Source organism: Klebsiella planticola (assembly GCF_000783935.2).
Taxonomy (GTDB): Bacteria; Pseudomonadota; Gammaproteobacteria; order Enterobacterales; family Enterobacteriaceae; genus Klebsiella; species Klebsiella planticola.
On the sequence record NZ_CP026047.1, the window covers coordinates 3,681,701 to 3,737,659 of the forward strand.

Below are 55,959 nucleotides of genomic sequence, written 5' to 3' on the forward strand. Positions count from 1 at the left end.
CTGGTGGTGGAACACGGCGGTTTCGATTACGACAGCGACTACTATGGCGATGATTTACCTTTCTGGACCGAGGTGCAGTGCGGCGACGGTTCGCGCAAGCCGCATCTGATTGTCCCCTATACCCTCGACGCCAACGACATGCGTTTTGCCACCGCGCAGGGCTTCAACACCGCCGAGCAGTTTTATACTTACCTCAAAGACAGTTTTGATGTGCTGTATGAAGAGGGGGAAGAAGCGCCGAAGATGATGTCTATCGGCATGCACTGTCGCCTGCTTGGCCGGCCGGGGCGCTTCCGCGCCCTGCAGCGTTTCCTCGATTATGTCCAGCAGCACGAGAGGGTCTGGGTCTGTACGCGCCAGCAGATCGCCACCCACTGGCGCGAAGTCCATCCGTTCCGGGAATAGTGGCCGTTCCCGGGTAGCCCGGCTCAGCGCCGGGTTAGCTCATCAGGCTGACCTGCGCGGCAACAATCCGCCAGCCAAACGGAAAACGGACCCAGGTTTGCTGCTGGCGGCCGATCCGCTCGCTGCCGGCGCGGGTAAACTCGGTGCTGCACACCGCGTAATCCTCGCCGAAGGTGACGATCTCGGTGTGGCGTAATTCGCGCTGCAATCCCGCTGCCGGACGGGCGGCGCGAAAGGCGCGAATTTCATCGATACCGTAGAGGTTCTCGCCGGCTCCCAGGCGCACCGTCCGTTTATCGTGCCAGAAGAGCTCATCCAGCACCGCAATGTTGTTGCTGACCAGCGCCTCTTCGTAGCGGTAAAAGGCGGCGGTTACCTCGGCCAGAACGCGCGGCCGGTTAATATTATCCTGATTGATCATCATGCTCTCTCCGCAGGGCGGGCCTCGGTGATGCCCGCGTGTTCCAGAGCGCGCGCAGCGCGCAGACAGGCCTGTTCATTAAACGGCGCGGCAATCAGCTGCACGCCAATGGGTCGGTTGGATGCCGTGCGCAGCGGGACCGTGACCACCGGCAGGCCGAGGAACGAGATGGGCTGGGTGAGTATGCCCATACTGGCGCGAACGGGCAGTATCTCGCCGTTGATCGTCATCGTCTGTTGGCCGATAAGGGTGGCGCTGCACGGTGTCGCCGGGGCGATGAGTACATCGACGTGGTGAAACAGCGATTTTATCGCCTGCCGGGCATGGCGGCGAAAACGCTGCGCCTGAAGATACCAGGCCGCAGGAATCATCGCCCCGGCCAGCAGACGCTCGCGCGAGTTCGGTTCAAAGCGTGCCGGCTCACGCCGCAGCGCCGGCAGATAGTGATTGCCCCCTTCGGAGGCGCTGATGATAAACGCCGCCGAACGCGCCAGTTCGGCCTCGGGGAACAGATGCTCTTCCCGGGCGTCGAGGGCCTGCGCGACGCGGGCCACCGCGGCACGGGCGTCGCTATCGCACCAGTCGCTGAAATAGCCGCCAAGCACTCCGCAGCGCAGACCCTCCGCCGCGCGTTCCAGCCGCTGGCGAGTGGGGGCAACGGCTTCGTCCGCCTGGGCATCATCGTCGGGGTCGTGCCCCTGTAAGGCATCGTAGACCGCCGCCAGATCGTCGACGCAGCGGGCAAACGGGCCAATGTGATCGAGGCTGGCGACGAACGGATGGCTGCCCGCACGCGACAGGCGGCCAAACGTCGGCTTCAGGCCAAAAATACCGCACAGGGAGGCCGGGACGCGGATTGAGCCGTTGGTATCGCTTCCCAGAGAGAAGTGAACCAGCCCGGCGGCAACCGCCGCCGCCGAACCGCCGGAAGAGCCGCCGGCGATGCGCTGCGGATCGTGCGGATTATGGGTGGCGCCATAGTGGCTGTTTTCGGTGGTGAACCCATAGGCGTAGGCATCCATATTGACCATTCCGCTAAGCAGACCGCCTGCCGCGCAGATCTGCCGTACCGCCCAACCGTCGTTGACGGCAGGCGGGCGGTCGCTGAACAGCTGTGCGCCGGCGAGTGTGGTCTCCCCGGCAACGTCGAACAGATTTTTTACCGCGTAGGGAACCCCCGCCAGCGCCGGTAACGGCTGGCGGGTTCGACGCAGCGCATCAATCTGGTCGGCTTCGGCGAGCATCCGGCGTTCGGTGATCTGCGTCCAGGCATTAATTCGCCGGTTAACCTGCGCCATATCGTCGAGAGTACGGCGGGCAATCTCTCTGGCGCTCAGCTCACCGTCAGCCAGCGCGCGCTGAATATCAGCAATCGTCATCTCAGTCAGGGTCATGCTTTGTACACTCCGGCAATCTCCAGGCGTTCATCGAGCGGAAAGGCCATCAGCGGCTCAGCCATGGCGGCAATGCGGGAGAACTGTAGCTGAAGCTCAGCGCGGCGGGTGTGGTCCAGCTCCAGTGCCAGCAGGTGTTCCATTTGCGCCAGATAAGCGCGCCAGTCGTTTACGCTATGGGTCATGTTCGTCTCCTAATAACCGGCGGCGGCGCCGTTGCTGCGCGGATCGGACGCCCCTTCAAACAGGCCGTTGGGATGACGGACGATGGCGCCGGCGTGCCCCATGGCTTCGCTATAATCGGCCAGCACCTCCACGTCATGACCCAGCGCCCGCAGACGGGCGATGCTCTCCGGCGCGAAGCGGCCTTCCAGCTTCAGAGAATCTGAGGTTTGTCCCCAGGTTCGGCCCAGCAGCCAGCGCGGGCGCGAAATACTCTCCTGCAGCGGGATGCCCTGCAGGATGTAGCGGGTGAAAATGGCCGCCTGAGTTTGCGGTTGGCCATCCCCGCCCATCGAACCGTATACCATGACCCGGCCGTCGTTGAGGCGCGCGGCGGCGGGGTTGAGGGTATGAAACGGCTGTTTGCCTGGCGCCAGCGCCAGCAGATGTGCGGGGTCGAGACTGAACGAGGCGCCGCGGTTTTGCCAGACGATCCCGCTATCCGGCAGTACGACGCCGCTGCCAAACTCATGATAAAGACTTTGAATAAAGGAGACCGCCAGCCCGCTGCTGTCCATCACCCCCATCCAGACGGTGTCGCCGGGGCCTTTTCCCGCCCCCCAGGGGGCGGCCTGCCGATCGTCGATGTTATCGGCCAACTGCTGGAGCGCCTGCGGGTCGAGCAGGCTTTGAATATCCACGTCGAGATGACGGGGGTCGGTAATGTGGGCATCGCGCAGGCCAAAAGCCTGCTTGGTGGCCTCGACGATACGGTGCACGGTCTGCGCGTCATCGGCATCGTGCATCGCCAGCCGGTCGGTAATCCCGAGGATCGCCAGCGAGACCAGTCCCTGCGTTGGCGGCGCCAGATTCCACAGTTCGCCGTGCTGGTGCTGAAGCTTCAGCGGCGCAGGGCGACGGGCGCGATGCTGCTGTAGGTCGGCAAGGGTGATGGGCAGCCCGCAGGCCGCCATCCCCGCAGCCAGACGGCAGGCCAGCGGGCCGCGATAAAAACTGTCGAGGCCATCGTCGACCAGCTGCTTAAGCGTCGATGCCAGCGCGGGCTGACGAAAACGACTGCCGGCGGCCGGCGGTTGTCCGTTGACCAGAAAGGTCTCCGCGAACCCTGGCAGGTCATGGAGTTCGGCGAGTTTTCCGGCGCTGGCGCTGGACTGGGACGCCGTCACCGGCGTGCCGTCAGCGGCATAGCGAATCGCATCCTCCAGCAGGCGCGCCAGCGGCAGCGCTTTTCCGGTTAACGTCTGCGACACCTTCAGCGCTTCATCCCAGCCGCTGACGGTCCCGGCGACGGTCAGCGCCGCTTGCGGTCCGCGGTGCGGAATTTGCGCCAACCCGGCGTAGGCTTCCGGCGTGGCCAGCGAGCCCGCTGCGCCGCTGGCGTCAATGGCTATCGGTTCGCCCTCCGGCGGGACGATAAGCCAGAAGCCATCGCCGCCCAGGCCGTTCATATGTGGGTAAACCACCGCAATGGTGGCCGCCGCGGCGACCATGGCTTCTATCGCGCTGCCGCCTTCGCGCAGCACGGCAACCGCGCTTTGGCTGGCCAGATGGTGCGGGGCGACCGCCATTCCGTGGGCGGATACATTACTCTGCATGGGTTGTCCTCATGATCCAAAGGTGATGTCAGCGCTGCAAAAGCTGTTCCACTTTGAGCGTAAAGTTTCATTCGTCGGGAGGGGCGGCCCTTTTTCTTAAACTGGCATGCATTATGAAAGCGCTCTCATCATGTATAGTTTGATGAAACAAAAGTTACAGAGGCTGTATGGAACAACTGGATGAACGCTTGAAAGGGCAATATGCCTCATTGTCGCCTCAGGAACAGCGGGTGGCGGATTTTATTTTCGATCACTTCGACGACCTGATTAGCTATAACAGCGCTGAGCTGGCGCAGCTGAGCGGGGTGTCAAAAGCCACGGTGAGCCGTCTGTTTAAGCGGCTGGGCTACGAAAAATATAAGGATATGCGCGATGAGCTGCGCACCTTGCGCCAGAGCGGAATGCCGCTGACCGATCATCGCGATGCGGTGCAGGGGAACACGCTGCTGGCGCGGCACTATAAGCAGGAAATGGCGAATCTGACGCAGTGGGTCAATGCGCTCGATGCGCAGCAGTTTGCCGAGGCGATTAGCGGGATGGTCAACGCCCGGCGCATTGCGATCATCGGAATGCGCAACTCCTGGCCGGTGGCGCTGCACCTGCGCCAGCAGCTGCTGCAGGCGCGCGGGCAGGTGCAGGTGCTGCCGCAGCCGGGACAGAGCTTAAGCGAGGAACTGGTGGATCTGACGGCGGACGATCTGGTGGTGGTCATGGCCTTTCGCCGCCGTCCGCGCATTATTCGCCCGCTGTTGCAACAGCTCCAGCAGCGCGGTATTCCGGTACTGCTGATCTGCGAACCGCAGGCATACAGCCTGTTTCCGCTGTCCCGCTGGCAGCTGTGTGCTCCCCTGGATAGCGTCTCGGCCTATGACAGCTACAGTTCGGTAAACAGCTTGATCAACCTGCTGGCGAATGCGTTCCTGCACGAAATTCTCGATAAAGGCCGCCCGCGCATCCACGATATCGCCACCCTTTATCAGCAGCTGGACGAGCTTGAGCAACGATAATGGGGCCTCAGGCTGGTGCTTTGCTCTTTTATGGTGCAATAAAATAGTGGGGGAATGAACTCCGTTTCCCCGCTGTTTTCCGCTATCTCCTGTTTCTTCTCTCTTTTCTCGCGCTTTGCGCTGTGACCCTCCTATTTTTTGTATCTGGCACATTAGTTGCAGAAGTTTATTTAAAGAATCTTTTGTTTCATACTAACGTAACGGGTAAACATCATGAAAAAATTGCTGATCGCACTGGCCGGGGCCGCTTGTCTGTTCACGCAAATCACAGCGGCGAAAGCCGACCAGCTGCAGGATATCGAAAAGCGCGGCGTGATTCGCATTGCGGTTCCGCAGGATTTCCCGCCGTTTGGTTCGGTGGGGACCGATCTCCAGCCGCAGGGCTATGACATCGATATGGCGCGTTATCTTGCCACTCAGATGAAGCTCAAGCTGCAGCTGGTGCCGGTGACCAGCGCCAACCGGGTGCCTTATCTGCAAACCGATAAAGTGGATCTGGTTATCTCCAGCCTCGGCAAAAATGCGGAGCGCGAGAAGGTGATTGATTTCAGCCGCCCGTATGCGCCGTTCTTCCTTGGCGTATTCGGCCCGAAAGGGGAAGAGCTGAAGGATGCGGCGGCGCTCGGCGGCAAAACCGTCGGCGTTACCCGTGGCGCGGTGGAAGATATGGTGCTGACCAGCATTGCGCCGAAAGAGGCGCAGATTAAACGCTATGAAGACAACAACACCACGCTGTCGGCTTATCTGTCAGGCCAGGTGCAGTACGTGGCGACCGGTAACCTGGTGGTGGCGGCGATTTCCCGGCAAAACCCGGCTAAAGCGCCGGTGCCGAGCTTTATGCTGAAAGATTCGCCGTGCGTGATTGGTCTGAAAAAGAATGAGCCGGCGCTGAAAACGAAAGTCGATGCGCTGATCGAGCAGGGAATTAAAGACGGTACCCTGAACAATTTGTCTCAGCAGTGGCTGAAAGCGCCGTTGCCCGCCGACTTTTCCGCATAAGGCCAGTGAATGACGGAACAACTTCATTTTTCTGCGCTCTGGCCGCACTGGCCGGAGCTGCTGGCGGGACTGTGGGTGACGGTTCAGCTGACGGTACTGGCGACGGTCGGCGGCCTGGCTATCGGCATCTTCGGCGCCGCTATTCGTAGCGGGCGGCCATCCTGGTTCAGCCGTTTGTGGGGCGGCTACGTGGAGCTTATCCGCAATACGCCGTTTGTGGTTCAGCTGTTCTTTATCGTCTTCGGTCTGCCTAACCTCGGGCTGAAGATGACGGCAGGCGAAGCCGCGCTGCTGGCGATGGTGGTCAACCTTGGCGCCTACAGCACCGAGATCGTTCGCGCCGGGATCCAGGTGACGCCAAAAGGCCAGTGGGAGGCCGGGCGTGTGCTGGGGCTGAGCCGCACGCAGACTTTTATTCGGGTGGTGTTGCCGCCGGCGCTGCAGCGGATTTACCCGGCGCTGGTCAGTCAGTGCATTATCGTGATGCTGGGATCGTCGGTAGTGTCGCAGGTCTCTTATGAAGAGCTGACCTTTGCCGCCAACCTGATCCAGTCGCGGACGTTTCTGAGCTTTGAGGTCTATCTGGTGACGACGGGGATCTACTTAGTGCTTTCGATAACCATGCGTCAGCTGCTGATGGCGGCAGGGCGAAAATGGCTGGGGGTGCAGGCATGATGGTCACCTTTACTGACTGGGATATTATTCGCAATCTGCTGCTGGCCGGCCGCTGGACGGTGCTGCTGTCGCTGGTGGCGTTTATTGGCGGCGCGCTGGTGACGTTGCCGCTGCTGCTGCTGCGCCTCACCGGCGGACGCCAGGTTAAGCGCCTGATTCGCGGCTATATCGAGCTGTTTCAGGGGACGCCGCTGCTGATGCAGCTGTTTCTGGCCTTCTTCGGCGTGGCGCTGTTCGGCATTGACGTCTCGCCGTGGACCGCCGCGTCGCTGGCGCTGACCTTCTACACCAGCGCCTTTTTACTCGATATCTGGTTCGGCAGCATTCGCGCGTTGCCGAAAGGGCAGTGGGAAGCTTCGCGCTGTCTGGGCCTCAGTTTCGCCCAGACCTTGTTTCGCGTCATTGCGCCGCAGGCGCTGCGTATCGCCATTGCGCCCACCGTAGGGTTTGCGGTGCAGGTGGTGAAAGGCACCGCGCTGGCGTCGATTATCGGCTTCGTCGAACTGACCAAAGCTGGCACGATGCTGACCAACGTGACCTATCAGCCGTTTAAAGTCTTTGCGCTGGTGGCGCTGGGCTACTTCATTCTGTGCTACCCGCTGTCCCGCTACAGCCGCTATCTGGAGAATAAATTCAATGCCTCTCATCACCATTAATCAGATGCAGAAGTACTACGGCGACAACCACGTGCTCAAAGGTGTCGATCTGGACATCGAGATGGGCGAGGTCATTTCGATTATTGGCCGTAGCGGCTCGGGGAAAAGCACGCTGCTGCGCTGCATCAACGGGCTGGAAGGGTATCAGGACGGCAGCATTAAGCTGGGCGGCATGACCATTACCGACCGCGATTCGCAGGCCCGCGAGATCAGCCGTTCCGTCGGGATGGTGTTCCAGAATTTTAACCTGTTTCCGCACATGACCGCGCTGGAGAACGTGATGCTGGCGCCGCGACGGGTGCTGAAAAAAAGCGCCGCCGAATGTCGTGAGCTGGCGCAGCGGATGCTGGAGAAGGTCGGCCTTGGCGATCGGCTGGACTATTATCCCTCGAGCCTCTCCGGCGGCCAGCAGCAGCGGGTGGCGATTGCCCGCGCGCTGGCGATGTCGCCAAAAGTGTTACTGTGTGACGAGATTACCTCGGCGCTGGATCCGGAACTGGTGGGCGAAGTGCTCAAGGTTCTCGAGCAGCTGGCTGCCGAGGGAATGACGCTGATTCTCGTCACCCATGAAATGAATTTTGCCCGTGAAGTGGGCGATCGGGTGGTGTTTATGCATCAGGGACGGGTCTGGGAGCAGGGTGACAGTAAAACGCTGTTTGCCAACCCGCAGACCAATGAACTGAAGCAGTTTATCTCCTCCGTTCGCGGCCTGAATTAATCAAAGGACTCTAAAATGGATATCGCTCAATTTTCGCAACTCAACCCGCCGCCGCGCCTGCTGATGGGGCCGGGGCCGATTAACGCCGACCCGCGCGTGCTGCGCGCCATGTCGAGCCAGCTGATTGGTCAGTACGATCCGGCGATGACCCACTATATGAATGAGGTTATGGCGCTGTACCGCGGGGTGTTCCGGACCGAAAATCGCTGGACGATGCTGGTGGACGGCACCTCGCGCGCGGGAATCGAAGCGATTCTGGTGTCGGCTATTCGCCCTGGCGATAAGGTGCTGGTGCCGGTATTTGGCCGCTTCGGCCATCTGCTGTGCGAAATCGCCCGCCGCTGTCGCGCCGAGGTTCACACTATCGAGGTACCGTGGGGCGAAGTCTTCACCCCCGATCGGGTTGAAGACGCCATCAAACGCGTGCGTCCGCGCCTGCTGCTGACGGTGCAGGGCGACACCTCGACCACCATGCTCCAGCCGCTGGCGGAGCTGGGCGATATCTGTCGCCGTCACGAGGTGCTGTTTTACACCGACGCTACCGCCTCGCTGGCCGGCAATGCCCTGGAGACCGATGCCTGGGGGCTGGATGCGGTATCCGCAGGGATGCAGAAATGCCTCGGCGGCCCGTCCGGTACCTCGCCGATTACCCTCAGCGCGCGCATGGAGGAGGTGATTCGCCGCCGCAAATGCGTGGAGGAGGGCATTCGTACCGACGCCCATCTTGATGGCGTGGATGAGATGGTTTACTCCAACTACTTCGACCTCGGCATGGTGATGGACTACTGGGGGCCGGAGCGCCTGAATCACCACACCGAGGCCACATCGGCGCTGTTTGGCGCTCGCGAATGCGCGCGACTGATCCTGCAGGAGGGGCTGGATCGGGGGATCGCCCGACATAAGCTGCATGGCGATGCGCTGCTCAAAGGCATTCAGGCGATGGGGCTGGAGACCTTTGGCGACCTGAAACATAAGATGAACAATGTGCTCGGAGTGGTGATTCCGCAGGGCATCAACGGTGACCAGGTACGGAAGCTAATGCTGGAAGATTTCGGCATTGAGATCGGCACCTCCTTTGGCCCGCTGCATGGCAAAGTGTGGCGCATCGGCACCATGGGCTATAACGCGCGGAAAGATTGCGTGCTGACCACGCTCAGCGCTCTGGAGTCGGTACTGAATTACCTGAAATTCTCTACCACCCAGGGAGCGGCGATGCAGGCGGCGTGGGATCACTATTGCAGCGAGAGTGCGCGATGAATCAATCAACACGCCAGCAGGCGGAGATGATGGCGGCCGCGGAGCGGGTGATGGCCCGCGCCGATGAGCTGGCCGCGATCAGCGAAACGGCAGAAGGGCTGACCCGGGTGTATCTCTCGCCGCAGCATTTGCAGGCCAATCAGCAGGTGGCGCGCTGGATGACGCAGGCGGGAATGACCGTCTGGCAGGATAGCGTCGGGAACATCTGCGGGCGTTATGAAGGCGAGCAGGAGGGGGCGCCGGCAATTCTGCTGGGATCTCATCTGGATACGGTACGCAATGCCGGGCGCTATGACGGCATGCTGGGAGTGCTTACGGCGATTGACGTGGTGGAAAACCTGCATCGGCAGGGGCTTCGCCTGGCGAAAGCGATAGAGATTGTCGGTTTCTGCGATGAAGAAGGGACCCGTTTTGGCATCACGTTGCTGGGCAGTCGCGGCCTGACGGGAAGCTGGCCGGAGAGCTGGCTGGCGCAGACCGATGCTCAGGGGATCAGCGTGGCGCAGGCGATGGCACAGGCCGGACTTGATCCTGCGCGAGTCGGCCTGGCGGCGCGTCCGACGGCGGATATCGCCGGCTATCTCGAGCTGCACATTGAGCAGGGGCCGTGCCTTGAGCAAGCGGAGCTGGCGCTCGGCGTGGTGGAGGCCATCAACGGCGCCCGCCGCCTGAACTGCCGTTTTACCGGCGAAGCGGGCCACGCCGGAACGGTACCGATGAGCCAGCGTCGGGATGCGCTGGCCGCCGCCGCCGAATGGATGGTCCTCATTGAGACGACAACCCGGCAGCACGGGGGAAACCTGGTGGCTACGGTGGGGACGCTGCGCTGCGCCCCGGGCGCGGTTAACGTCATTCCCGGCGAGGTGGCGCTGACTCTGGATATTCGCGGCCCGCAGGATGGTCCGCTCGACGCGCTGCTCACCATGCTGCTGGATGCCGCGCTGGCGATAGCCGCCCGTCGCCATCTGCGCTTTGCCGCCGAAGCGTTCTACCACATCGCCGCGACCGCCTGCGATCGGCGGCTACAGGCGGTGTTGACGCAAGCCGTCACCGAGGTTCAGGGGCGCTCGCTGTCCCTGCCGAGCGGCGCCGGGCACGATGCGATCGCCATCGCCGAACGTTGGCCGGTAGGCATGCTGTTTGTGCGCTGCAAAGGCGGCGTCAGCCACCACCCGGCGGAATCCGTTACCTGCCAGGATGTGGCGTTGGCTATTGCGGCGTTTCGCCGCGCGACGCGGGCGCTGGCCGAAAACGCATAAGCCGTCCCGCGCGGTCGCACTAGCGGCTTCTTCTGCGCCGGCGCCGCGCTGAGGGCCGCTGATCGGCGGCTGATTGACCGAAGTGACGGGCTATTTTTACCCGAAAGTAGCACAAAGTGCTAAATATGCGGATGATGAACTCTATACCATCCGCGGCACTGACCTCGTCGCCATGGATTGGTAGTCAGTTGGAATCATTCCGCGGGGTCAGTCTGCTCTTCTTGTTAAGCATCGATGACGCCTTTAACCCTCAGATAATCATCATTTTTATTCGCTGAAAATTCCCCGACTGTTATGCTACTTGTGAAAAGATATGCTGCTGACGAGAGACATGCCGATGCTGAATTCAGAACAGAGTATTAATATACAGACGCAGTCCTCCCGTTCCGGGATGAATCTTTTCTCCGCATTACTGATAATTATCGCCGTTTCCGCATTGTGTATTGTGATTTCGAAACCATTAGGTCCCTGGGACGTTATCTTCGCCAACGCCGGGCTGTATATTGATCTGTTAGCCTTATTGTTCCTGGTGTTTATGTTATGGATTTCGGCAAAAGTCAGAATGAGTTATGTCGCGGTAAACTGGGTGCGCTACGGGCTGTTGCTCTGGATAGCCGGCTGTACCTTTGATGTAATGGACGAAATATTTGTCCAGCCGAAATGGATGGGCTATTACTGCGAAGATCTGCTCCGTCTTTCCGGCATGCTGTTGACGACCATCGGTATCTACAAAATTATCGAGCGTATTAACGTGCTGTACGTCGACGCGCGTTCTCAATCGTTAAAAGACGAGCTTACTCAACTGCCTAACCGGCGTTTTTTCATTGATACCATCCGGGAAAAACAGGGCCACCAGCTGGCGCTGATGATTCTGGATATTGATTTTTTCAAGAACATCAATGATACCTACGGCCATCTGGTGGGCGATGAGGTGCTATTTGCGTTGGGTAAACAGCTGGCAAAATTAACCAGCGATAAAATTCTGCCGGCCCGGATTGGCGGCGAAGAGTTTGCCATTATTGTTGACGGGATGCCGGCCGAAGAGGTGCGCAACCTGGCGCAGTCCATTCTGGAGAATGTCCGCTCCATTCTGATTAATCATGATTATCCGCTGTCGGTCAGCATTGGCGTCGGCATGCGTGAAAAAGGTGAAGCGCAGGATGCGTTTATTAAGAAGGTGGATGAAGCGCTCTACCAGGCGAAACATAACGGCCGTGGACGCGTCGAGTGGGCCACATCCTGAGGCCGCCGCTATCCCTGCTGCGCGCTGCGACAATGGCGGCGATATTCAGAAGGGGAGCGTTCGGTATAGCGTTTAAACACCCGGCAAAAATAGTTACTGTCGACAAAACCGCAGTTATGGGCAATCTCTTTGACTTTTAAATCGTAACCCCGCAGCAGCTTTTTGGCCTGCTCGAGCCGGACGCGGGTCAGGTATTCGTTAAAGCCGACGGAACCCGACTTCTGAAAAATGTGCGACAGGTAGTTGGGGGTGATATGAAAACGTTTCGCCACCGATTCGCGGGTTAACGGCTGGCTGAGATGCTCTTCCAGATAATCCTGTACCGCCATAAACAGGTCGCGGCTACGGCTGACCCGCATCTCCAGGCCGACCAGCTGTTCAAGGCAGTGGCTCAGCAGCGCCGACACCACCAGCCGGGCGGTGACCGGGTCTGGCTGCAGACATATTTCGTTCAGCGCCAGCAGCAGATAAGAGCCCACGCGCGGTCCCAGGCGAGCGACGCTCTGTTTCTCCGTTCGCAGCCGTTTACCGTCCCAGTGCTGGATGCAAAACCCCAGCTTTTGCCTGCCAAATAAAATACTTAAGGTCGATGCCTGACCGGTCCACTGCGGACAGGTCCATTTTCCCGCCTGAACATAAAGCACCTGTGATGTCGACAGCACCATATCGGACAAGGGTAAACCGTTCTCCCGCAGCTCCCCCTCCAGCACAATTTCCAGACGCGGAAACGCGACCTGATAGGCCAGTTCCGGGACAGAAATATCCGGTTCCGGGAACCTGACCAGCAGCCTGTCCTTCTGATTGACCAGACGATTTAAAATACCCGGCAGATCTTCAATCATCCCTTCACCCCGAGAGCGAACTGTTATCCTGTTGAATATAATCTATTTAATACCCGCAGATCTCTTTTAGATCGCCCGATTGAGCGCCCGGAGCCGGCCTGCGGCCGCCCGAAGCTCAGAGTTTGATGATCATCACACTTTGTCTCCCCGCGTACGGATGTCCAGTTTTTCGTAGGAATCGCCTCATGTTTTTCCCCTGGCCGACGATTAGAGTTTATTTCGTGTTATCGAAAGGTTAAGGAAAGGAAATATGGAACATCAATCTGCTGTCTATCTGGATGCCCTCGGCGCCAACATCGCCTTATCCGCCAAAATGAAACAGGAGCTGGATACGCTTGGCTATACCGTGGTGCATCATCTGGCCGACCCGGCATGGCTAGCGGCGATGCGCGAGCTCATCGATGCGCTTGTCGAGAGCGAGGGAGATAACCTGGCCATGGAACACCATCAGGAGGCGACCGCGACGCGTATTGCCAATCTGGTGAATAAAGGGGTGATTTGGGAGAAGGTGTGGTCCCATCCGCTGGTGCTGTCGGCCTGCCGCTATATTTTTCAGGGCGACTTTAAAGTGTCCAGCCTGAATGCGCGCGAGGCGCTGGTTAACGGCGGCCACCAGCCTCTACATGCCGACTGGAAAAAACCGCGTCCCGATTTTCCCAAAGTGCATCTGGTCAATACCATTTGGGCAATCGATGATTTGAGCGCCGAGAATGGCGCCCCGCGAATTATTCCCGGTACGCATCTGCGTCCGGAACTGCCCGAAGAGGTCCTGAGCGACCCTGAACTGCCGCACCCGGATGAGGTGGTGTTTGCCGCCCCGGCGGGGAGCGTGATGATTTATAACGCGCATACCTGGCACGGCGGAACCTGCAATATCACCGGCAGCAGAAGACGGGTGCTGCACGGTTTATACATTGACCGCCAGGACAGCGCGCAGCAGGACCAGCGGCTCTGGTTAAAGCCGGAAACCGCCAGCCGCCTGACGCCGGCGCAAAAATGGCTGCTGGATGTGGAGTAACCCGGTGCGCCGTGGTGTCCGTTTTTTGCCAGGTGGCGGCTACGCCTTACCTGGCCTACGAAACGGTTGCTTCCTGGCGGCGGGGTAAATCCCTTGCCCGGCTACGGTGTGCACCGGCTGTCGCCCCGGTAAGCGTAGCGTCACCGGGGAGAGGCTCCCGGGCAGTGGGGTAAATCCCTTGTCCGGGCTACGGTGTGCACCGGCTGTAGCCCCGGTAAGCGTAGCGCCAGCGGGGAGAGACTCCCGGGCAGCGGGGTAAATCCCTTGTCCGGGCTACGGTGTGCACCGGTTGTCGCCCCGGTAAGCGTAGCGCCAGCGGGGAGAGGCTCCCGGGCAGCGGGGTAAATCCCTTGTCCGGGCTACGGTGCGCACCGGCTGTAGCCCCGGTAAGCGTAGCGCCACCGGGGAGAGATTCCCTGGCGGCGGGGTAAATCCCTTGCCCGGCTACGGTGTGGCACCGGCTGTCGCCCCGGTAAGCGTAGCGCCAGAGGGGAGAGACTCCCGGGCAGTGGGGTAAATCCCTTGCCGGGGCTACGGTGTGCACCGGCTGTAGCCCCGGTAAGCGTAGCGCCACCGGGGAGAGGCTCCCGGGCGACAACCCGGCAGACGCTAGCGGTTCGTCTTCCCTGGGAGGCAGTGGAATGAGCAGGCCGTTCTCAGGGGATATCTAAATAAACGATCGGCTTTTTCATGATGCTTTTTACCGCTTCAGCGATGTGCTGCGGCTGGAGTAAAAACGTTTTGATGCTGGTTTTAATCGTACGCTGACCGCAAAAGCGCCTGGCGTCGTCGATTTCAATATCCGTGACCAGCAGGACGACATCGGCCTGGGCAATATCGTCGGGGGTAATTTTATTCTCAATCCCCAGCGCGCCCTGGGTTTCGATTTTGATCTGCCACTTTTCGTGGTGGCCGACTTTTTGTAAACGTTCCGCCGCCATATAGGTATGGGCCACGCCGCTCACACAGGCCGTGACCGCAACGATCTTGAGAACCATAGCATCCTCCGGGCATTAGCCACCGACAGTTACGCGAAAACCAGCTTGTTCAGCCATGAGAGTGAATCGGTTCATTTCTGCTGCCGATGGCGCACCGACCTTTGCCATCGCCCATCTCTTGCCCAACAGCGAGTATTTCGGCTCGCCATATTGGTGAAACGGCAGCAGGTGAATGTCAGACAGGGCAAACGGCGCCAGGAAGGAGAGAATCTGGCTGAAGTTCTTTTCACACAGGGTAAAGCCGGGAATGAGCGGCACTCTGGGAATGACGTGAATGCCATTTTCCACCAGCCGGCGGAAATTTTCCAGCACCCGGGGGAGATCCATGGCGAGCTGCTCTCTGGCCTGCCCGGGATCCATGATTTTCAGATCAAACAGCACTTCGTCGCACGCCTGGGCAAGAGGGTAGACGCGGCTGAAGGCGGCGTCGCCCGCCGTTTCTATCGCCGTGTGGATCCCCCACTGGCGCAACGCGCGTAAGAAGCGGGTGGCAAACCCGGCCTGCATTAACACCTCTCCGCCCGATAGTGTGACGCCGCCGCCCGAGGCGCGAAAAAAGATCTCATCTTTCAGCACCTCTTTGAGCAATGCTTCCTGAGTGACATCGCGGCCAATCTGCTCCCATGCACCGGAAGGGCACTCTTCGACGTCCCGCTGGCAGTGCGCGCAGTGGAGACAGCGGCTTTCCCGGCGCACGGTTTCAATTTTGGGCGAGAGGGATTCCGGGTTGGCACACCACGGGCAGGTGTGTGGGCAACCTTTAAAAAAGACGACGGTTCTGATCCCCTGGCCATCGTTGAGCGAGTAGCGCTGGAGATTGAAAATGCGCGCCCGGTCGGCGCGCGTCTCGATAACGTCACAGTTGATGCGTGGTGCGGTGGATAATGTCATCCTGGATCTCCTTCGATAACTCCACAAAGAAGGCGCTGTAGCCGGCGACGCGTACCACCAGGCCGGCGAAATCCTGAGGGTGCTGCTGCGCTTCCCGCAGCGTCTGTGCGTTGACCACGTTAAACTGGATATGCTGTAGCTTCAGGCTGGTGAAAGCCTGTAAGAAATCGGCCAGCTTGTTGAGCCCGCTCTCTCCGCTCAGGGTCGCCGGGGTGAACTTAACGTTCAGCAGCGTGCCATTGGAGAGCAGGTAGTTATCCAGCTTGCTGACCGATTTCAGGACCGCCGTTGGCCCCTGAGAATCCTGGCCGACCATCGGCGACAGACCGCCATCGGCTAACTGCTCGCCGGCCAGGCGGCCATCCGGGGTTGCGCCGACCACTGAGCCGAGCGGGACGTGTGCCGAGACGGTATACGAACCGGGGGTGAAATGCCCGCCGCGCGGGTTGCGGTACTGCTCAACCTCTTTACAGTAAAAGCGCAACAGGTCGGCGCTGATATTGTCCACCTCATCGATATCGTTGCCATATTTTTCAAAGCGGTGAACCAGGCGGGCGCGGATTTTCTCGCCTTCCGGCGTCTGGAAATTGGCCTTGAGGACCTGAATCAGCTCGTCGTAGCTCATGCGCTGCTGGTCGAAGACCATCCCCTTGAGCGCATGCAGGGAGTCGCTGAGATTGGCGATACCAATCCCCTGCACGCCGGAGAAGTTGTAGCGCGCGCCGCCTTCGGTGATGTCCTTTCCGTGCAACGCACAATCCTGAATAAACGAGGAGAGCAGGGGAACCGGCGCCTGATCCCGATGGCCGAGGTCGCAAATGTTGCTGCCTTCGACCATCAGCTTGATGTAGTAGCGGGTCTTCTCGCGGATCTGCTGAATCAGCCCGTCCCAGCTGATATCGGGGTTACCTTCGTTCTCCAGCATCACGATTTCCATCACCTTCAGCAGGTTGAACATCGCAATATCGTGCAGCCCATAGGTACGGCCGGGGATGGAGAGTTCGACGCAGCCCACGACGGCATAATCTCGCGCATCCTCCAGCGAGACGCCGCGGTTGAGAAAGGCCGGAACCACCACTTCGTCGTTGAAAATTTGCGGGATCCCGGTGCCTAAGCGGATGGTTTCCGCCGTTTTGTGCAGGAACGGGCGGTCGATCAGTTCGTTGACCCGCACCCCGAGATTGGGCTGCGGTAGACGGACGTTCTGATAGGCATCCAGCGCGAGAAAGGAGAGCACGTTTACCGCGCTGCGCCCGGTCTCGCTCAGGCCGCCGAGCAAGGCGGTATAGCCCGTCGGGAAGCCGGCAAAGTAGCGGGCGCTGCTGGATGAGCGCAGCAGGACGATATCGTTGCACTTGACCCACAGCGATTCCAGCAGCGTTTTCAGGAACGCGGGATCCTCGCCGCGGGTTAACGACGCCTGATAAAACGGCAGCATATACTGGTCAAAACGGCCAAGTGAAATCGAACTGGCGTTGGACTCGTACTGCAGAATGATGTTCATGTACCAGAACAGCTGGCAGGCCTGCCAGAAATCCTCCGGGCGATGCTCGGCGTTATGACGCGAATGAGCGGCAATCGCCTCCAGCTCCTGGCGTCGCTGCGGATCGTTGCAGCGGCGGGCCATGTCAGCGGCGAGGGTGGCGTAACGCAAAATGTGGCGCTGCGAGGCCGCCAGTAAAATCAGCACCGCCTGATAAAAATCGTTCTCCGGATGCTGCCGGGCCAGGGTTTTCATTTCCACCGTCAGCGCCGCCAGTCCTCTATTCAGCAGACGGGGATAATCAATAATGATGTGTCCCTGGCCCTTGTCGGTCTGGTTGATGCTGAAAATCTGCGTGCGTACCGCCGCTTTCACCTCGTCGGTCATCTGTGCGTTAATGACATCTTTCATCGAGCGTTTTTCCCAGTACGGGAACAGCGCTTCACGGTAGATGCGTTTGTCTTCGTCGCTGATGGCGAAGCGATCCTGCGGACGGACCGGGAAGCGATCCAGCTCGTTAAGTAACCAGTAGGGGTCCATCTCGGGGGAGACGATGCCGGCGCGCGGTTTGATTGTCCGGTTGCCGGCAATCAGTTCATCATCACGAATCGAAATCTGTACATGGTCAAGGATCCAGGCGGTGGCCTTCGCCCGACGAATCATCGTCGGCTCACCCTCGGTGCGTTTGTGGCTTTCGGTATAGAGCAGGGCGCGTTCGAGCGAGATTTCCCGGGGGTGAGCGAACAGGCTTGCTATTAAGCGTTGGGTACGATTGGTCATGACAAACTCCATGTGAACGCCCTCTCCACGCGCGGATTGAGGCAATTCGCGACGCGGTTCACGCACGGACTGCCGGTCACGATGACGCTCGTGGAGCGAGGCGCTGAGTCTTGCGCAGCGTCGCTGCGCGTGACGGTATTCAGGCTTTCTGCGAAAGATGGCTGTCGATTTTGTTCATAATGGCGTCAGCCCGCTTCACGGCATCGCTGATATTGACGCGAACGATGGTTTTACCGGCAAAACGCTCTTCACTCTTGATGCCGATATCTTTGGTCAGAATCACGATATCGGCGCTGGCGACATCGTCTGCCGACAGCTCATTCTCAATACCGATGGAGCCCTGGGTCTCCACCTTGACCTGCCAGCCTTTGGCTCTGGCGGCGCTCTCCAGCGACTCCGCTGCCATGTAGGTGTGTGCGACTCCGGACGGGCAGGCGGTAACGGCGATAATCCTGGTCATAAACTCTTCCTTCTGCGGTTTCAGTTAATTTCGAAATCAAGATCCAGTTCGTCATCGGCTTTGGCTGCTGACGCTTTCTTCTTCGTGAGGGCTTTAAGTACGATGACGCAGGCGGCGCTGACAAATGCCCCGACCAGCAGACCGATAATGAACCCGCCTTTACCCTCAACCACCGGCAGGACAATCAGTCCACCCCAGCCGGCGTAGCACTGAACGCCGAGCAGAGCGGTCGTCGCGCAGCCGCTTGCGGCGCCAATCATGATGGACGGGATGACGCGTAGCGGGTCGGCGGCCGCGAAGGGGATTGCGCCTTCCGACACGCCAACGCAGCCCATGACCAGGGCGGCTTTGCCCGTTTCGCGCTCCTCTGGCGTGAAGTATTTGCGCCCCATCAGCGTCGCCAGCCCCATGCCCAGCGGCGGAATGGCGATCCCGACGGCGGCGATAGCCACCACGCTATAAACCCCCTGGGAGACGCAGATCAGCATGAAGGCGTAGGCCACTTTATTGACCGGGCCACCCATGTCGAAAGCCAGCATCAGCCCCATGATGATGGCGAGGAGCACGATACTGCCCTCGCGCATGCCCTGTAGCCAGGTTGTCAGACTGGCGGTGAGCGCGCCAATAGGTTCACCCAGCCCCCACATCATGATCCCGGCCGTAATAAAGGTGCCGATAATGGGGATAACAAAAATGGGCATCACGGAGCGCAGCACTTTGTGGACAGGGATTTTCTTCAGGTAGTAAACCACCAGGCCGCCGATCATCCCGGCGATCAGGGCGCCGAAAAAGCCGGCGCCAAAACTGTTGCCGACCCACGCGCCAATGGCGCACGGGGCCAGCGCCGCACGGTCAGAAATGGAGTAGCCGATATAGGCCGCCAGAAAAGGCACCATCAGGGTCAGTCCGGCGACGCCAATATCAAACAGTTTTTTCAGGTTGGGATCCGTTGCGCCATCGGGCACGGCGCCCTTGCCGTACAGCATGACCGAAACGGCGAGGAGGATCCCGCCGGAGACCACAAAGGGAATCATATGTGAGACGCCGGTCATGAGATGCTGGCGTGTATTTTTTAGTATTTGCACCAGTTCGTTCATTGCTTGCTCCTGAGCGCGCTTGCGCTCGTGACAGTATTGTTGCTTCAACAGTAGGAAAATGGCGGGGGAGAAAACAGTAGAGAAAAAGTGCATTTACTGGATATTTGTAAGGTGCGCGTGAAATTGCGATCCACCTCAAATCTTAAGTGCTACAGGGTCATGTTGCGACAAAAAGAGAGAATTGTGAGGCGGAGCAGAAAAAAGATCTCTGTGTACAATTTTCCAGTAATTCACTCTTTTCTCGCGTAGTCCCTGCCGCGCGCTTTCTTTACCGTTGAGGCAATGATGTCTTGCTCAGGAGAAAGCCAATGGCCCAGGTCATTAAATTCCGTTGTGATTTGCCAAATGGCGTCCACGCCCGTCCCGCCAGTCTGGTGGAAACGCTATGCAATACCTTTTCGTCTTCTGTTGACTGGTGGAATACGCGCAGCGACCTGCGCGGCAATGCGAAAAGCGCACTGGCCATTATTGCAACCAACACGATACGGGGCGACGAGTGTCAGTTAACGATCAGCGGTGAGGATGAGCAGCGGGCGCTTGCTGCGCTGTCGGCATTTATTCAGGATGAATTTCCGCACTGCGATACGCCGTTGCCGGCGGCGGAAAGTATAGAGATACAGCCGGTTCCGCAATCGCTGTCCCGACTGAATCCTGTTTTGTTTCACGGCCGGCCGGTGTGTGCCGGGAGCGCCGGGGGCACGCTCACCCGGCTGAAATCTTTCGATCTGCGCAACCCGGGCCCGCTGCCTGCTGCCGGGAGTATTGAGCATGAGCAGGCGCTGCTGGATCAAGGATTGCTGCTGCTGGTTAAAAATATCGAGCTGCGGCTGCTGGATAACGACGGAACCGCCGGCGCCATTCTGGAGGCGCATCGTTCGCTGGCGACGGATGCTTCTCTACGCCAGCATCTGCTGGGCGGGCTGCTGACCGGCCTGAGCTGTGCTCAGGCGATCGTCGCCAGCGGCGAGCACTTCTGCGCTCAGTTCCACGACTCCGGCAACCGCTATTTACAGGAGCGGGTGCTGGACGTACGCGATGTCTGTTTCCAGCTTCTGCAGCACATCTACGGTGAGTCCCGCTTCCCGGCACCGGGTAAGCTGACCGTCCCGGCGATTTGTCTTGCCGATGAGTTAACGCCCAGCCAGTTTCTTGAGCTGGATAAAACGCTGCTGCAAGGCCTGCTGCTGAGCGGCGGCGGGACCACTTCGCATACCGTGATTCTGGCGCGTTCGTTTAATATTCCGACTCTGGTCGGCGTGGAGATGGCGGCGCTGCTGCCGTGGGTAGGGCAACCGCTATTTATCGACGGCAATGCCGGGCTGGTGGTGGTTAATCCGGATGAAGCGGTGGCGCGCTACTACCAACAGGAGGCCTGGACCGCGGCGCAGTTACGTCGTCAACAGCAGGCGTGGTTTGATAAAGACGGGGTCACAAAAGATGGCCTGCGTCTGGAGGTGGCGGCCAATATTGCCCACTCCGTTGAAGCCGCCGCGGCGTTTGGCAACGGCGCGCAGGCGGTGGGCCTGTTCCGTACCGAAATGCTGTATATGGACCGGCCCGGCGCGCCATCCGAAGATGAACTTTATAATATTTTTTGCCAGGCGCTGGAACCGGCGAACGGCCGCAGCATTATCATTCGCACCATGGATATCGGCGGCGATAAGCCGGTGGCCTATCTCAATATCCCGGCGGAAAACAACCCCTTCCTTGGCTATCGCGCGGTGCGAATTTACGAAGAGTACCAGACGCTGTTCCGCACGCAGCTCAGGGCGATTCTGCGCGCCTCGGCGCACGGCTCGTTGAAAATTATGATTCCGATGATCTCCTCGATGGAAGAGATTCTGTGGGTGAAAGATCAGCTGGCCGAAGCCAGGCAATCCCTGCGCGATGAACATATTCCGTTCGATGAGAAGATCCCGTTTGGCATCATGCTGGAAGTGCCATCGGTGATGTTTATCATCGACCAGTGCTGTGAAGAGATCGATTTCTTCAGTATCGGCAGCAATGACCTGACGCAGTATCTGCTGGCGGTGGATCGTGATAACAGTAAGGTCACGCGCCACTACAACAGCCTCAACCCGGCTTTTTTGCGCGCGCTGGACTACGCCGTGCAGGCGGTACATCGCCAGGGGAAATGGATTGGCCTGTGTGGAGAACTGGGGGCGAAAGGTTCGGTGCTGCCGCTGCTGGTGGGGCTTGGGCTGGATGAACTGAGCATGAGCGCGCCGGCAATACCGGCGACGAAAGCGCGTCTGGCCCGGCTGGATAGCCGGGCCTGTCGCCAGCTGTTGAACCAGGCCATGCAGTGTCGCACCTCGCTGGAGGTGGAACACTTATTGGCCCAGTTCCGCATGGCTCAGCAGGACGCGCCGCTGATTACCACGCAGTGCATTACCTTAAACAGCGACTGGCGCAGTAAAGAAGAGGTGCTGAAAGGCATGACCGACAATCTGCTGCTGGCGGGGCGATGCCGCTACCCGCGTAAGCTGGAGGCCGACCTCTGGGCGCGCGAAGCGGTATTTTCCACCGGGCTGGGCTTCAGCTTTGCTATCCCGCACAGCAAGTCGGAGCATATTGAGCAGTCGACCATCAGCGTGGCTCGCCTGGCACGGCCGGTGGCGTGGGGAGATGACGAAGCGCAATTTGTGATTATGCTGACGCTGAACAAACATGCCGCCGGGGATCAGCATATGCGCATCTTCTCTCGCCTGGCGCGGCGCATTATGCATGAGGCGTTTCGTCACGCGCTGGTCACCGCCGACAGCAGCGAGGCCATCGCCGGGTTATTGCAGCGCGAGCTGGAGCTGTAGTTCCTCCGGCGGTACGGCGCCGGGGAGGCGGGTTAGCGCAAAATCGCCTGGCAAATGGCGTCGCTGACCTGCCGGGTCGAGGCATTCCCCTTCATATCCGGCGTTTTCGGCCCGCTGGCGATAACCTGCTCAATGGCCAGTAAAATACCGTCATGCGCCGCCTGATAGCGCGCGTCGCCGGCGCCGAGGAAATCCAGCATCATGGCGCCGGCCCAGATAGTGGCTATTGGGTTGGCGATGTTTTGGCCATAAATATCCGGCGCCGAGCCGTGTACCGGCTCGAACAGCGACGGGAAGGTGCGCTGCGGATTCAGGTTCGCCGACGGGGCGATGCCGATAGTGCCGGTACAGGCCGGGCCAAGATCGGAGAGGATATCGCCGAACAGATTTGAGCCGACGACCACGTCGAAGCGTTCCGGCTGGAGGACGAAGCGGGCGCACAGGATATCGATATGCTGTTTATCCCAGCGGATGTCAGGGTACTCCCGGGCCATGGCTTCTACGCGCTCATCCCAGAAGGGCATACTGATGGCCAGCCCGTTGGATTTGGTGGCGGAGGTCAGGGTCTTACGCGGGCGGCTTTGCGCCAGCTCAAAGGCGTAGCGCAGGATCCGGTCTACGCCGCGGCGGGTGAATACCGACTCCTGAATCACCATCTCATGTTCGGTCCCGGGGTTCACGCGTCCACCGAGCGAGGAGTATTCCCCTTCGGTATTCTCCCGCACCACGTAGAAATCAATATCGCCGGCTTTTTTACCCGCCAGCGGGCAGGGAACGCCGGGAAACAGGCGCACCGGGCGCAGGTTGACGTACTGATCGAACTCGCGGCGAAACTTGAGCAGCGAGCCCCACAGTGAGACGTGATCCGCGACGGTTTCTGGCCAGCCGACGGCGCCAAAATAGATAGCATCAAAGGTCTTCAGCTGCTCATGCCAGTCGTCCGGCATCATTTTGCCGTGGCGGGCGTAATAGTCGCAGCTGGCCCATTCAATCTGTTCAAAGCTTAATGACAAATCCCAGCGTTCCGCCGCGGCGTGTAATACGCGAATACCTTCAGGCAGAACTTCTTTACCAATACCGTCCCCTGGGATGGCGGCAATACGACAGGTTTTCTTCATACCGGTTCTCACTTATCAGCGATGAAAATTGACTTCCTTTCTATCCTATAATTGACTGGTTCATAATTAATCACGCTAACTGGTGAAACATAAAACACAGTTCATGAATAATCTGCCGCTGCTAAATGATTTACGCGTGTTTATGCTGGTTGCCCGCCGCGCCGGTTTTGCCTCAGCCGCCGAAGAGCTGGGCGTTTCGCCCGCGTTTGTCAGCAAGCGCATTGCGTTGCTTGAGCAGACGCTGAATGTGCTGCTGCTGCACCGCACCACCCGGCGGGTCACGATTACCGAAGAGGGCGAGCGCATCTACGAATGGGCGCAGCGCATTTTGCAGGACGTCGACCAGATGATGGATGAGCTGTCCGATGTGCGTCAGGTGCCGCAGGGGACGCTGAAGATTATCAGCAGCTTTGGCTTTGGGCGCCGGGTGGTGGCACCGGCGCTGTCGGCGCTGGCTCGTCAGTATCCGCAGCTGGAGCTGCGGTTTGATGTTGCAGACCGGCTGGTAGATTTGGTGAATGAAGGCGTCGATCTCGATATTCGCGTGGGTGACGATATCGCCCCCAATCTGATTGCCCGTAAACTGGCGACCAATCAGCGGATTCTCTGCGCTTCGCCGGCGTTTCTGGCCCGCTATCCGCAGCCCAGGCAGCTTAGCGATCTGGCGACCTTGCCCTGTCTGGTGATTAAAGAGCGCGATCGGCCGTTTGGCGTCTGGCAGCTTCACGGAAAAGAGGGGGAGCAGGCCATTAAGGTGACCGGCCCGCTCTCCTCTAACCACGGGGAGATCGTGCATCAGTGGTGTCTGGACGGGCAGGGGATCTCGCTACGCTCGTGGTGGGATGTCCGTGACAACATCGCCAGCGGCCACCTGGTGCATCTGCTGCCGGAATATTCTCAACCGGCCAATATCTGGGCGGTGTATGTGTCGCGGCTGGCGACCTCGGCGAAAATCCGGGCCACGGTAGAGTTTTTACGCCACTACTTTCAGCAGCACTATCCACAGCAATGCATCGTGAGCCGCGAAACCTGATGCGTAAGACGAGAACACGCCCGGCGGCGGGTGCTGCCGGGCGTGCGGTCAAACAGCCGGCGCCAGTAAACGGTGCCCTGGCGCCGTCGAAGGCGCGCCGGGCGCGGGATCAACGAACCCGGCGGCAGTTATCGACCCCAGGCGGCGTACCGGCTTACACCCCGAGGCGGTCGCGCAGGCTGTAGTACGCCGCGCCCATTGCGGTAAACGGAATACGCAGGCTTCGTCCGCCCGGGAACGGGTAGTGCGGCAGGTTGGCAAAGGCGTCGAAGCGCTCGGCATCCCCGCGCAGCAGCTCGGAAATCAGCCGACCGGCGAGGTGGGTACAGGTGACGCCGTGGCCGCTGTAGCCCTGCATGTAATAGATGTTGTTGTCCAGGCGACCGAACTGCGGCATCCTCGAAAGCGTCAGCAGGAAGTTGCCGGTCCAGCGATAATCGATTTTCACCCCTTTCAGCTGCGGGAAAGTCTTCAGCAGCTTCGGCATGATCAGGCGTTCAACATCGTCCGGATCGCGGGCGCCGTAGACCACGCCACCACCGTACAGCAGACGGTTATCGCCGGTCAGGCGGTAGTAGTCCAGCAGATAGTTGCAGTCCTCCACGCAGTAATTTTTCGGGATCAGCGAGCGGGCGACCTCCTCGGACAGCGGCTCGGTGGTGACCACCTGGGTACCGCACGGCATACTGCGTTTGGCCAGCTCCGGCTCCACTTTGTCGCCAAGGTAGGCGTTCCCGGCGACGATCACGTAGCGGGCGGTCACCTGGCCTTTGGCGGTGCTCACCACTGCCGGGCTGGTGTGCTGGATACGGGTGACCGGCGATTGTTCATAAATCCGTCCGCCGTTCAGACGAATGGCATCCGCTTCGCCGATGGCCAGATTCAGAGGATGAATATGACCACCGCTATGATCGAGCAGGGCGCCGGTGTAACGATCGCTGTTGACCTCGCGGCGGATGGCATTGGCGTCCAGCAGCTCCAGCTGGTTATTACCGTAGCGCTCCCAGTTCGCTTTCTGTTCTTCCAGGGTTCCCAGCTGTTTGTGGTTCATCGCCACAAACAGGCCGCCGGGACGATAGTCGCACTGAATCTGATAGCGCTGGATACGTTCGCGGATGATCTCGCCACCTTCAAACATCATGCTGCCGAGCATTCTTGCCGCGTCCGGTCCGTAGGTTTTTTCAATCACGTCGATATCGCGGCTGTAGGAGTTTACCAGCTGGCCGCCGTTGCGCCCGCTGGCGCCAAAGCCGATCCGGGCGCTTTCCAGCAGCACCACGTCATAGCCCATTTCGGCAAGATGTAAGGCGGAAGAGAGGCCGGTGTAGCCGCCGCCGACCACGCAGACATCGCAGCTGATGGATTCGCTCAGCGTCGGAAACGGTGCGTATTTGTTGGCGCTGGCGGCGTAATAACTGGTGGTATGTTCGGTCATAATTAAGACTCCAGAGTCATCCAAATCGTTTTCAGTTCGGTGAATTTTTCCAGCGCGTGCAGAGACTTATCGCGTCCGTTTCCGCTTTGCTTATAGCCGCCAAACGGGACGGTCATATCACCATCGTTATAGTTGTTCACAAAAACGGAGCCCGCTTTCAGGCGCCGGCTCATGCGGTGGGCGCGGGAAAGATCGCGCGTCCAGACCGCGGCGCCCAGGCCGTAATGGCTGTCGTTGGCAAGCCGTAACGCCTCTTCTTCGCAGGTGAAGCGGGTAACCACCAGTACCGGGCCGAAAATCTCTTCCCGGCTCAGAGGAGAGGCCGGATCGACATCGACAAAAATGGTCGGGCCGACGGCGGCCGGCCACGGATTTTTCCGCCCATCGATCAGTAAGGTGCTGTGACTCTCACCCACGCGGATAAAGCTGTGGACGCTGTCGGCATGGGTGTTATCAATCAACATGCCCATGGTGGTGTTGGGGTCGAGCGGGTTGCCCGGCTGCCAGAGGCGAGCCTGCTCCTGCAGACGGCTGAGGAACTCATCGGCAATGCTGTCTTCAACCAGCAGGCGGGTCCCGGCGATGCACACCTGGCCCTGGTTGTAGAAGATGCCGCCGGCGGTGGCGTTGACCGCTTTTTGCAGATCCGGGCAGTCGGCAAAGACGATATTGGCGCTTTTACCGCCGGCTTCCAGCCAGACGCGCTTCATATTGCTGTCGCCGGCATCTTTTAACAGCTGTTTGCCGGTGCGGGTGGAGCCGGTAAAGGTGATGACCTCGACGTCCGGGTGCAGCGCCAGGGCCTGGCCCGCTTCATGGCCAAAACCGCTGATCACGTTCAGCACACCGTCCGGCAGCCCGGCTTCTTTCGCCAGGCCTGCAAGACGCAGGGCGGTGAGCGGTGATTTCTCAGACGGTTTAAGCACGATGCTATTGCCGGTAGCCAGCGCCGGGCCGAGTTTCCAGCAGGCCAGCAGCAGCGGGAAATTCCACGGGACCACGGCGGCAATCACGCCTACCGGTTCGCGGACGATCATCGCCAGCTCATTGACGCCGGTCGGCGCGACTTCGCCATACACTTTGTCGATGGCTTCCGCATACCAGCGGATGGCCCTGGCAGCGCCGGGGATATCGTCGCGCAGGCTGTGGCGGATCGGCTTTCCGGTATCGAGGGTCTCCAGCAGCGCCAGCTCTTCACGGTGGCTTTCCATCAGGTCCGCCAGCTTATTGAGCACCGCTTTACGCTTCGCGGGTGATGCCTGTGACCAGTCGCCGCATTCAAAGACGCGGCGCGCGGCCTGAACGGCGAGGTCGACGTCGGCCTTTTTACCGCGGGCGACGTGCGCCAGCGTGTGCTGGGCGGCAGGGTCGATGGTTTCAAACGTGGTATTATCGACAGCAGAGCAGTATTCGCCATTAATAAATAACCGCGTTTCAATCTCCATGCTTTTCGCTTTATCCTGCCACCAGGCCAGATGTTTGAAATCCATATAAGACTCCTTAATCACATAATCGAATAGTGGGCATTTCAGACAGCACAGGGCGCAGGGCGTCCCCGGAGTCAGATACCGTCTTTAGCGCGTTTTATTTGCGCGTATTATTGCGGCCAGCAGGAAATAAGATTCCGCACTACGCTGCGTATTATTTGCGTGTTCTTCGCTCCGCCGGAAACAGGGCATCCGACGGAGCAGGCCAGAAGAAAGCCTGAAACCTGCTCAGGCTAAAAAATCAGAATGTGGTGGGGGTATGGGCACTGATAATTCGGCAAATGCCGGCCGAAGTATTGCTGAAACTGTGCGGTATGCCGGTATTTATGGCATAGCTTTGCCCAGCAACCAGATGATACGACTGACCATTGATGACCAGTACGACTTCACCTTCCAGTATGGTGCCAATTTCCTCACCTTGATGTTTGATCCTCTCCCCGGTTGTGGTTCCAGGCTGGTAAGTTTCAAAAATCATCGCCAGCGTACGGTTCGGATTTCCGTTATGCACCAGCTTCATCGAAACCCCCTGACTGCCGATTTCGATAAGGTCATCCTGATTAATAACCACCTGCGGTTCATCAGGTTTTTCTGGTTCAGAAAAGAATTCCGAGAGCGACAGCCCATAAACTTTCAGCAGCTTTTGCAGCGTACTGATGGCAGGACTGACTTTGTCCTGTTCTATGGTACTGATGGCACTATGTGTTAACCCAGACAGTTCGGCGGCACGACGTTGTGAGAGACCCAGCTGTTGGCGGATCGCTGACAGACGTTTTCCTGGCGCCAGTCCGTCATCGCTCATATTTGCATTTCCTTAACTGTAATGGTCAGAGCCGCGGCTTTTCAGCCATGCGGTTCTGACAGGCGGTGATAAAACCTTCAAACAACAAACGCGACAGGGCGTATTCACTACTGTTCCATTCCGGATGCCACTGTACCCCCAGCGCGAAGGGGTGGTCATTGACGCTGACCGCTTCTGCCAGCCCATCGGAAGAACGGGCTTCGACGCGCAGACGCGAGCTTAATGTCTTTGCTCCCTGCCCATGTAGCGAGTTTACCCAAAACGTGTTGCAGCCCGGTATTAACTGTGAAAGTAATCCTCCTTGCTGAACCTGTACTTCGTGAGACGGCGCATATTGCTGCTCTACCGGCAGTTCCGCATCTTCGCGATGTTCGAGGAGCTCCGGCTGCTCGAAAAGACGACGATACAGAGTCCCACCGGTGGCGACAACCAGTTCCTGTAACCCACGGCAGATGGCGAAAATGGGGATGCGCCTTTCGAGTGCGGCGTTTATCAGTGCCATGCTCAGAAGATCACGCCCGGGATCGGCGTCAGGCTCATCGCCGTTTTCACCATAAAGGTGCGGCTGCACATTGCTGGGGCTGCCCGGCAGGTAAATGCCGTCCAGTTGCGGTAACAACGCGGCAAGCAGTTCCGGTTCGGCCAGCGCATGCGGCAGGGCAATCGGCAATCCACCGGCGTTAATTATTGCATTCAGGTATTTTTCTTGCAGGGTCTGGGTCTGGTGACCCTTCAGCCTGTTCCTGCACATCACGACACCAATAACTGGCTTGTACATTATATTTTCCATGATCGCCCTCACAAAGTGGACTAAATTATGACCGTTTAGCGCTTTAAATGGCCATATCGTTCAATATTTTCTCAATCTAGCAGTGAGAATTGCCGTTTGCAAACTTAATTTAACATTTGACAAACATTTTGTTTGCATACACATTCGAATAGTGGACATTATATTTAACGGCAAGAAAGCCCGGCTCCGAAACCAACACAACGGCGGTGAATGATGGAAACCAATATTGTAGAAGTTGAGAATTTTGTTCAGCAGTCAGAAGAGAGACGGGGCAGCGCATTCACCTGGGAAGTGAAGCGCTACCTTGAGCAGTATCCGAATACGCAGTACGTCGATGTGCTGCTGACCGATCTGAACGGCTGTTTCCGCGGTAAGCGCATCCCGGTCTCCAGCCTGAGCAAACTGGAAAAAGGGTGCTACTTCCCGGCCTCCGTTTTTGCCATGGATATTCTGGGGAATGTGGTGGAAGAGGCCGGTCTGGGCCAGGAGATGGGGGAACCGGACTGTACCTGCGTACCGGTACCGGGCACCTTAACCCCTTCTGCCGCCGACCCGGAGTCTATCGCGCAGCTGCAGCTGACCATGGTTGATGAAGATGGCGCTCCCTTTGACGTTGAGCCGCGGAACGTTCTCAATCGACTCTGGCAGCAGCTGCGCCAGCGTGGGTTGTTCCCCGTGGTAGCGGTAGAGCTGGAGTTCTATTTACTCGATCGTAAACGCGATGCGGAAGGCTATCTCCAGCCGCCTTGCGCGCCGGGTACCGGCGATCGCAACACCCAAAGCCAGGTCTACTCCGTGGATAACCTCAACCACTTCGCCGACGTGCTCAACGACATTGATGAGCTGGCCCAGCTGCAGCTGATTCCGGCCGATGGCGCGGTGGCGGAAGCGTCGCCGGGTCAGTTCGAAATCAACCTTCATCACACCGATAACGTGCTGGATGCCTGCGACGATGCTCTGGCGTTAAAACGCCTCGTGCGTTTGATGGCAGAGAAGCATAAGATGCATGCCACTTTTATGGCCAAGCCTTATGAAGAGCATGCCGGTAGCGGGATGCATATCCATATCAGCATGCAAAACAACAAGGGCGAAAACGTTCTCGCGGATGCCAGTGGCGAAGATTCTGCGCTGCTGAAACGCGCGCTCGCCGGGATGATTGACCTGATGCCGGCGTCGATGGCGCTGCTGGCGCCAAACGTCAACTCATATCGCCGCTTCCAGCCGGGTATGTATGTGCCGACGCAGGCCTCCTGGGGGCATAACAACCGGACGGTGGCGCTGCGGATCCCCTGCGGCGATCGCCAGAATCACCGGGTGGAGTATCGCGTGGCGGGGGCCGACGCCAACCCGTATCTGGTGATGGCGGCGATCTTTGCCGGCATCTTGCACGGTCTGGACAATACGCTGCCGTTGCAGGAAGAGGTGGAAGGCAACGGTCTGGAGCAGGAAGGGCTGCCGTTCCCGATCCGTCAAAGCGATGCGCTGTGGGAGTTTATGCAAAACGATAGCCTGCGTGAGCGCCTGGGGGAACGTTTCTGCCACGTTTACCACGCCTGTAAACATGACGAATTATTGCAGTTTGAGCGTCTTATCACAGAAACAGAAATTGAGTGGATGTTGAAAAACGCCTGATTGCCGCCCCGCAAGGGGCCTGTAGATTTGATAGACAAGTAGCATCATACGGCCTGAGCGGAGCCTGGTCGGACGTTTTTGCTGGGAGTCCAGCCATTTCCCGGATGTCGCGTAAAGGAGCGCAGGCGATAACGGGGCTTCAGTTAACGACACAGTGTGTGACGAGGTAAGAGATGACGCCGATGTTCAAATATCCGCAGGGAGAAGGAGGCCATGAAGGCCGCGATGCATGCCGTAATAACGCGAAATCAACCGCCGTATGCCGAAACGTTTTAACCGATTATTTATGCCTTACCCCCTTGCTAAGCAGGTTTGTTACCCGGTCATTGCGCCCGCAAACCCACGTTTACATGGGGGGGTATAACTATGGCTGCTAACACTTCTCTCGACATCTCATCCGCGGCGGGGAAACCGCGTTTGCGCAAGTCGCTCAAGCTCTGGCAGGTGGTGATGATGGGGCTGGCCTATCTCACCCCGATGACGGTGTTTGATACCTTTGGTATTGTCTCGGGAATCAGTAACGGCCACGTTCCCGCGTCCTATCTTCTGGCGCTGGCCGGGGTGCTGTTCACCGCCATCAGCTACGGTAAGCTGGTGCGACAGTTCCCGGAGGCCGGGTCGGCGTATACCTATGCGCAGAAGTCGATCAGCCCGCACGTGGGTTTTATGGTGGGCTGGTCTTCACTGCTGGATTATCTCTTTTTACCGATGATCAACGTGCTACTGGCGAAGATCTATCTGTCGGCGCTGTTTCCGGAAGTTCCGCCGTGGGTGTGGGTGGTGGGGTTTGTGGCGATTCTGACCGCGGCGAATATCAAAAGCGTCAATCTGGTGGCCAACTTCAATACGCTGTTTGTGCTGGTGCAGATTGCGATCATGGTCGTCTTTATTTTCCTGGTGGTGCAGGGGCTGCATAAGGGTGAAGGGGTCGGGACCGTCTGGTCGCTGCAACCGTTTATCAGCCAGAATGCCCATCTGATTCCGATTATCACCGGGGCGACGATTGTCTGTTTCTCGTTCCTCGGTTTTGATGCGGTCACCACGCTGTCGGAAGAGACGCCGGATGCCGCACGCACCATTCCGAAAGCCATTTTCCTGACGGCGGTCTATGGCGGGATTATCTTTATCGTCGCCTCCTTCTTTATGCAGCTCTTTTTCCCCGATATCAGCCGCTTTAAGGATCCGGATGCGGCGCTGCCGGAAATTGCGCTGTACGTCGGCGGGAAACTGTTCCAGTCGATTTTCCTCTGTACCACCTTCGTCAACACGCTGGCGTCGGGGCTGGCGTCGCACGCCAGCGTCTCCCGCCTGCTGTATGTCATGGGGCGCGATAACGTCTTTCCGGAGCGTATTTTTGGCTATGTCCATCCGAAATGGCGGACCCCGGCCCTCAACGTGTTGATGGTGGGCGTGGTGGCGATGTCGGCGCTGTTCTTTGATCTGGTGACCGCGACGGCGCTGATTAACTTTGGCGCGCTGGTGGCGTTTACCTTCGTCAACCTGTCAGTGTTCAACCACTTCTGGCGGCGTAAAGGCTATAACAAAACGTGGAAGGATCGCGTGCACTACCTGATTCTGCCGCTAATTGGCGCGGCGACGGTAGCGGTCCTGTGGGTTAACCTGGAGGCAACATCATTGACCCTGGGTCTGGTGTGGGCGGCGTTAGGGCTGCTGTATCTGACCTGGCTGACCCGTCGCTTCCGTCAGCCTCCGCCGCAGTTTGACGCCCGTAAAGCGGAGCAGGCCTGGGAGTCGTAACCGTTCAGACTGAACAGGAAGTAAAGAATAAAAGCAGGCATAACGCCTGCTTTTATTCTTCCTGGATGCGTCGTGGCGCAACGTGGTACCTCGGGAGGGGCTATTTTTTCTTCTTATGGGTCGGGAGCTGGCTGGCGCGGCGTTCTTTGACGTATGACACCAGACTGTAAATCGCCACTCCCAGCAAAATGACCGCGACAACAATGAGAATAATACTGGACATAAGCGATCCTGGGCTTGAGTTGAAAACCATGAACTCTATTAAGTTACGTGTAAGATAGCATCAGGATGTGTCCGAAATATGACTCGTTTTACGGTTAAAATCGAAAAAAATCAGGATGATAAAATCATACTGACCGGTCTGAAGCGCCGTTTCGTCGGTCGGGTAACACTCCGTTAAGTGATTTTACAGACGTACGGCCCGCGGGCTGATACCCTGCATTTGAGTAAGAATTGTCTGAGAGTAATGCATGCGTAATCAACATATCGTCGGCCTGGTTGGGCTGACTCTTATCCTGACTTCATTTGCCGGCGCAGCGGAGTCAGATCGCCAACAAACCCGCGAACGAATCATGGATCAGGTGCTAAAACCCTGTGAAGGCAAAAAAGCGGGGGACAAAGTGGTGATGGTCGATCGTCGCGGCGGCGAGCATGAGGCGATCTGCACGCTGGCGGCGGTACCGCTACCGGAGTAACGCCCGCCGCCGCCGGCTCAGAGATTTCCCGTGCCGCCATCCACCCGCAGTTCGCTGCCGAGTACGTAGCTGGACTCATCCGATGCCAGATACAGGGCGGCGTTGGCCAGCTCCTGCGGCGTGCCCATCCGTCCCAGCGGCACCAGGTTTTTGATCTCCTCCTGCAGGTCGCTCAAGGCCTGGGCGCTGAGGCCGAGTTTATCCAGCGCCGGGGTGCGCACGGGGCCCGGACTCAGGCCATTCACCCGGATACCGTGCGGTAGCAGCTCCGCCGACAGGGTACGCGCCAGCGACAGCAGCCCGGCTTTACTGGCGGCATAGGCGCTGCTGGTGGGCAGGCCGATATGGGCGCTGACCGATCCGCAAAGAATGACCGACGCCGGGTTGGCGAGCAGCGGCAGCAGCGCCTGCAGCAAGAAGAACGGCCCTTTCAGGTTGATATTCATCAATCGATCCCACTCCGCTTCGCGCCAGTCGCCGAAGGAGGCATGGGTGACATCACCGGCGTTGACGAACACCACATCCAGCTGCGGCCAGCGGTCGGTGAGGGTTGCGGCCAGCTGGCGCTGCCCGGCGGCGTCGCCGGAATCGGCGGCGATGACCCAGCCATTGTTACCCAGTAGCGCCTGCGCCTGCTCAAGGGCGACCGGATTGCGCCCTGTCACCGCCACCTGCGCCCCTTCGGCGATAAACGTCTGCGCCGTAGCGAGACCAATCCCGCTGGTCCCGCCGGTTATCAGCGCATATTTTCCTGCTAAACGTCCCATTACCTTCTCCTGATAGTGATGTGGAAAAGGGACTATAAAAGCTTTAGTATCCAAAGGATACCAGGTACCAATTGGATACTAATGAGGCGAAAGGTGTGCTATGGCGAAGACAGCGGCGCGCGTCGGGGAAAATAATTTCGTGCAGCATGCTTGCCCGATGACCGATTTTGTTAATCTGATTGCCGGGAAGTGGGCGATCCCGATTCTCTACCGGCTGATTGTCCTTAATGCGCCGGTGCGCTTCGGCGAACTGCTGCGCGCGGCGGCGCCGATTACGCAAAAAGAGCTGACCCGCCAGCTGCGGTTGTTCGAGCAGCGCGGGCTGGTGTCGCGCTGCGTCTATCCCGAAATTCCCCCCCGCGTTGAATATCAGATAACTGACCTGGGACTGTCGATGCGCAGCGCACTTCAGCCGCTGGCGGAGTGGATGAGTCAGCACGGCCACCTGCTCAAACGTTAAGCCCGGCGATAGCGCGGCGCCGGTTGGCCGGTGCGTGCGCTGCCGAACAGCGCGAGCCTCGCCTGGTCGTAATGGGTCCAGAGCGCCAGATCGTGAACCGGCGGCAGGGTGATATTTTCGCCCTGATCAAGGCCGCTAAGCGCCGCGTCCACCAGATCTTCCGTCGTCATCACCGAGCCTGCCGGCAGTGCGTCAAGAGCGACGCCGGAGGTGGGCCACAGATCCGTCGCGGTTGCCGCCGGAAGCACCGCCTGAATACGCAAACCGCTGTCGGAAAACTCCTCCTGAAGCGCGCGGGTAAAGCTCAGCACCCACGCCTTGCTGGCGCTGTAGACGGCGCTGCCCGGTAGCGCATGCAGCGCAAGAATGGAGGCGATATTGATCAGCGTCCCCTGACCTCGCGGGCTGAAGGCGGCCAACGCCGCATAGCTCAGGCGCAGCAGAGCGGTGGTATTCAGGGTATGAATCATCTGATGTTCGCGCACATCCGTGGTCAGTAACCCTCCCATTTTCGCCGTGCCAGCGTTGTTAATCACCAGCGCAATCGTCGGATCCGATTGCAGGCGCGCTTCAACGGCGCGGATACCGCTTTCTTCGCTCAGGTCTGCCTTGAGTACGTCGGCCCGGATGCCGTACTGGCGCTGCAGCTCTTGGGCGAGGGCCTGCAAACGTTCTTCCCGGCGTGCGACCAGAATCAGGTGATAGCCGCGAGCGGCGAGACGTTCGGCATAGAGGGCGCCGATGCCGGAAGATGCGCCGGTAATCAAAGCGGTATAAGAAGGGGTCGTCATGGAGTTACCTCAAGTAATATGGTTGCATTATTAAACCAAATTCAGCATGCGTTAAATGGTTTAATAATGCAACCAATTGACGGAGGTTATTTTATTATGAGGAATGATTAAAAAGTAATAATTATTAAAATCAGTCTGTTAGCGGAAGTCTGGCGGTAATGTCGTCGGGGCGGAGCGTCCGGCCATCGGCGGACTGTAGCACCAGCTTGCGCAGCGGCTGGCGCGTGAGATTATCAATCAACACGGTGGCGGGTTCGTCGGGCGTCAACAGATACTCGTCGGCCCATTGCGCCAGCGCCACCAGCACAGTTTGCAGCCCACGCCCCTTTTCGGTAAGCACGTACTCCTGCCACGCGCTACCGTCCGAAGCGGGCTGCATCGTGAGAATACCTTCTTCCACCAGCATTTTTAGCCGCCCGGCGAGCATGTTCTTAGCAATGCCAAGGTGCTTTTGAAATTCGCTGAAGCGCCGGGTCCCCCCCAGGGCATCGCGGACAATGAGTAGCGACCACCAGTCGCCAATGACGTCAAGTGAGCGGGCAATGGGGCAACTGCTGTTTTCCAGACGAGTACGTTTCACGAGAGCTCCTGTGGCTTCAGTTGTTTTATTATAAAACTATTTCCCCGGGCTGCGAAAAGTTTCTCCCGTTGCGTGAGTTTGCGAGCCGTCGTGCGGAAAAATGTCATCAATTTGTCACAATGAAAGCGATGATAATCACTGACTGAGGATTAAGGGATGCAAAAGAATCTACTCGCCAGCGTCGTAGCCGGCGCCGTATTGTTATCGACGGCTGCCCAGGCAGAGGAACAGACGGCACCGCAGGGCTATCAGCTACAGCAGGTGTTGATCATGAGTCGCCACAACCTGCGCGCGCCGCTGGCCAACAACGGCAGCGTGCTGGAGCAGTCAACGCCGAAATCATGGCCGGAGTGGGATGTGCCCGGCGGTCAACTGACCACTAAGGGCGGCGTGCTTGAGGTCTATATGGGGCACTATATGCGCGAATGGCTGGCGCAGCAGGGGCTGGTCACCCGCGGCGAGTGTCCGGCGGAGAATAGCGTTTACGCCTACGCCAACAGCCTGCAACGTACCGTGGCGACTGCGCAGTTCTTTATAACCGGCGCGTTCCCCGGCTGTGGGGTTACGGTTCATCACCAGCCGCAAATGGGCACCATGGACCCGACGTTTAATCCGGTGATTACCGACGATTCTGCCGCCTTCAGCGAAAAAGCCGTACAGGCGATGGAAAAAGAGCGGCAGACCATGCAGCTGGCCGACAGCTACAAGCTACTCGAAGTGATGACGGACTATCAAAATTCACCGTCCTGCAAAGAGAAGCAGCAGTGCTCGCTGAGCGACGGCAAGGATACCTTCAGCGCAAAATATCAGCAGGAACCGGGCGTTTCCGGGCCGTTAAAGGTGGGCAACTCGCTGGTTGATGCCTTCACGCTGCAGTATTACGAAGGGTATCCGCTGGATCAGGTGGCGTGGGGCGAGATAAAAACCGACAAACAGTGGCAGGTGTTGTCGAAGCTGAAAAACGGCTATCAGGATAGCCTGTTCACCTCGGCGGAAGTGGCGCGCAACGTGGCTAAACCGCTGGTGAAATATATCGATAAAGCGCTGGTCAGCGATCCCGCTCAGGCGGCGAAAGTGACGCTGCTGGTGGGGCACGATTCCAATATTGCCTCACTGCTGACGGCGTTAGACTTCAAACCTTATCAGCTGCATGACCAGTATGAACGGACCCCGATCGGCGGGAAAATTGTTTTCCAGCGCTGGCATGATAGCGGCGCCAACCGTGAGCTGATGAAAATTGAGTATGTGTATCAAAGCACGGCGCAGCTGCGCAATACCGAAACCTTAACCCTGCAATCCCCGCCGCAGCGCGTGACCCTGGCGCTGAACGGCTGTCCGGTGGATGCAAACGGCTTCTGTCCGATGGAGACCTTTAAGCAGGTGATGAACGACGCGGCGAAATAAAAAAAACGGACCGGCCATGGCTGGTCGGTCCGGGTCTTGTTTTGTTGGCCCGGTCATGCGCCGGGCACTCCGGGTTACACGTTTTTGCGCTCGATGGTCTGTTCGCCCCAGAAAAGGGCGTCTTTATCCGTTTTCGCGAAGGCCAAAGAGAGCACTTCATCGCTGCCTTCTTCCCAAATTTTCTCTGCTAGCTTTTCATCGTATTTGGCTAATTCAAAAATCGCTTCGGCGATCTCTAAAGAGGTATTTCGTAAACTAGCCCATTCACCCACGTGGTGGGCTTTCGCTTCTTGAGTTGGCATGCAAATCCTCCTGCTGAAGGTTAGCCGTGTAGTTTAACTGCCAGTCCTGCGACATGTTCACCCTGATAGCGGGCGATCGCCAGCTCTTCCTGACTTGGCTGACGAGAACCATCGCCGCCGGCGATAGTGGTTGCGCCATACGGTGTGCCGCCGCGCACCGCCGACACATCAAAAAGCTCCTGGGCGCCGTAGCCGATAGGGACAATCACCATCCCATGATGGGCAAGCGTGGTCCAGGTAGAGGTAATGGTCTGCTCTTGTCCACCGCCGGTACCGGTAGAGCTAAAGACGCTGGCCAGTTTGCCGTACAGTGCGCCCGATGCCCACAGGCCGCCGGTCTGATCGAGGAAGGTGCGCATTTGTCCGGACATATTGCCGAAACGGGTGGGGGTACCAAAGATGATGGCATCATACTCTGCCAGTTCCTGCGGCGTGGCGACGGGCGCATTCTGCGTTTTCCCGCCTGCTTTGGCGAACGCCTCAGCTTGCATAGTTTCCGGCACGCGCTTCACGACCACCTCAACGCCGTCTACTTTGTTCGCCCCTTCGGCGACAGCGTGAGCCATGGTTTCGATGTGTCCATACATTGAATAATAAAGCACCAGAATTTTAGCCATTTGCATCACTCCTCGGTTGCGTTAGAGACCAGCCAAACGACTGGCTACCTTTAAAGATAAGGCCTCTGGCTAAGAGTGCAAATCTAACAATCATTTATTTGATTTATAACAAAATTGCAAAGAACGCGTTTGTCGCAAAAAGAAACATCTTTATCTGCCCGCTTTTCATCAGCCATAAGAGACGCTTAGCGCGGCGCGGGCGGCGGTAAATCCGTTGTGGCCGTCAAATTATTACAGAATGTTACTATTTGTCTGGTGAATGAGTTTCCTTCACTACGCTTAACAGCACGCAATACGAAAAATGGCCATGCCATATGCCGCTGAGTCGCGGCCTCGTATTGTACGCAATGCAAGATGATGTCTAACCAAGTGGAGGTCAGTGATGGCAAACCATCGTGGCGGTTCCGGCAACTTTGCTGAGGATCGTGAAAGAGCATCAGAAGCAGGTCGTAAGGGTGGCCAGCATAGCGGGGGGAACTTCAAAAACGATCCTCAGCGCGCCTCGGAAGCCGGCAAAAAAGGGGGGAAAAACAGTCACGGCAATCGTCATAGCTGACCTGCCCGGCTGACTGTGTTCGATGTGGCTCTACTCTCCTCGGCACCCGCCACATCCTCCTCGCCGCCGGCCTCCGCCGGCGGTTTTTATTGCCTGTCGCGAGCCCCCCTGGCAGCGCATGAGATTGTGGGGCGACACGTTCTTCGCCGCCCCGTAAGCGTAGCGTTTTAAACGGGGGTGACGTCGGGCTGTTCTGCTTCACGTGCGCGGCGGTTCAGCAGCGCGTGAAGTAAAATCGCGCCAAAGGTGGCCGTTCCGATCCCGCCAAGGGTAAACCCGCCCAGCGACAGGGCGAAATCTCCGGCGCCGAGCACCAGCGTGACCGCCACCATGATCAGATTGCTGTTCTGACTCAGGTCAACCCGATTCTGTACCCAGATACGGGCGCCGGCGACCGCAATCAAGCCAAAGACCACGATCGACGCGCCGCCGATAACCGGCCCGGGGATCGTATGGATCAACGCGCCAAACTTCGGTGAAAAGCCGAGTAAAATGGCAATCAGCGCGGCGGCAACAAACACCAGGGTGGAATAGACTTTGGTCACCGCCATCACGCCGATATTTTCCGCATAGGTGGTCACGCCGCTGCCGCCTACCGCGCCGGAGAGCATCGTCGCCAGCCCGTCACCGACGAACGCCCGTCCCATATAAGGGTCCATATTGCGTCCGGTCATGCCGGCGACCGCTTTCAGATGCCCCAGGTTTTCCGCCACCAGAATCACCGCCACCGGGGCTATCAGCATCATCGCCTGGCCGTCAAAGGTCGGGGCGGTAAAGTGCGGCAGCCCGAACCACGCCGCCTGGTGCAGTAAGGTAAAGTCGAGCGGTTTACCCAACCCGAGGAGATTCGCCAGCAGCGCGTACAGCCCGCAGGCAACGATCAGGCCGACGAGAATCAGCAGCCGCTGGATCATCCCGCGGGTAAAGACCGCCACCAGTCCGATACAGAGTACGGTCAGCACCGCCATCCAGCCATCGAAGGCGGAGGCGGAGACGCTGTGTACGGCGATGGGGGCGAGATTGAGCCCAATGGCCATCACCACCGCGCCGGTCACCACCGGCGGCATCAGTCGTTCAATCCAGCGGGTACCGATTTTCATCACTACCACGCCAATCAGGGTATACACCAGGCCGCAGGCGATAATTCCTCCGAGGGCGACGCTAAGGTGCGGATTGAGTCCCTGACCATTAAAGCCGGTGACGGCGATAACCACGCCGATGAAGGCGGCGCTGGAGCCCAGGTAGCTTGGCACCCGACCGCCGGTTACCAGGAAAAACAGCAGCGTGCCGATACCGGACAATAAAATCGCCAGGTTAGGATCCAGCCCCATCAGGATGGGCATCAGCACGGTGGCGCCAAACATGGCGACCGCGTGCTGGACGCCCATGACCATCGTTTGTCCGACGGAGAGGCGTTCATCGGGGGCCACCACGCCGGACGCGGCGGAAGGGGAGGTCAACTGCCAGCGAGGAAAATCGAAAAGTGCCATGATGATATCCCGGGTTTGAAGTTAACAGGCTGGACGCATAAGCGTGTGGTAGCCGCGGTCGAACCACATCAGCCCGCGCGGCTCTGGATGTCTGACGATGGCGGCCACTTCACAGAACAAAATGTCGTGGGTGCCGACGCTGACTATCTGGTTGATACGACAATCGAAGCTGACCAGCGCATCGACCAGGCGCGGGCAGCCGGTGAGACCGGTTTGCCATTCGGCGGCGGCGAAACGCTCCGCCATCGGCGTTTTACCGCCAAAGACGTTGGAGAGCGACTCCTGGCCAGCCGCCAGGGTGTTGACGCACAGCGCCTGGTGCTGGCGGAAGGTTGGCCACACCGAGGCGGAGCGGTTGAGACAGACCAGCAGCGTTGGCGGCGTATCGGTGACGCTACAGACCGCGCTGGCGGTAAATCCGGCGCGACCCGCCGGGCCATCGGTGGTAATCACGTTGACCGCCGCGCCGACCTGGGCCATGGCGTCACGAAAACTCTGTTTATCCGCTACGGACATAGTGGCTCCTTACGCCAGCTGGCAGGCATCATCAAAGGACAGGCGCGGCAGGCGGCCATACAGTTTGGCAGTGTCGCCATAACCAATATTAATCAACAGGTTGCTCTTCCAGCCGCTGTCGGCAAAGAACGCCGCATCAACCTTGTCGCGGTCAAACCCTGACATCGGGCCGGTATCCAGGCCAAGGGCGCGGCAGGCGAAAATCAGATATGCCGCCTGCAGAGAGCTGTTGCGAAAGGCGGTCTCTTCCGCCAGCTGCGGACTGGAGGTGAACCAGCTGCGGGCATCGCCGTGGGGGAACAGCGTCGGCAGGCGATCGTAGAAGGCGCGATCCCAGGCCACGATGGCGGTCACCGGCGCGCGCAGGGTTTTTTCGAGGTTGCCGCTGGAGAGCGTCGGACGCAGTTTCTCCTTTCCTTCCGGCGTGCGGACAAACAGGATCCGTGCGGGGGAGCAGTTGGCGGAGGTCGGCCCCATTTTCATCAGATCGTATATTTCGTGCAGCAGGCTATCGCTGACCGGTTTATCCAGCCAGCCATTGTGGGTACGGGCGTGAGTAAACAGACTGTCGCGCGCGCTTTGGCTAATGCTTTCGCTCATAGATTCTCCTGATATCAGGCCAGCATGGCGGCCAGCCCGTTGCATAAAATAGGGTTGAAGGTGTCGGCATCAGTCACGTTGCAGGCGTGGCCGCCCCAGGCCATCTCGACCCGCTGGCTGCCCGCTATCGCCGCTTGTAGCGTGCGCGAGCAGGAGGCAGGAACCAGCAGATCGTCATGGGCGCTGACGATCAGGGTCGGGCATGCCACGGCGGACGCCCGGCGAGAAAAGTCGGCCTGCTTCAACGCCTGCAGCCGCTTGAGCAGATTCTCCTTGCCCTGAAAATGGCTGAGGGCGAGAGCATCTTCCGCCTCTAGCCTCGGCATCCGCGCGGCCATCCACTCCGCCGGGTAGAGAAATAAAGGTTGTGCTTCGACCCACGCCTGGGCACCGCCCGCGTGCAGCAGACGCTCGCGTACCTGAAAACAGCGGCGGGTGTGGGGAGACAGGGTTAGCCAGCCGTTGACCAACACCAGGCCGCTGACCGCCTGCGGAAAGTCCAGCGCCAGCTGCAGGGCAATCAGCGCCCCCAGGGCGTGACCCACCAGGGCAAAGCGGGATATTCCCGCCGCCTGCAGCGCCTGATTGAGCTCCTGCGCCATGGTCGCCATGCTGTAGCCGGCGGGCAGCGGCCCGGCGTTTTCACCGGTGCCGTTTTGATCATAGCTCACCAGCTGATACCGTTGTTCCAGCGCCGCGCGCTGCGGCAGCCAGTAGCTGCCCGCACCGCCTAAGCCGGCGCTCAGCACGACCGTCGGTGCACCCTCAAAGGGGGGCGGGGAGATATTCAGTTTCATGATGCTGCTTTTCCGATATGGGCGACGGTCGCTATCTCTACCAGCGCCTCCGGCTTGACCAGCCCGCACTGAATGCAGAAGCGCGCCGGTTTATCCCCTGGGAAGAACTCGGCATAGACTTCGTTAATCGCGGCGTAGTTTTTCCAGTCGGTGATAAAGATGCTGTTGAACGTCACATCCTCCATGCTGCCACCCGCCGTTTCGATCACCGTTTTGATCGTTTCCAGAACGTGACGGGTTTGCGCCTTTGGGTCGCCGATGTGGACCACGTTATTTTGCTTGTCAAACGGCAGGGTGCCGGAGACATACACCACCCCATCGGCCAGGGTGCCAGGGACGAAAGGGGCAATCGGCGTGGTGGTGCCGGGCGGAATAATCACCTGTTTAGGCATAACGTTTCTCCTCCGGGAAAGATAGCGGGGCGGCCGGGGCCAGCGCATCGCAGAAGCTGGCGACGTCGCTGACCCAGCCAAAGAAGGTCTCAATATTGAACAGTGCAGCCTGCTGGGCGAAAGCCGGGCCCGCCTGGTGGGTGGCATCTTCCAGCACGACGCCGAAATACTCGAGGAAGAAGCCGTCGCGCAGGGTGGACTCCACGCAAACATTGGTGGCGATGCCGGTAAAGATCAGGTGGCGAATGCCGCGGCTGCGCAAAATACTGTCCAGCTGAGTGTTGAAAAAGCCGCTGTAGCGCGGTTTCGGCAGCACCACATCGCCGGGCTGGGGCTGCAGCTCATCGACCAGTTGATAATCCCAGCCGCCTTTAGCCAACAGTTTGCCCTGCAGTTCAGGACGACGGCGCATGGTCTTCAGAGCGTTAGATTTGTGGTAGTTCGGCGAGCCCGGGCCACCGGCTTCCATATACTCCTCATCCCAGCCGTTCTGGAACCAGATGATCAGCATGCCGGCGGCGCGGGCCGCGGCAACGGCGGTATTAATGTTGTCGATAACCGGCCGGGTGGCGGAGACATCAAACCCGGCAAGATCGAGATATCCTCCCTGGCTGGCATAGGCGTTTTGCATATCGACGACGATCAGCGCGCTATTTTGCGCCGGGAAGGTCAGGGATTCCGGACGGGCGGAAAGCGTAATCATCAGGCAACCTCGCGGGTAACGGTGGCAATATGGTCACGGCAGCGCATCAGCGGCTGAATGCGCTGGCCAAAGGCATCGATGCCAGAAAGAAAATCATCAAACGTCAGCAGGACGCCGTCGGTGCCGGGGACGGAGGCGACGTCGTCGAGCATTCGGGCGACGTTGGCGTAGGAGCCCACCAGCGTTCCCATATTGATATTGACCGCCGAGGTCGGGTCGGCCATCTGGCGGACGTTGGTGTCGCTGCCGGAGCGGGTGTCTTTTTGGCTTTGTTCGGTGAGCCAGGCCAGCGCTTCGTCATCGGCTCCCGCCTTGTAGTGCTCCCATTTGGCGCGGGCCGCTTCGTCGGTTTCATCGGCGATGACCATGAACAGCACATAGGAGCCCACGTCGCGACCGGTCTTTTCCGCCGCCTGCATCATGCGCGCGGCGGTCGGCGCAAAGGCGGTCGGGGTATTGACCCCTTTGCCGAAGCAGAAGTTGTAGTCGGCATACTGGGCGGAGAAGGCCATGCCCGCGTCGCTTTGCCCGGCGCAGATCACTTTCATCGGCTGCGACGGCTGCGGGCTGACGCGACAGTCGTTCATCGTGAAGTGGTCGCCTTTAAAGTCGCTGCGCCCGGTGCCCCACAGGTCGCGCAGTACCTGGACATATTCGGTGAGATAGTCGTAGCGGCGGGCGAAATAATCGTCGCCGGGCCAGATGCCCATCTGCTCATATTCCGGTTTTTGCCAGCCGGTCACCAGATTGACGCCGAAGCGGCCGCCGGAGATAGAGTCGATGGTGGAGGCCATCCGGGCGACAATGGCCGGCGGCAGCGTGAGCGTCGCGGCGGTGGCGTAGATCTGGATCCGCGAGGTCACTGCGGCCAGGCCGGCCATTAAGGTGAAAGATTCGAGGTTATGATCCCAGAACTCGGTTTTGCCGCCGAAACCGCGCAGTTTGATCATCGACAGCGCAAAATCAAAATGGTAATGCTCCGCTTTCTGGACGATCGCTTTATTCAGTTCGAACGTCGGCATGTACTGCGGGGCATGGGTTGAAATCAACCAGCCGTTATTACCAATCGGAACGAAGACACCAATTTTCATACGTACCTCTCTGCAATCGTTGACGAAGAAGGCGCGCGGTGCTGCATCCTGCATCTCCTGGGTCACCTCGCCAGAAAGCTAAAGCAAAGGGAATGCCAGTTTTGCAAAAATCAATGTTATTAATGTGTTGCGTATTGGTTGCTTAAAATGAAGGTGATAAAAGTGGACTAAATGGTCAAAATGAGTGCACGAAAAAACGGCAGTCATGCGCAATTGGGGTGCATAAGGTCGTGTCAAGGTTGGGCTTTTGCTATGCTGATGGCGTTGAAAGAAGGAGATGATGATGGCAGAGGGCGCTGTGAAAAAAACCGGGAAGCGTTCGCAGGCGGTGAGCGCAAAGAAAGAGGCTATCCTGGCCGCTGCGCTGGACGCATTTTCCCAGTTTGGTATCCACGGTACGCGGCTTGAGCAGGTTGCAGAGCTGGCCGGGGTATCGAAAACGAATCTACTCTATTACTACCCGTCGAAAGAGGCGCTGTATGTCGCCGTGCTGCAGCAGATCCTCACCATCTGGCTGGCGCCGCTGAGGGCGTTTCGCGAAGATATCAGCCCGCTGGTCGCTATCCGCGAATATATTCGCCTCAAGCTGGAGGTGTCGCGCGATTATCCGCAGGCCTCCAGGCTGTTTTGTCTGGAGATGCTACAGGGCGCGCCGCTGCTGATGGGCGAGCTGACCGGCGATCTGAAAGCGCTGGTGGATGAAAAGTCGGCGATTGTCTCTGGCTGGGTCGATAGCGGGAAACTGGCACCGGTCGACCCTCAGCATCTGATCTTCATGATCTGGGCCACCACTCAACATTACGCCGATTTTGCCACGCAGATTGAGGCGGTCACCGGCGCAACGTTGCGCGACGAGGCGTTTTTTCAACAAACCGTAGAGAACGTCCAGCGGATGATCATTGAAGGTATCCGGGTACGTTAATTGGCGGGGGGAAGCGGGCAGCTCTGGTCGCCATCTTCACACTGCAGCAGCGAAGCAAGGAACGATTCACGCTCCACGGTTTTGTCTGCCATACACTGGTTGATAAGCATCGGCTGGACGCTGCCGCCTTCGGCGCCGGAAGCGAGGAAGGTGCAGTCGGCGTCGCGCAGCGCTATCCACGCCAGCTGCGCTTTTTTCAGCTGTTCCTGCTGTTTACCCGCGGCGCGTTTCAGCGCTTCCTGATAGGTCTGATTCAGCTTGCTATCGGCCGCCTGATATTGTGCTGCCGTACACTGGTTCAACTCAGCCTGATTGCCGGCGTTAGCACATTCGTCCGCCAGCGCCTGTCCGCTTGCCAGCAGGGCTGCGAGGGCAATTAAAGTTCGTTTCATTGGTCCACTCCCATAAAAAAAGCTCCCGTCGGGGGAGCTTTAATTAACCACAGCCGGCGTCCGGTGTCATCAGCTGACGTGGATGTCGGTCGCAACAGACCCTTAGCCGATGGTCATCAGGCTAGCGTTACCGCCTGCCGCCGCAGTATTGACGCTCAGCGAGCGTTCAATATAGAGGCGTTCCAGCAACAGGTTGCTTTCACCGCGGGCGAAACCCTGAACCGAGATAATCGCGCCGTCGCGTGCCGCCACCTGTTCACACAGTTCCCGCAGCTGATCGGAATCGCCGTGGTAGATAACCGCATCGAAAGCCTGAGCGGTCAGCATCTCTGGTTTGGCAAAGTGGAGACGTTCGCTGACCTCGCGCGGCAGCTTCTTCGCCAGCTCGCGATGCAGAGCGCTCTCCGGCCACAGGATTTCACAGCCGACTGCGGTGACCGCCGCCAGCTGAATCAGCGCATCCTGCTCGTTATCCGCCACGCACAGTACGCGGTCGCGAGGGATAAAGGTCAGGGTATTGCGCTCGCCGGTTGGACCCGGCAGCAGACGTTGGGTACCGGCTTGCGCCAGTTCACGGTACTGCTGACACAGCGCCTGCAGTTCAGGACGACCGGCGGCCCACTGCTGCAGGGCGTTTAGCGGTTTTTCCAGCAGGGTTTTCAGCTGCGCATCCAGCGGACGTTCCGCATCCTGGCGGGCGAGCGTGGTTCCCACGGCGTTTTGCGGGCGGCTGGAGAGCAGACGATACAGATACAGCGGGCCGCCGGCTTTCGGTCCGGTCCCCGACAGACCTTCGCCGCCAAACGGCTGCACGCCGACCACGGCGCCAACCATATTGCGGTTAACGTACAGGTTGCCGACCTTCGCGCTGCCGGTGACCTGAGCAATGGTTTCGTCGATGCGGGTATGGACGCCGAGGGTCAGACCGTAGCCGGAGGCGTTAATCTGCTCGACCAGCTGATCCAGCTCGTTGCGGTTATAGCGAACCACGTGCAGCACCGGACCAAAGACCTCTTTTTTCAGCTCATCAAAGCTCTCGAGTTCGATCAGGGTCGGCGGAATGAAGGTCCCGCTTTGCCACTCACGCGCATCCTCGCTGTTTTCCCGTACCGCCTGGAACACCGTGCGGCCTTTGGCGCGCAGGCTCTGAATATGGCGTTCAATATTCTCTTTGGCTTCGGCATCGATGACCGGACCAATGTCGGTCGTCAGACGGCCAGGGTTGCCCATCCGGCATTCGCCCATTGCGCCGCGCAGCATGGTCAGCGTATGGTCGGCGATCTCTTCCTGCAGGCAGAGAATACGCAGGGCGGAACAGCGCTGCCCGGCGCTATCAAACGCGGAGGCCAGCACGTCGATCACCACTTGCTCGGTAAGGGCCGAGGAGTCGACGATCATGGCGTTCATCCCGCCGGTTTCGGCGATAAGCGGCGTCGGGCGACCCTGTGCATCCAGGCGGCTGGCGATATTGCGTTGCAGCAGCGTGGCGACTTCGGTGGAGCCGGTGAACATCACGCCGCGAACGCGTTCGTCGGTGGTCAGCGCGGCGCCGACGGTTTCCCCGCGGCCCGGCAGCAGCTGAATCACGCCCGGCGGAACGCCGGCTTCCAGCAGAATCGCTACGCCCTGAGCGGCAATCAGCGGCGTCTGTTCGGCGGGTTTCGCCAGCACGCTGTTACCGGCGGCCAGCGCGGCGGCAATCTGACCGGTGAAAATCGCCAGTGGGAAGTTCCACGGACTAATACAAACTACCGGTCCCAGCGGACGGTGGGTTTCATTATCGAAATCGTCGCGCACCTGACCGGCGTAGTAGTGGAGAAAATCAACGGCTTCGCGGACTTCGGCGATGGCGTTGCTGAAGGTTTTACCGGCTTCACGGACCAGAATGCCGATCAGCGTCTGCATCTGGTCTTCCATCAGCACCGCCGCGCGTTCAAGGATCGCCGCTCGTTCCTGCGGCGGGGTGGCAAACCAGATAGGCGCGTTATTGACTGCGCTGGTCAGCGCCAGTTCAATCTCTTCCGGGTGGGCTTCACGCACGTGGCCGACGATATCTTTCGGCTCGGCCGGGTTAATCACCGCCTGCAGTTCGCCCGCCATCACCGGATGCTCCAGCGCCGGCAGCGCCTGCCATTTGTGCAATGCGCTGTTCAGCAGAGAGGAGGAGAGGGAGGCCAGACGGTGTTCGTTGGCCAGATCCAGGCCCGCGGAGTTACTGCGGCCTTTGCCGTACAGATCGCGCGGCAGCGGGATCTTCGGATGGGGCAGGCCGGCCTTACCCTCCTGCCGGGCCAGTTTTTCCACGGCGCTGACCGGGTCGGCAACCAGCTCGTCCAGCGGCAGCGTAGTATCCGCGATACGGTTAACAAAGGAGGTGTTGGCGCCGTTTTCCAGCAGGCGGCGTACCAGGTATGCCAGCAGCGTCTCGTGGGTCCCGACCGGCGCATAAATTCGGCACGGACGGTTCAGTTTCCCGTCGGCAACCTTGCCGACTACCTGTTCGTAGAGCGGTTCGCCCATGCCGTGCAGGCACTGGAACTCATACTGGCCCGGATAGTAGTTTTGCCCGGCCAACTGATAAATGGCTGCCAGGGTATGGGCGTTGTGGGTGGCGAACTGCGGGTAGATAAGGCTCGGCACCGCCAGCAGCTTTTTCGCGCAGGCGAGGTAGGAGACGTCGGTGTACACCTTGCGGGTATACACCGGGTAGCCTTCGAGGCCGTCCATCTGCGCGCGTTTGATTTCGCTGTCCCAGTAGGCGCCTTTTACCAGGCGGATCATCAGGCGACGGCGGCTGCGGGTGGCGAGGTCAATCAGGGAATCAATGACGAACGGGCAGCGTTTTTGGTAGGCCTGAATCACGAAGCCAATTCCGTTCCAGCCGGCCAGCTCTGGTTCAAAGCACAGCTTCTCCAGCAGGTCGAGGGAGATCTCCAGGCGATCGGCCTCTTCGGCATCGATGTTAATCCCGATATCGTACTGACGCGCCAGCAGGGTCAATGATTTCAGCCGCGGATACAGTTCATCCATCACCCGATCGTATTGTGCGCGGCTGTAGCGCGGGTGCAGCGCAGAGAGTTTGATCGAAATCCCCGGGCCTTCATAAATGCCGCGGCCGTTAGAGGCTTTGCCAATCGCGTGGATCGCCTGCTGGTAGGAGACCATATAGGCCTGAGCATCGGCGGCGGTGAGCGCGGCCTCGCCCAGCATATCGTAGGAGTAACGGAACCCTTTCTCTTCCAGCTTGCGGGCGTTGGCCAGCGCTTCGGCGATGGTTTCGCCGGTCACGAACTGTTCGCCCATCAAACGCATCGCCATGTCGACGCCTTTGCGAATCAGCGGTTCGCCGCTTTTGCCGATAATCCGGTTCAGCGAGCGCGAAAGGCTGGTTTCGTTATGGGTAGAGACCAGTTTGCCGGTAAACAGCAGGCCCCAGGTTGCCGCATTGACGAACAGCGACGGGCTGCGGCCGATGTGCGACTGCCAGTTACCGTTGCTGATTTTGTCGCGGATGAGGGCATCGCGGGTGGCTTTGTCCGGAATACGCAGCAGCGCCTCCGCCAGACACATCAGCGCCACCCCTTCCTGTGAAGAGAGCGAAAACTCTTGTAGCAGGCTCTGCACCATGCCGGCGCGACCGCTGGCGGTTTTTTGATTACGCAGTTTCTCCGCCAGCTGATAAGCCAGCTTATGCGCCTGTTCAGCCAGCGGCTGCGGCAGGCGCGCCTGCTCCAGCAGCATAGGGACGGCGTCAGTTTCTGCCCGGCGGTAAGCGGCGGTAATCGAGGCCCGGGTGACGGACTGCGGCAGAATCTGCTCGGCAAATTCGAGGAATGGCTGCCACGGCTCATCGACCGGGCTGCTGACGTCATCGCTTTCATTGGCGGCGCCGGCAAGCAGGGCCGGCAGCTCGGGCAGCGTCTCGTCGTTTTCCAGCTTTTCCAGATAGTTGAAAATGGCCTGTTTAATCAGCCAGTGCGGCGTGCGGTCAATACGGCTCGCGGCGAACTTGATGCGTTCACGCGTCGCGTCGTCAAGCTTAACACCCATGGTGGTGGTGCCCATGCTTATCACTCCTGTTATGAATCGTTGTTCTTTTTTGCGGTTACGCGAAAATATCTACTATGTTGCAACTTTGTGCAACCTTGTTAATCGTGACCTGTGTAGCAAGCTGAGAAATGAGTGAGTTGTTAATTGAGATGGTGGATGTAACGGAAAATTAACCTTTCTGCGCTGGGGTTTTTTATGCGTCAGTTAACAGTTTTACAAGGTGCAACCAATAAAAACGTGAGAGAGTGCAACCTATAACAAAATGAAGTTTGGTACGGACAAAAATTAGTGTAAATGCTGTGTTAAATCGTTTGTGAAATGCCGACGCTTCCGTCAGGATACGGTCGCCCAATACAATCCTTGTGCCACTACCCCGTTCCGGTAGTGGAATAAAATGACAAAGCAGGACGTTGTCGACAAAAGAATCTGGAGATTTTACATGGCTATTAGCACCCCCATGTTGGTGACTTTTATTATTTATATATTTGGCATGGTACTGATCGGTTTTATTGCCTGGCGATCGACAAAAAACTTTGATGATTATATTCTCGGCGGCCGCAGTCTCGGGCCATTTGTGACGGCGCTCTCCGCCGGCGCCTCCGATATGAGCGGCTGGCTGCTGATGGGATTGCCCGGCGCAATATTTCTCTCCGGTATTTCCGAGAGCTGGATTGCCATTGGTCTGACGCTCGGCGCATGGATTAACTGGAAACTGGTCGCCGGTCGTCTGCGCGTACACACCGAGGTAAATAATAATGCGCTGACCTTACCGGATTATTTTACCGGGCGCTTTGAAGATAAAAGCCGCGTGCTGCGTATTATTTCGGCGCTGGTTATTTTGCTGTTCTTCACCATTTATTGTGCCTCCGGGATTGTTGCCGGTGCCCGTCTGTTTGAAAGCACTTTTGGCATGAGCTATGAAACGGCGCTGTGGGCCGGTGCGGCGGCGACGATTATTTATACCTTCGTCGGCGGATTCCTCGCGGTAAGCTGGACCGATACCGTACAGGCCAGCCTGATGATTTTTGCGCTGATTCTGACGCCGGTGATGGTGATTATTTCCGTTGGCGGCTTTGGTGAATCGCTGGAAGTGATCAAGCAGAAGAGCATTGAAAATGTCGATATGCTCAAAGGACTGAATTTTGTGGCGATTATTTCGCTGATGGGCTGGGGCCTGGGCTACTTTGGCCAGCCGCATATTCTGGCGCGTTTTATGGCGGCGGATTCGCACCACAGCATCGTTCACGCACGTCGCATCAGTATGACCTGGATGATTCTCTGCCTGGCGGGTGCCGTGGCGGTCGGTTTCTTCGGTATTGCATGGTTCAATAATAACCCGGCGCTGGCCGGCGCGGTTAATCAGAACTCCGAGCGCGTGTTTATCGAACTGGCGCAAATCCTGTTTAACCCGTGGATTGCCGGTATTCTGCTGTCGGCGATTCTGGCGGCGGTGATGTCCACCCTGAGCTGTCAGCTGCTGGTGTGCTCCAGCGCGATTACCGAAGACCTGTATAAAGCGTTTCTGCGCAAAAACGCCGGTCAGAAAGAGCTGGTGTGGGTCGGACGGACGATGGTCCTGGTGGTGGCGCTGATCGCCATTGCGCTGGCGGCAAACCCGAACAACCGCGTGCTGGGTCTGGTGAGCTACGCCTGGGCAGGCTTCGGTGCCGCGTTTGGTCCGGTCGTACTGTTCTCGGTGATGTGGTCGCGGATGACGCGTAACGGGGCGCTGGCCGGGATGGTGATTGGCGCGCTGACGGTGATTGTCTGGAAACAGTTCGGTTGGCTGGGCCTGTATGAAATCATCCCTGGCTTTATCTTTGGCAGTCTGGGCATCGTGGTCTTCAGCCTGCTGGGCAAAGCCCCGTCGACATCCATGCAGCAACGCTTTGCCGAAGCGGACGCCCATTATCATTCGGCTCCGCCGACACCGGCTACCGCCGAGTAAACTCACGACCGGTTAATCAAGCCCGCGTTCAGCGGGCTTTTTTGTGGCTGAAAGCCGGCCAGGCGCCGGGCACGGCTCCCACCTCTTGCTAATTCCATGAAAATACGCTGATATCGGGGGCACAAAAAACAATGAGGATAGCAAAATGACGTTCAGACAGGGTGCGCTGGTGCTGGTGATGGCAGGGCTGCTTGGCGGCTGCGTGGCACCGGCGAAGAAGAGTACGCCGGTTGCCACGGCAGCGGTATGCCCGGCAGAGAATGCGATGGTGCAGACCACGCTCTATTTCGGTTTAAGCCGCCCGGCGGGTAAAGATATCACCCACCAGGAGTGGCAGCAGTTTGTTGACCGCGACGTCACGCCGCGTTTTCGTGAGGGATTAACGGTGTTTGACGCCCGAGGCCAGTGGCTGGGGAATGATGGCAGCGTGGCCCGCGAGCAGAGCAAAGCGCTGATGCTGATTCATGGTAAAGACGGTGGCAGCGAAGAGGGGATCGAGGCGTTACGTAACCTCTATAAATCGCGCTTTGCCCAGGAGTCGGTGATGCGCGTGGACCAACCGGTCTGCGTTCACTTCTGAAAAAACGGCGGGGAAGTCCCCGCCGTATCTCTTCTATAGCACCAGGCCGGCAAAGCTGGCGGAAAGCAGACTGACCAGCGTGGCGCCGTAGACCAGACGCAGGCCGAAGCGGGAGACGATATTGCCCTGCTGTTCGTTCAGCCCTTTAATGGCCCCGGCAATAATGCCGATGGAGGCAAAGTTCGCGAAAGAGACCAGGAAGACCGAGAGGATGCCCAGTCCACGCGGAGTCATGCCGGCGGCAATTTTTTGCAGCTCAATCATCGCCACAAACTCATTGGCCACCAGCTTGGTTGCCATAATACTTCCGGCGTTCAATGCATCGCTGAGCGGAATACCAATCAGCCAGGCCAGCGGATAGAATACATAGCCAAGAATTTGCTGGAAGCTCAGGCCAAACAGCGTGGCAAACAGGGCATTAATGGCGCTGATCAGGGCGATAAAGCCAATCAGCATCGCCAGAATAATCATCGCTACTTTAAAGCCGGCAAGAATATATTCCCCGAGCATTTCGAAGAAGCTTTGTGATTCGTGGAGCTTCTCCAGCTTAATCTCTTCTTCGCTACCCGGACGCGTCGGGTTAATAATCGACAGCACAATAAAGGTGCTGAACATATTCAGGATCAGCGCCGCGACCACATATTTTGCATCGAGCATGCTCATATAGGCGCCGACGATGGAGAGCGATACCGTGGACATCGCGGTGGCTGCCATGGTGAACAGCCGACGTGAGGAGAGGTCGCCCAGCACGCCTTTGTAGGCGATAAAGTTCTCCGACTGGCCGAGAATCAGCGAGCTGACGGCGTTGAAGGATTCCAGTTTACCCATGCCGTTGACTTTGGAGAGCAGGGTGCCAATCACGCGGATGAAAACAGGCAGAATGCGCCAGTGCTGCAGAATACCGATCAGCGCCGAAATAAAGACAATCGGGCACAGCACGCCAAGGAAAATAAACGCCATCCCTTTTTCACTCATGCCGCCAAATACAAAGTTGGTGCCTTCGGCAGCAAAGCCGAGCAGCGAAGTGAAAAAGCCAGAGATATTTTTAACTATCCACAGACCGCTTTCGGCATGCAGGAAAAAGAATGCCAGCGCAATTTCAATGATAATTAACTGGATAATATAGCGAACGCGGATTTTTTGTCGGTCATAGCTGGCAAGCCAGGCAAGGCCGAGGATAACCGCCAGCGCCAGCAGGAAGTGCAAGAATTGTGTCATGTTGTTCATTTCGCAGGTCAATAAGGCCGCTATTTAGCCACAGCCGGTCAACCTGGTAAATATCTGCAGCGAAAAAACCGCCGCGCCGGCTGGCCGAACGCGACGCAGACAGATAATCCCCTAAGTGATTATTTTACAGCAATTAATTTACAACTCGTCACCAAACTCTCTACATTTCACTTGTGTTTCTGATTATTGTAATGATAATCACTATCAGAAATATTTACTTATCTTTGCATCCACTGACTGCGATTCACATTGAAGGGTGTCGGCATGTTTGTTCCATTTCTCATTATGTTACGCGAAGGGCTGGAGGCGGCGCTGATTGTCAGCCTGATTGCCAGCTATCTCAAACGCACCCAGCGCGGCAGCTGGATTGGCGTCATGTGGATTGGCGTTATCCTGGCGGCGGCGCTGTGCCTGGGCCTGGGGATCTTTATCAACGAAACGACCGGCGAGTTTCCCCAGCGGGAACAGGAGCTGTTCGAAGGCATCGTGGCGCTGGTGGCGGTATGCATCCTGACCTGGATGGTGTTCTGGATGCGTAAAGTCTCGCGCAACGTGAAGCAGCAGTTGGAACAGGCGGTGGATAATGCTCTGCAGCGCGGTAATCATCACGGCTGGGCGCTGATCATGATGGTCTTTTTCGCCGTCGCGCGGGAAGGGCTGGAGTCGGTGTTCTTCCTGCTGGCGGCATTCCAGCAGGATGTCGGAATTTGGCCGCCGCTCGGGGCGATGCTGGGACTGGCTACCGCGATTGTCCTCGGCTTCCTGCTTTACTGGGGCGGGATCCGCCTTAACCTCGGCGTATTTTTCAAATGGACCAGTCTGTTCATTCTGCTGGTGGCGGCCGGGCTGGCTGCCGGGGCAATTCGCGCCTTTCATGAAGCCGGTCTGTGGAACCATTTCCAGGACGTGGCGTTTGACCTGAGCGGCGTGCTGTCGACCCACACGCTTTTCGGCACGCTGCTCGAAGGGATCTTCGGTTACCAGGAGACGCCTACCGTCAGTGAAGTGGCGGTCTACTTTATCTATTTGATTCCGGCGCTGGTGCTGTTTGCGCTGCCGCCGCGTAACAATACAGCAACCTCGCGCACCGCTCCGCTTAAGTAGGGCGCCGCAGGATTATGGTTACAACATACTTACCGAAAGGGATGATCATGATGATTCATTTTCGCCGTAATGCGCTGCAGCTTGCCGTCGCAGCGTTGTTCAGCTCTGCCTTCTACGCTCAGGCTGCGGATATCCCGCAGGTAAAAGTCACCGTTAACGACAAACAGTGTGAGCCGATGAACGTCACCGTGAAAGCGGGGAAAACGCAGTTCATTATTCAAAACCACAGTCAGAAAGCGCTGGAGTGGGAGATTCTCAAAGGCGTGATGGTCGTGGAAGAGCGCGAGAACATTGCGCCAGGCTTTACGCAAAAGCTGACGGCGAACCTGCAGCCGGGCGAATACGACATGACCTGCGGTCTGCTGACCAACCCGAAAGGCAAGCTGATCGTGACCGGCGCCGCCACCAAAGATGCGGCGAAAGCCGATGCGCTGTTAAGCCTTGGCGAGGCGATCACCGCCTATAAAGCCTACGTTACGGCGGAAACCGCACAGCTGGTTAGCGGTACGAAAGCTTTCACCGACGCGGTGAAAGCGGGCGATATTGAAAAAGCGAAAGCGCTGTATGCTCCGACGCGTCAGCACTACGAGCGCATTGAACCGATCGCAGAACTGTTCTCCGATCTGGACGGCAGTATTGATGCGCGTGAAGACGATTACGAGAAAAAAGCCGAAGACCCGAAATTCACCGGCTTCCACCGTCTGGAAAAAGCCCTGTTTGGCGACAACAGCGTCAAGGGGATGGAAAAGTATGCCGACCAGTTGAACAGCGATGTGCTTGAACTGCAAAAACGCATCAGCGAACTGGCGTTCCCGCCGTCGAAAGTGGTGGGTGGCGCGGCGGGCCTGATTGAAGAAGTCGCGGCCAGCAAAATCAGCGGCGAAGAAGATCGCTACAGCCACACCGATCTGTGGGACTTCCAGGCGAACATCGACGGCGCGCAGAAGATCGTTGACCTGCTGCGCCCGCAGCTGCAAAAAGAGAACAGCGCGCTGCTGGCGAAAGTGGATGCTAACTTCAAGAAAGTTGACGCTATCCTCAGCAAATACCGCACTAAAGACGGCTTCGAAACGTATGACAAGCTGACGGATGCGGATCGTAATGCGTTAAAAGGGCCGATCACCACGCTGGCGGAAGATCTGTCTCAGCTGCGCGGGATCCTTGGGCTGGACTAAGTCGATGGCAGAACAGAAGCAATCTGACGTGAATGAGCCTTCACGTCGTCGATTATTAAAAGGGATCGGCGCGCTTGGCGGCGCGCTGGCTATTACCGGCGGCTGTCCGGTGGCACACGCGGCGAAGGGCAGCAGCTCTCCGGGTGTGCTGTCGCCGGACGCGCGGGCCGAGGCGCAGCCTTTTTACGGGCAGCACCAGGCCGGCGTGCTGACGCCGCAGCAGGCATCGATGATGCTGGTGGCCTTTGATGTGCTGGCCAGCGATAAAGCGGACCTGGAGCGTCTGTTTCGTCTGCTGACTCAGCGCATCGCCTTTCTGACCAAAGGGGGGCCGGCGCCGGACACGCCTAATCCGCGCCTGCCGCCGATGGATTCGGGGATCCTCGGAGCGTGGATCTCCCCGGATAACCTGACCGTCACCGTTTCGGTTGGCCATTCGCTGTTTGATGAGCGCTATGGATTAGCGGACCAGGCGCCGAAAAAGCTGCAAAAAATGACCCGCTTCCCCAACGATTCGCTGGATGCGGCGCTCTGCCATGGCGATCTGCTGTTGCAAA

56 protein-coding genes (2 of these 56 only partly in view) are annotated in these 55,959 nt (G+C 58.5%); 25 read left to right on the plus strand and 31 right to left on the minus strand.

All coding sequences use genetic code 11. The features are described 5' to 3' along the window. Positions 1-405, plus strand: the final stretch of a protein-coding gene (gene puuE / locus MC50_RS17670) for an allantoinase PuuE (protein ID WP_032688451.1). 528 nt of this gene lie to the left of the window's left edge; only the last 405 of its 933 coding nucleotides appear in the window; its start codon lies off the left edge, out of view; its stop codon occupies positions 403-405. 34 nt (positions 406-439) lie between these two features. Here puuE and hpxZ read toward each other — a convergent pair whose 3' ends face one another. Genes hpxZ through hpxW form a run of 4 tightly spaced genes read right to left on the minus strand, consistent with a single transcriptional unit; the run spans position 440 to position 3,998 of the window. After that, positions 440-826, minus strand: coding sequence for an oxalurate catabolism protein HpxZ (hpxZ, locus tag MC50_RS17675; RefSeq protein ID WP_032688618.1), 387 nt, complete (start codon positions 824-826; stop codon positions 440-442). Further along, positions 826-2,220: an AtzE family amidohydrolase gene (locus MC50_RS17680; protein ID WP_032688449.1), complete on the minus strand. Its 1,395-nt coding sequence runs from the start codon at positions 2,218-2,220 to the stop codon at positions 826-828. Before MC50_RS17680 ends, hpxZ begins: the two co-directional genes overlap by 1 nt. Next, entirely contained in the window at positions 2,217-2,405 is a 189-nt protein-coding gene (hpxX, locus tag MC50_RS17685; protein ID WP_047664582.1) for an oxalurate catabolism protein HpxX, read from the minus strand. The genes MC50_RS17680 and hpxX overlap by 4 nt, the downstream gene beginning before the upstream one ends. 9 nt (positions 2,406-2,414) lie before the next feature. Continuing rightward, a complete protein-coding gene (hpxW, locus tag MC50_RS17690) occupies positions 2,415-3,998 on the minus strand; it encodes an oxamate amidohydrolase (RefSeq protein ID WP_047664585.1) in 1,584 nt (527 codons plus the stop codon). Positions 3,999-4,165: 167 nt separating this feature from the next. On the opposite strand from hpxW, the gene hpxU reads away from it, so the two are divergent. The 8 genes from hpxU to MC50_RS17730 all read left to right on the plus strand — a co-directional run bounded on the left by hpxU (position 4,166) and on the right by MC50_RS17730 (position 11,812). Continuing rightward, complete coding sequence (hpxU, locus tag MC50_RS17695) at positions 4,166-5,005, plus strand: MurR/RpiR family transcriptional regulator HpxU (RefSeq protein ID WP_032688446.1); 840 nt, start codon at positions 4,166-4,168, stop codon at positions 5,003-5,005. 213 nt (positions 5,006-5,218) lie between these two features. Next, positions 5,219-6,004, plus strand: a complete 786-nt coding sequence (locus tag MC50_RS17700; RefSeq protein ID WP_032688445.1) for a transporter substrate-binding domain-containing protein — start codon at positions 5,219-5,221, stop codon at positions 6,002-6,004. A gap of 9 nt (positions 6,005-6,013) precedes the next feature. Next, complete coding sequence (locus MC50_RS17705) at positions 6,014-6,679, plus strand: amino acid ABC transporter permease (protein ID WP_032688444.1); 666 nt, start codon at positions 6,014-6,016, stop codon at positions 6,677-6,679. Next, positions 6,679-7,335 carry an amino acid ABC transporter permease gene (locus MC50_RS17710; RefSeq protein ID WP_032688617.1) on the plus strand — a complete coding sequence of 219 codons (657 nt, stop codon included), beginning with the start codon at positions 6,679-6,681 and terminating at the stop codon, positions 7,333-7,335. The genes MC50_RS17705 and MC50_RS17710 overlap by 1 nt, the downstream gene beginning before the upstream one ends. Then, positions 7,316-8,053, plus strand: coding sequence for an amino acid ABC transporter ATP-binding protein (locus MC50_RS17715; RefSeq protein WP_004860340.1), 738 nt, complete (start codon positions 7,316-7,318; stop codon positions 8,051-8,053). Before MC50_RS17710 ends, MC50_RS17715 begins: the two co-directional genes overlap by 20 nt. Positions 8,054-8,068: 15 nt before the next feature. Then, the gene (locus tag MC50_RS17720; protein ID WP_032695698.1) at positions 8,069-9,310 is read left to right on the plus strand and encodes a pyridoxal-phosphate-dependent aminotransferase family protein; all 1,242 of its coding nucleotides are present in this window, start codon (positions 8,069-8,071) and stop codon (positions 9,308-9,310) included. Beyond that, entirely contained in the window at positions 9,307-10,569 is a 1,263-nt protein-coding gene (gene hpxK, locus MC50_RS17725; protein WP_047664587.1) for an allantoate amidohydrolase, read from the plus strand. The genes MC50_RS17720 and hpxK overlap by 4 nt, the downstream gene beginning before the upstream one ends. Positions 10,570-10,906: 337 nt before the next feature. Further along, on the plus strand, positions 10,907-11,812 hold the full coding sequence (locus tag MC50_RS17730; protein ID WP_032688616.1) for a GGDEF domain-containing protein: 906 nt from the start codon (positions 10,907-10,909) through the stop codon (positions 11,810-11,812). Between the two features lie 8 nt (positions 11,813-11,820). On the opposite strand, the gene MC50_RS17735 is transcribed toward MC50_RS17730, so the two are convergent. Then, positions 11,821-12,654: an AraC family transcriptional regulator gene (locus tag MC50_RS17735; RefSeq protein ID WP_047664590.1), complete on the minus strand. Its 834-nt coding sequence runs from the start codon at positions 12,652-12,654 to the stop codon at positions 11,821-11,823. A 250-nt stretch (positions 12,655-12,904) separates the two neighbouring features. On the opposite strand from MC50_RS17735, the gene MC50_RS17740 reads away from it, so the two are divergent. Further along, positions 12,905-13,672 (plus strand): phytanoyl-CoA dioxygenase family protein, encoded by a 768-nt coding sequence (locus tag MC50_RS17740; protein ID WP_032688440.1) that lies wholly within the window; start codon positions 12,905-12,907, stop codon positions 13,670-13,672. Positions 13,673-14,328: 656 nt separating this feature from the next. On the opposite strand, the gene MC50_RS17745 is transcribed toward MC50_RS17740, so the two are convergent. The 5 genes from MC50_RS17745 to MC50_RS17765 all read right to left on the minus strand — a co-directional run bounded on the left by MC50_RS17745 (position 14,329) and on the right by MC50_RS17765 (position 19,381). Then, the gene (locus MC50_RS17745) at positions 14,329-14,670 is read right to left on the minus strand and encodes a PTS fructose-like transporter subunit IIB (protein WP_032688439.1); all 342 of its coding nucleotides are present in this window, start codon (positions 14,668-14,670) and stop codon (positions 14,329-14,331) included. 15 nt (positions 14,671-14,685) lie between these two features. Then, positions 14,686-15,561 (minus strand): [formate-C-acetyltransferase]-activating enzyme, encoded by an 876-nt coding sequence (locus tag MC50_RS17750; protein ID WP_047664593.1) that lies wholly within the window; start codon positions 15,559-15,561, stop codon positions 14,686-14,688. After that, on the minus strand, positions 15,527-17,824 hold the full coding sequence (locus MC50_RS17755) for a formate C-acetyltransferase (protein ID WP_047664596.1): 2,298 nt from the start codon (positions 17,822-17,824) through the stop codon (positions 15,527-15,529). Before MC50_RS17755 ends, MC50_RS17750 begins: the two co-directional genes overlap by 35 nt. A 139-nt stretch (positions 17,825-17,963) precedes the next feature. Next, positions 17,964-18,284 carry a PTS fructose-like transporter subunit IIB gene (locus tag MC50_RS17760; RefSeq protein WP_032688436.1) on the minus strand — a complete coding sequence of 107 codons (321 nt, stop codon included), beginning with the start codon at positions 18,282-18,284 and terminating at the stop codon, positions 17,964-17,966. Positions 18,285-18,304: 20 nt separating this feature from the next. Beyond that, on the minus strand, positions 18,305-19,381 hold the full coding sequence (locus MC50_RS17765; RefSeq protein ID WP_032695703.1) for a PTS fructose transporter subunit EIIC: 1,077 nt from the start codon (positions 19,379-19,381) through the stop codon (positions 18,305-18,307). Between the two features lie 308 nt (positions 19,382-19,689). Between MC50_RS17765 and ptsP the strand changes: the two genes are divergently transcribed. Then, positions 19,690-22,191, plus strand: coding sequence for a phosphoenolpyruvate--protein phosphotransferase (ptsP, locus tag MC50_RS17770; protein ID WP_047664599.1), 2,502 nt, complete (start codon positions 19,690-19,692; stop codon positions 22,189-22,191). 32 nt (positions 22,192-22,223) lie between these two features. On the opposite strand, the gene MC50_RS17775 is transcribed toward ptsP, so the two are convergent. Continuing rightward, complete coding sequence (locus tag MC50_RS17775) at positions 22,224-23,309, minus strand: tartrate dehydrogenase (RefSeq protein ID WP_047664602.1); 1,086 nt, start codon at positions 23,307-23,309, stop codon at positions 22,224-22,226. Between the two features lie 82 nt (positions 23,310-23,391). Here MC50_RS17775 and MC50_RS17780 point away from each other — a divergent pair, with 82 nt between their 5' ends. Then, positions 23,392-24,342: a LysR substrate-binding domain-containing protein gene (locus MC50_RS17780; protein ID WP_163921880.1), complete on the plus strand. Its 951-nt coding sequence runs from the start codon at positions 23,392-23,394 to the stop codon at positions 24,340-24,342. A gap of 154 nt (positions 24,343-24,496) precedes the next feature. On the opposite strand, the gene MC50_RS17785 is transcribed toward MC50_RS17780, so the two are convergent. The 4 genes from MC50_RS17785 to puuD form a co-directional block, all read right to left on the minus strand. Beyond that, on the minus strand, positions 24,497-25,777 hold the full coding sequence (locus tag MC50_RS17785) for an NAD(P)/FAD-dependent oxidoreductase (RefSeq protein ID WP_047664605.1): 1,281 nt from the start codon (positions 25,775-25,777) through the stop codon (positions 24,497-24,499). 2 nt (positions 25,778-25,779) lie between these two features. Continuing rightward, positions 25,780-27,267, minus strand: a complete 1,488-nt coding sequence (gene puuC, locus MC50_RS17790) for an aldehyde dehydrogenase PuuC (protein WP_032695707.1) — start codon at positions 27,265-27,267, stop codon at positions 25,780-25,782. 238 nt (positions 27,268-27,505) lie between these two features. Next, positions 27,506-28,063 (minus strand): HTH-type transcriptional regulator PuuR, encoded by a 558-nt coding sequence (puuR, locus tag MC50_RS17795; protein WP_032688428.1) that lies wholly within the window; start codon positions 28,061-28,063, stop codon positions 27,506-27,508. Between the two features lie 25 nt (positions 28,064-28,088). Next, complete coding sequence (puuD, locus tag MC50_RS17800; RefSeq protein WP_181890568.1) at positions 28,089-28,841, minus strand: gamma-glutamyl-gamma-aminobutyrate hydrolase; 753 nt, start codon at positions 28,839-28,841, stop codon at positions 28,089-28,091. A gap of 225 nt (positions 28,842-29,066) precedes the next feature. Here puuD and MC50_RS17805 point away from each other — a divergent pair, with 225 nt between their 5' ends. The 3 genes from MC50_RS17805 to MC50_RS17815 all read left to right on the plus strand — a co-directional run bounded on the left by MC50_RS17805 (position 29,067) and on the right by MC50_RS17815 (position 32,243). Further along, positions 29,067-30,485 (plus strand): glutamine synthetase family protein, encoded by a 1,419-nt coding sequence (locus MC50_RS17805; protein WP_032688426.1) that lies wholly within the window; start codon positions 29,067-29,069, stop codon positions 30,483-30,485. A 182-nt stretch (positions 30,486-30,667) separates the two neighbouring features. Further along, positions 30,668-30,862 carry a YmjE family protein gene (locus MC50_RS29380; protein WP_422662558.1) on the plus strand — a complete coding sequence of 65 codons (195 nt, stop codon included), beginning with the start codon at positions 30,668-30,670 and terminating at the stop codon, positions 30,860-30,862. Then, complete coding sequence (locus MC50_RS17815; RefSeq protein ID WP_032688425.1) at positions 30,852-32,243, plus strand: APC family permease; 1,392 nt, start codon at positions 30,852-30,854, stop codon at positions 32,241-32,243. Before MC50_RS29380 ends, MC50_RS17815 begins: the two co-directional genes overlap by 11 nt. Before the next feature lie 100 nt (positions 32,244-32,343). On the opposite strand, the gene MC50_RS28535 is transcribed toward MC50_RS17815, so the two are convergent. Beyond that, positions 32,344-32,466, minus strand: a complete 123-nt coding sequence (locus MC50_RS28535) for a small membrane protein (RefSeq protein WP_146047092.1) — start codon at positions 32,464-32,466, stop codon at positions 32,344-32,346. Between the two features lie 247 nt (positions 32,467-32,713). Between MC50_RS28535 and MC50_RS17820 the strand changes: the two genes are divergently transcribed. Continuing rightward, a complete protein-coding gene (locus MC50_RS17820) occupies positions 32,714-32,938 on the plus strand; it encodes a hypothetical protein (RefSeq protein WP_032688424.1) in 225 nt (74 codons plus the stop codon). A 17-nt stretch (positions 32,939-32,955) separates the two neighbouring features. Here MC50_RS17820 and MC50_RS17825 read toward each other — a convergent pair whose 3' ends face one another. Next, positions 32,956-33,705: an SDR family oxidoreductase gene (locus MC50_RS17825; RefSeq protein ID WP_047664608.1), complete on the minus strand. Its 750-nt coding sequence runs from the start codon at positions 33,703-33,705 to the stop codon at positions 32,956-32,958. Positions 33,706-33,805: 100 nt separating this feature from the next. Between MC50_RS17825 and MC50_RS17830 the strand changes: the two genes are divergently transcribed. After that, positions 33,806-34,165, plus strand: coding sequence for a winged helix-turn-helix transcriptional regulator (locus MC50_RS17830; RefSeq protein ID WP_032688422.1), 360 nt, complete (start codon positions 33,806-33,808; stop codon positions 34,163-34,165). Here MC50_RS17830 and MC50_RS17835 read toward each other — a convergent pair. Both MC50_RS17835 and MC50_RS17840 read right to left on the minus strand, forming a co-directional pair. Beyond that, positions 34,162-34,956, minus strand: coding sequence for an SDR family NAD(P)-dependent oxidoreductase (locus MC50_RS17835; protein WP_047664611.1), 795 nt, complete (start codon positions 34,954-34,956; stop codon positions 34,162-34,164). The genes MC50_RS17830 and MC50_RS17835 overlap by 4 nt on opposite strands. A 130-nt stretch (positions 34,957-35,086) precedes the next feature. Then, positions 35,087-35,536, minus strand: coding sequence for a winged helix-turn-helix transcriptional regulator (locus tag MC50_RS17840; protein WP_032688420.1), 450 nt, complete (start codon positions 35,534-35,536; stop codon positions 35,087-35,089). 156 nt (positions 35,537-35,692) lie between these two features. Between MC50_RS17840 and agp the strand changes: the two genes are divergently transcribed. After that, the gene (gene agp, locus MC50_RS17845) at positions 35,693-36,940 is read left to right on the plus strand and encodes a bifunctional glucose-1-phosphatase/inositol phosphatase (RefSeq protein WP_047664612.1); all 1,248 of its coding nucleotides are present in this window, start codon (positions 35,693-35,695) and stop codon (positions 36,938-36,940) included. Between the two features lie 74 nt (positions 36,941-37,014). Here agp and MC50_RS17850 read toward each other — a convergent pair whose 3' ends face one another. Together MC50_RS17850 and wrbA are read right to left on the minus strand one after the other, a co-directional pair. After that, entirely contained in the window at positions 37,015-37,242 is a 228-nt protein-coding gene (locus tag MC50_RS17850) for a YccJ family protein (RefSeq protein ID WP_004860407.1), read from the minus strand. A 20-nt stretch (positions 37,243-37,262) separates the two neighbouring features. Next, positions 37,263-37,859 (minus strand): NAD(P)H:quinone oxidoreductase, encoded by a 597-nt coding sequence (gene wrbA, locus MC50_RS17855; RefSeq protein ID WP_004860410.1) that lies wholly within the window; start codon positions 37,857-37,859, stop codon positions 37,263-37,265. 382 nt (positions 37,860-38,241) lie between these two features. On the opposite strand from wrbA, the gene MC50_RS17860 reads away from it, so the two are divergent. After that, on the plus strand, positions 38,242-38,415 hold the full coding sequence (locus tag MC50_RS17860; protein WP_004860412.1) for a con-10 family general stress protein: 174 nt from the start codon (positions 38,242-38,244) through the stop codon (positions 38,413-38,415). 167 nt (positions 38,416-38,582) lie between these two features. Here the strand turns inward: MC50_RS17860 and rutG are convergent, their stop codons facing one another. Genes rutG through rutA form a run of 7 tightly spaced genes read right to left on the minus strand, consistent with a single transcriptional unit; the run spans position 38,583 to position 44,004 of the window. Further along, the gene (gene rutG / locus MC50_RS17865) at positions 38,583-39,905 is read right to left on the minus strand and encodes a pyrimidine utilization transport protein G (RefSeq protein ID WP_032700334.1); all 1,323 of its coding nucleotides are present in this window, start codon (positions 39,903-39,905) and stop codon (positions 38,583-38,585) included. A gap of 21 nt (positions 39,906-39,926) precedes the next feature. Continuing rightward, positions 39,927-40,421, minus strand: a complete 495-nt coding sequence (gene rutF, locus MC50_RS17870; protein ID WP_004860416.1) for an NADH-dependent FMN reductase RutF — start codon at positions 40,419-40,421, stop codon at positions 39,927-39,929. A 9-nt stretch (positions 40,422-40,430) separates the two neighbouring features. Next, entirely contained in the window at positions 40,431-41,021 is a 591-nt protein-coding gene (locus tag MC50_RS17875; protein ID WP_032688417.1) for a malonic semialdehyde reductase, read from the minus strand. 14 nt (positions 41,022-41,035) lie between these two features. After that, the gene (rutD, locus tag MC50_RS17880; protein WP_032695975.1) at positions 41,036-41,821 is read right to left on the minus strand and encodes a pyrimidine utilization protein D; all 786 of its coding nucleotides are present in this window, start codon (positions 41,819-41,821) and stop codon (positions 41,036-41,038) included. Then, positions 41,815-42,210, minus strand: a complete 396-nt coding sequence (gene rutC / locus MC50_RS17885) for a pyrimidine utilization protein C (protein WP_032688415.1) — start codon at positions 42,208-42,210, stop codon at positions 41,815-41,817. The genes rutD and rutC overlap by 7 nt, the downstream gene beginning before the upstream one ends. After that, entirely contained in the window at positions 42,203-42,913 is a 711-nt protein-coding gene (rutB, locus tag MC50_RS17890) for a pyrimidine utilization protein B (RefSeq protein WP_032695714.1), read from the minus strand. Before rutB ends, rutC begins: the two co-directional genes overlap by 8 nt. Next, positions 42,913-44,004, minus strand: coding sequence for a pyrimidine utilization protein A (gene rutA, locus MC50_RS17895; RefSeq protein ID WP_032688611.1), 1,092 nt, complete (start codon positions 44,002-44,004; stop codon positions 42,913-42,915). The genes rutB and rutA overlap by 1 nt, the downstream gene beginning before the upstream one ends. Positions 44,005-44,287: 283 nt before the next feature. Here rutA and rutR point away from each other — a divergent pair, with 283 nt between their 5' ends. Beyond that, positions 44,288-44,926 carry an HTH-type transcriptional regulator RutR gene (rutR, locus tag MC50_RS17900; protein ID WP_032688413.1) on the plus strand — a complete coding sequence of 213 codons (639 nt, stop codon included), beginning with the start codon at positions 44,288-44,290 and terminating at the stop codon, positions 44,924-44,926. On the opposite strand, the gene MC50_RS17905 is transcribed toward rutR, so the two are convergent. Both MC50_RS17905 and putA read right to left on the minus strand, forming a co-directional pair. Beyond that, entirely contained in the window at positions 44,923-45,318 is a 396-nt protein-coding gene (locus MC50_RS17905; RefSeq protein ID WP_032700332.1) for a lysozyme inhibitor LprI family protein, read from the minus strand. The genes rutR and MC50_RS17905 overlap by 4 nt on opposite strands. Before the next feature lie 102 nt (positions 45,319-45,420). Continuing rightward, positions 45,421-49,383: a trifunctional transcriptional regulator/proline dehydrogenase/L-glutamate gamma-semialdehyde dehydrogenase gene (gene putA, locus MC50_RS17910; RefSeq protein ID WP_047664616.1), complete on the minus strand. Its 3,963-nt coding sequence runs from the start codon at positions 49,381-49,383 to the stop codon at positions 45,421-45,423. 424 nt (positions 49,384-49,807) lie between these two features. Here putA and putP point away from each other — a divergent pair, with 424 nt between their 5' ends. Both putP and MC50_RS17925 read left to right on the plus strand, forming a co-directional pair. Further along, positions 49,808-51,316: a sodium/proline symporter PutP gene (gene putP / locus MC50_RS17920; RefSeq protein WP_032688410.1), complete on the plus strand. Its 1,509-nt coding sequence runs from the start codon at positions 49,808-49,810 to the stop codon at positions 51,314-51,316. A 145-nt stretch (positions 51,317-51,461) separates the two neighbouring features. Then, entirely contained in the window at positions 51,462-51,896 is a 435-nt protein-coding gene (locus tag MC50_RS17925) for a DUF3574 domain-containing protein (RefSeq protein WP_047664618.1), read from the plus strand. Between the two features lie 33 nt (positions 51,897-51,929). Here the strand turns inward: MC50_RS17925 and MC50_RS17930 are convergent, their stop codons facing one another. Next, positions 51,930-53,114, minus strand: coding sequence for a NupC/NupG family nucleoside CNT transporter (locus MC50_RS17930; RefSeq protein WP_032688408.1), 1,185 nt, complete (start codon positions 53,112-53,114; stop codon positions 51,930-51,932). A 273-nt stretch (positions 53,115-53,387) separates the two neighbouring features. Between MC50_RS17930 and efeU the strand changes: the two genes are divergently transcribed. The 3 genes in view from efeU to efeB are tightly spaced (at most 47 nt apart) and all read left to right on the plus strand, a layout consistent with a single transcriptional unit that may run on beyond the window. Beyond that, positions 53,388-54,227 carry an iron uptake transporter permease EfeU gene (efeU, locus tag MC50_RS17935; protein WP_032688407.1) on the plus strand — a complete coding sequence of 280 codons (840 nt, stop codon included), beginning with the start codon at positions 53,388-53,390 and terminating at the stop codon, positions 54,225-54,227. A 47-nt stretch (positions 54,228-54,274) separates the two neighbouring features. Next, positions 54,275-55,402, plus strand: a complete 1,128-nt coding sequence (gene efeO / locus MC50_RS17940; protein ID WP_032688609.1) for an iron uptake system protein EfeO — start codon at positions 54,275-54,277, stop codon at positions 55,400-55,402. A 4-nt stretch (positions 55,403-55,406) separates the two neighbouring features. Then, positions 55,407-55,959 carry the start of an iron uptake transporter deferrochelatase/peroxidase subunit gene (gene efeB, locus MC50_RS17945; protein ID WP_032688406.1) on the plus strand. Its footprint extends 731 nt past the window's final position, so 553 of the gene's 1,284 nt are visible here — the first part of the coding sequence; its start codon is at positions 55,407-55,409; the stop codon falls past the right edge of the window.

Coding starts and splice junctions, on each gene's coding strand:
- MC50_RS17775 (WP_047664602.1), bottom strand. CDS start 23,309: ATGAAGAAAACCTGTCGTATTGCCGCCATCCCAGGGGACGGTATTGGT.
- efeU (WP_032688407.1), top strand. CDS start 53,388: ATGTTTGTTCCATTTCTCATTATGTTACGCGAAGGGCTGGAGGCGGCG.
- MC50_RS17740 (WP_032688440.1), top strand. CDS start 12,905: ATGGAACATCAATCTGCTGTCTATCTGGATGCCCTCGGCGCCAACATC.
- MC50_RS17820 (WP_032688424.1), top strand. CDS start 32,714: ATGCGTAATCAACATATCGTCGGCCTGGTTGGGCTGACTCTTATCCTG.
- hpxZ (WP_032688618.1), bottom strand. CDS start 826: ATGATCAATCAGGATAATATTAACCGGCCGCGCGTTCTGGCCGAGGTA.
- MC50_RS17715 (WP_004860340.1), top strand. CDS start 7,316: ATGCCTCTCATCACCATTAATCAGATGCAGAAGTACTACGGCGACAAC.
- MC50_RS17750 (WP_047664593.1), bottom strand. CDS start 15,561: ATGACATTATCCACCGCACCACGCATCAACTGTGACGTTATCGAGACG.
- puuC (WP_032695707.1), bottom strand. CDS start 27,267: ATGGATTTCAAACATCTGGCCTGGTGGCAGGATAAAGCGAAAAGCATG.
- MC50_RS17830 (WP_032688422.1), top strand. CDS start 33,806: ATGGCGAAGACAGCGGCGCGCGTCGGGGAAAATAATTTCGTGCAGCAT.
- rutC (WP_032688415.1), bottom strand. CDS start 42,210: ATGCCTAAACAGGTGATTATTCCGCCCGGCACCACCACGCCGATTGCC.
- agp (WP_047664612.1), top strand. CDS start 35,693: ATGCAAAAGAATCTACTCGCCAGCGTCGTAGCCGGCGCCGTATTGTTA.
- MC50_RS17755 (WP_047664596.1), bottom strand. CDS start 17,824: ATGACCAATCGTACCCAACGCTTAATAGCAAGCCTGTTCGCTCACCCC.
- rutR (WP_032688413.1), top strand. CDS start 44,288: ATGGCAGAGGGCGCTGTGAAAAAAACCGGGAAGCGTTCGCAGGCGGTG.
- MC50_RS17925 (WP_047664618.1), top strand. CDS start 51,462: ATGACGTTCAGACAGGGTGCGCTGGTGCTGGTGATGGCAGGGCTGCTT.
- MC50_RS17680 (WP_032688449.1), bottom strand. CDS start 2,220: ATGACCCTGACTGAGATGACGATTGCTGATATTCAGCGCGCGCTGGCT.
- wrbA (WP_004860410.1), bottom strand. CDS start 37,859: ATGGCTAAAATTCTGGTGCTTTATTATTCAATGTATGGACACATCGAA.
- MC50_RS17785 (WP_047664605.1), bottom strand. CDS start 25,777: ATGACCGAACATACCACCAGTTATTACGCCGCCAGCGCCAACAAATAC.
- rutA (WP_032688611.1), bottom strand. CDS start 44,004: ATGAAAATTGGTGTCTTCGTTCCGATTGGTAATAACGGCTGGTTGATT.
- rutF (WP_004860416.1), bottom strand. CDS start 40,421: ATGTCCGTAGCGGATAAACAGAGTTTTCGTGACGCCATGGCCCAGGTC.
- MC50_RS17905 (WP_032700332.1), bottom strand. CDS start 45,318: ATGAAACGAACTTTAATTGCCCTCGCAGCCCTGCTGGCAAGCGGACAG.
- MC50_RS17705 (WP_032688444.1), top strand. CDS start 6,014: ATGACGGAACAACTTCATTTTTCTGCGCTCTGGCCGCACTGGCCGGAG.
- MC50_RS17850 (WP_004860407.1), bottom strand. CDS start 37,242: ATGCCAACTCAAGAAGCGAAAGCCCACCACGTGGGTGAATGGGCTAGT.
- MC50_RS17875 (WP_032688417.1), bottom strand. CDS start 41,021: ATGAGCGAAAGCATTAGCCAAAGCGCGCGCGACAGTCTGTTTACTCAC.
- putA (WP_047664616.1), bottom strand. CDS start 49,383: ATGGGCACCACCACCATGGGTGTTAAGCTTGACGACGCGACGCGTGAA.
- MC50_RS17730 (WP_032688616.1), top strand. CDS start 10,907: ATGCTGAATTCAGAACAGAGTATTAATATACAGACGCAGTCCTCCCGT.
- ptsP (WP_047664599.1), top strand. CDS start 19,690: ATGGCCCAGGTCATTAAATTCCGTTGTGATTTGCCAAATGGCGTCCAC.
- MC50_RS17835 (WP_047664611.1), bottom strand. CDS start 34,956: ATGACGACCCCTTCTTATACCGCTTTGATTACCGGCGCATCTTCCGGC.
- hpxK (WP_047664587.1), top strand. CDS start 9,307: ATGAATCAATCAACACGCCAGCAGGCGGAGATGATGGCGGCCGCGGAG.
- hpxX (WP_047664582.1), bottom strand. CDS start 2,405: ATGACCCATAGCGTAAACGACTGGCGCGCTTATCTGGCGCAAATGGAA.
- MC50_RS17745 (WP_032688439.1), bottom strand. CDS start 14,670: ATGGTTCTCAAGATCGTTGCGGTCACGGCCTGTGTGAGCGGCGTGGCC.
- puuR (WP_032688428.1), bottom strand. CDS start 28,063: ATGAGCGATGACGGACTGGCGCCAGGAAAACGTCTGTCAGCGATCCGC.
- MC50_RS29380 (WP_422662558.1), top strand. CDS start 30,668: ATGTTCAAATATCCGCAGGGAGAAGGAGGCCATGAAGGCCGCGATGCA.
- hpxW (WP_047664585.1), bottom strand. CDS start 3,998: ATGCAGAGTAATGTATCCGCCCACGGAATGGCGGTCGCCCCGCACCAT.
- MC50_RS28535 (WP_146047092.1), bottom strand. CDS start 32,466: ATGTCCAGTATTATTCTCATTGTTGTCGCGGTCATTTTGCTGGGAGTG.
- MC50_RS17700 (WP_032688445.1), top strand. CDS start 5,219: ATGAAAAAATTGCTGATCGCACTGGCCGGGGCCGCTTGTCTGTTCACG.
- MC50_RS17735 (WP_047664590.1), bottom strand. CDS start 12,654: ATGATTGAAGATCTGCCGGGTATTTTAAATCGTCTGGTCAATCAGAAG.
- MC50_RS17860 (WP_004860412.1), top strand. CDS start 38,242: ATGGCAAACCATCGTGGCGGTTCCGGCAACTTTGCTGAGGATCGTGAA.
- rutG (WP_032700334.1), bottom strand. CDS start 39,905: ATGGCACTTTTCGATTTTCCTCGCTGGCAGTTGACCTCCCCTTCCGCC.
- MC50_RS17930 (WP_032688408.1), bottom strand. CDS start 53,114: ATGACACAATTCTTGCACTTCCTGCTGGCGCTGGCGGTTATCCTCGGC.
- hpxU (WP_032688446.1), top strand. CDS start 4,166: ATGGAACAACTGGATGAACGCTTGAAAGGGCAATATGCCTCATTGTCG.
- MC50_RS17710 (WP_032688617.1), top strand. CDS start 6,679: ATGGTCACCTTTACTGACTGGGATATTATTCGCAATCTGCTGCTGGCC.
- rutB (WP_032695714.1), bottom strand. CDS start 42,913: ATGATTACGCTTTCCGCCCGTCCGGAATCCCTGACCTTCCCGGCGCAA.
- puuD (WP_181890568.1), bottom strand. CDS start 28,841: ATGTACAAGCCAGTTATTGGTGTCGTGATGTGCAGGAACAGGCTGAAG.
- MC50_RS17825 (WP_047664608.1), bottom strand. CDS start 33,705: ATGGGACGTTTAGCAGGAAAATATGCGCTGATAACCGGCGGGACCAGC.
- efeO (WP_032688609.1), top strand. CDS start 54,275: ATGATGATTCATTTTCGCCGTAATGCGCTGCAGCTTGCCGTCGCAGCG.
- MC50_RS17805 (WP_032688426.1), top strand. CDS start 29,067: ATGGAAACCAATATTGTAGAAGTTGAGAATTTTGTTCAGCAGTCAGAA.
- MC50_RS17760 (WP_032688436.1), bottom strand. CDS start 18,284: ATGACCAGGATTATCGCCGTTACCGCCTGCCCGTCCGGAGTCGCACAC.
- MC50_RS17815 (WP_032688425.1), top strand. CDS start 30,852: ATGGCTGCTAACACTTCTCTCGACATCTCATCCGCGGCGGGGAAACCG.
- MC50_RS17720 (WP_032695698.1), top strand. CDS start 8,069: ATGGATATCGCTCAATTTTCGCAACTCAACCCGCCGCCGCGCCTGCTG.
- putP (WP_032688410.1), top strand. CDS start 49,808: ATGGCTATTAGCACCCCCATGTTGGTGACTTTTATTATTTATATATTT.
- MC50_RS17765 (WP_032695703.1), bottom strand. CDS start 19,381: ATGAACGAACTGGTGCAAATACTAAAAAATACACGCCAGCATCTCATG.